The sequence below is a fragment of the Lentzea alba genome, assembly GCF_047445655.1.
GTDB classification, from domain to species: Bacteria; Actinomycetota; Actinomycetes; order Mycobacteriales; family Pseudonocardiaceae; genus Lentzea; species Lentzea alba_A.
This window is the reverse complement of sequence record NZ_JAJAEG010000002.1, coordinates 1-54,998: the sequence shown is the minus strand read 5'-3', so window position 1 is coordinate 54,998 and position 54,998 is coordinate 1. Positions and strand designations below refer to the sequence as shown.

Below are 54,998 nucleotides of genomic sequence, written 5' to 3'. Positions count from 1 at the left end.
GGCCGATGGTCCTGTCCGCCGAGGGTGCGGGGGAGATCGAACTCCAGCGGCTGAGCGTGCCTGAGGGCGTTGAGCGGGTCGAGGTGCGGGAGAACGGTCTGGTCGGCACCCTGTTCGCCCCTGAGGACGACGGAGGCGACCTGCCGGGGGTCATCGTGCTCGGTGGGTCCGAAGGTGGCCTGCACGAGTCGGACGCGGCGTTGCTGGCCGCGCACGGGTTCGTGGCGTTCGCGCTCGGCTACTTCGGGATGAAGGGCCTGCCTGAGCGGCTCGTGGACATCCCACTTGAGTACTTCGGCACCGCGATCGACTACCTCAGCGAACGTGCGGGCGAGATCGGCGTGATCGGTGGGTCGCGCGGCGGTGAGCTGGCGTTGCTCGTCGGTGCGACGTATCCGCAGGTCAGGGCGGTCGTGAGCCTGGTGGGCAGCGGCGTGGTGACGCAGGGGATCGGGCCTGGCGCGAACCTGCTGCAGATCCTCCAGCACGACGCGGCGTCGTGGACGTTGAAAGGCGAGCCGCTGCCGTACCTGCCGTACTACGTGGGCGAAGAGCTGCGGTCGAAGATCGTGAACGGCGAACCGGTGCCGTTGCGGCTCGCGTTCGACACCTCTGACGGCATCCCCGAGGACACCGAAATCAGGGTCGAGAACATCGTCGGGGGTGTGTTGCTCATCTCGTCCGGGCACGACGACGGGTGGCCGTCTGTCGAGCTGAGCGAGGTCGCGATGCGCCGGCTGAAGGACCACGAGCACCCGTTCCCGTACGAGCACGTCGTGTATCCCGAGGCAGGACACCTGATCGCGGCCCCGCCGTACCGGCCGCAGACCGACGTGACCTATCCGGGGCCCGGTGTCACCTTCTCGGGTGGTGGTGTTCCGCAGGCCACCGCGCACGCCCAGGCGAACGCTTGGAAACGGACGGTTGAGTTCTTGCAGGAGCAGCTCGGGACCTAGGGTGTGCTCTTATGAGCGCACACTTTGATGTCGTCGTCGTGGGTGCGGGTCCCGGTGGCTACGTCGCCGCGATCCGGGCGGCTCAGCTCGGGCTGAAGACCGCCGTCGTCGAGGAGAAGTACTGGGGCGGCGTTTGTCTCAACGTCGGCTGCATCCCGTCGAAGGCACTGTTGCGCAACGCTGAGTTGGCGCACATCTTCACGCACGAGCAGAAGACGTTCGGCATCAAGGTCGACGGCACCGTCAGCTTCGACTACGGCGCCGCTTGGCAGCGCAGCCGCAAGGTCGCCGACGGGCGCGTCAAGGGCGTGCACTTCCTCATGAAGAAGAACGGCATCACCGAGTACAACGGGTGGGCCAACTTCACCGACGACCACACGCTGACCGTCGGGGACGAGACGATCACCTTCGGCCACGCGATCATCGCCGTGGGCGCCACGACCCGGATGCTGCCGAACACGCAGAAGTCCGACCGCGTCGTGACCTACGAAGAGCAGATCATGACCGAGGACCTGCCCGAGTCGATCATCATCGCCGGTGCGGGCGCGATCGGTGTCGAGTTCGCGTACGTCATGCACAACTACGGCGTGAAGGTCACCATCGTCGAGTTCCTCGACCGCATGGTGCCGCTCGAGGACGCCGAGGTGTCCGCCGAGCTGCTCAAGCGCTACAAGAAGATGGGCGTCGACGTCCGCGTCGGCACGCGTGTCGAGTCGATCGACGAGTCGGGCGAGAAGGTCCGCGTCACCGTGTCGAAGAACGGTGCGGAGGAAGTCCTGGAGGCCGACAAGGTCCTGCAGGCCATCGGTTTCGTGCCGCGCGTCGAGGGCTACGGCCTGGAGAACACCGGCGTGAAGCTCACCGACCGCGGTGCCATCGACATCGACGGCCGCGGCCGCACGTCCGTGCCGCACATCTTCGCGATCGGTGACGTCACGGCGAAGCTGATGCTCGCGCACACCGCCGAGTCGATGGGCATCATCGCCGCGGAGACCATCGCGGGTGCCGAGACGATGGAGCTCGACTACGTGATGATCCCGCGGGCGACGTTCTGCCAGCCGCAGATCGCGTCGTTCGGCTACACCGAGGCGCAGGCCCGGGAGAAGGGCTTCGACGTCCAGGTCGCGAAGTTCCCGTTCACCGCGAACGGCAAGGCACACGGTCTCGGCGACTTCGGCGGGTTCGTGAAGCTGATCAGCGACGGCAAGCACGGCGAGCTGCTCGGCGGCCACATCATCGGCCCCGAGGCGACCGAGCTGCTGCCGGAGCTGACTTTGGCGCAGCAGTGGGACCTCACCGTCCACGAGGTCGCGCGCAACGTCCACGCGCACCCGACGCTGTCGGAGGCCGTCAAGGAAGCGGTGCACGGCCTGGCCGGGCACATGATCAACTTCTGAGATAGCTTTCCGCTGATGATGAACCGGCAGCCGCTCCGCCTCGCCATCTCCGAGGCGGCCAAGATCCTCGCCGACGCCGGCGTGGACAGTCCGCGCGTCGACGCGGAGTTCCTGGCCGCGCACGTGCTCGGCGTGGAGCGGGGGCGGCTGCCGCTCATCCCGTTGGTCGATCCTTCGGTGATCGACCAGCTGCACAAGCTCGTTCTCGTGCGGGCGTCGCGGATTCCGTTGCAGCACATCCTCGGCTGGGCGCCCATGGGTGCCATCGACGTCGAGGTCGGGCCGGGGGTGTTCGTGCCGCGGCCGGAGACGGAGCTGCTGATGGAGTGGGGCCTGAAATCCCTGGTGGGGGTCTCTTCGCCGGTCGTCGTGGATCTGTGCACGGGGACGGGCGCGTTGGCGTTGTCGATCGCCCACGCCCGGCCGGACGCGGTGGTGCACGCGGTGGAGATCGATCCGCAAGCGCTTGCGTGGACGCGGCGCAACTCCGACGTGCGGGTCGCGGCCGGGGACACGCCGATCCGGCTGCACTCCGGTGACGCGACGGATCCCTCGCTGCTGTCCGACCTGGACGGTTCGGTGGATCTTGTGGTGTGCAATCCGCCTTATGTGCCTGAGGGTGTGGAGGTGCAGCCCGAGGTCGGCGTGCACGATCCGCACCACGCGGTGTTCTCCGGTGCGGACGGGCTGGACGTGATCCGGCACGTGGTCTCGGCGGCCGCGCGGTGGCTGAAGCCGGGTGGGTGCGTCGGGATCGAGCACGACGACACGCAGGGGGAGTCCGTGCCGGCGCTGCTGACGGCGCGGCGGGTGCTGACGGACGTCGCGGATCATCTTGACCTGGCTGGGCGGCCGCGGTTCGCGACCGCCCGCAAGGTCGGCTAGGTCTCTCAGGGTTTCTCAGGGTTTCTCAGAACAGGGCGTCGAAGGCTTTCGCCAGTTCCTTCATCTGCTCGCCCAGGCCGCGGTCGGCCAGCTTGTCCATCAGGTGCGCGGTGACTTCCTTGCTGGGCTTGGGTTTCCTGGCCTCGACGCGCAGATCGTCGACCGCCTCGATGGTCGACGTCGGCGCCTTGGCGTCGTTCAGGTCCTCGCGCAGTTCGTCGAGCAGGCGCAGCACGGCGGAGACGTCCCTTATGTGTCCTATGTGGATGTCGCCGACGTGGGCGTGCCCGCTGGTGCCGATGTTGCTGCCGACCACTGGGCCTTCGATGTCGAACTTCTTGTCGTTCATGAGCTTTCCTTGCTGGTGCCGACCTTCGCGTTGCCCGTGCGCGCCTTGCCGGCCGTGGCGATGTTGCTGGAGATGACCGGGCCGGTGATGTGCACGTTGTTGTTCGTCACCTGCATGGCCTGTTCCATGAACTCGGTGACCGAGACGCCCTTGCTCTGCAGGAACTCGCCCATCGTGCGCAGCAGGCGTGACTCCAGGACCTTGATGTAGCGCTCGACGTCGGTGAGCTGGAAGTAGTTGTCGACCTGGTTCTCGCTGACGAGCTCGCGCAGGCTGACCGTGGCACCGTACCGAGCCGCGACGAACGTGCCCTCGGCCTGGTGGATCGGGTTCATCCAGTTCACCGCCGTGGCGAACCGCTTCGGCAGCGAGGCGGGGAACCGCAGCAGGTCGACGAGCGCCTCGATGAACGGCTGCATCGACTGCTCCGGCAGCACGTCGATGTCGCGGTGCCGGGACTGGATCGGGTGCAGGATGCAGGGCGTCCACTCGGCGTAGAGCATCTCCTCGTCGAGCCCGAACGTGAGGTACGCCGAGATGACGACATCGCGGTCCCAGGTCTCGACCTCGAACGACCGGAAGTACCGCATCCACTCCATCGGCCTGGTGATCAGACCGTCCACAACGGACCTGTCGACCTGGGTCTCCGGTGAATGGTCCTTGTCCGGCAGGATGATCCGCGTTTCGTCGTCTTCGATGTGGTCGATCAGCTCGACCGAGGAGACGACGACCCGGTCGCCCGTCTTGAGCCCGCGAAGCCGGTGGCCCGGGGACAGCGACGGTGAGCGTCCGGTCTTGAGCAGCTCCGCCGTGATGTGCTCGTACAGCTCGGGCAGCGTGAAACCCTCGTACTTCTTGTCCTCAGCGGGTTTCAGCGGCAGCGCCATCGACCACGGTTCGAACATCGTGCCGGAGCCGACGAACGGCCGATAGCCGTGGTAAACGATCACCTGAGCCTCTTGTTGTGGCTCAGACTCGTTGTCCTCCACGGGGTACAGCGCGAGTGCCTCGGCGTAGTTCGAGTGCCCGAGACGCCGGAACTTCCACTCGTTGCGCCACAGCTCCTCCTCTGGAGCGCTGGTGCGGAAGTGCGCGCGCCGGAAGCTCTTCGTGACCAACAGCCACGTCACGACCCGATCCGCCAGCAACACCGCGAAGATCAGCGCGATGCCGATGATCGCGATGGCGAGCCCGGCGCTGCTCTCGGACTCGTACTCCTCGTAGTACCTCCTGTAGGCGCTGCTTCCGGATAGCTCGTCGGAAACCTTGTACAGCACGAAGAACAGCGCGATCGCGCTGGCGATGGCTCCGAGCACGAGCGGCCCGCGCGCGTGCGGCGCTGGTTGCCGCGCGCGCTTCAAGCCGAACCGCCCCCCAGCTGCGAGCGCGACGGTCATGGCGACCAGCAGCCACCCCCCGAGCAACATCCCGCTCGCCGCGAACAACACCACGATCGCCAACACCAACAGCAAGCTGTCGCGCACCTTGCGCCGCGTACGCCCGGCCACCGCCTCCCGCAACACCGCGCCGGCGTTGACCCCGGGCGACCGCGGAATGGACCGGGTGGACTCCACCAGGTACTCGCGAATGGCCGAGTCCGCGAACTCCTCGTCGCGGTGCGCGGCTCCGCAGAGGAAGCGAGTGGTGTCGTCGCGCAACTGCGGAGAATCGCTTCCCGTCGTCGCTGCGGGAGTTGACATTGTCCTGTCCACTTTCTGTCATTGAATCGCACGCTTCACATTTGCGCAGGTCAGAGACTTGGTGAGACAACGAACAACACAATTCTTGACGCTTCGGGATCTGTTGACTGGCACAATAGTCGTTACTGGTCGGAATCTGTCAAAGGGTGATGAATTGCAAATTGTCAATGCGCCGAACGAGGGCAAATGACGGACCCGCCGCCGATCCGCTGCTTCCTGAGCTACGCCCGTCAGGACGAAGAGGTCATGAAGTTCGTGGGCCCCTTCACCTCCGCGCTGCGCCAACTCGCCTACGCCGACCGCGGCCGCGCGCTGGAAATCTTCCTGGACCGCGAGGCGATCGGCTGGGGCGATCTGGCCCAGCCGACGATCCGCGCCGCCGTCCGCAGCGCCACGGTCTTCCTCCCGGTCCTGACCCGGCGCTACTTCGACCGCCCGTACTGCCGCGAGGAACTGTTCGTCTTCTACAACCAGGCCGCCGTCTCCGGCGTTTCCGGCCTGCTGCTCCCCGTGGTCCTGCTGGGCGCCGACTACCTGACCGAGGACAACCCGGACCTGGCCGTGCAGCTGGTGGTCGAGCGCCAGCACCGCAGCGTCCGCGAGGCCTGGCTGGACGGCGAGTCTTCCCCAACTTGGCGCCGCACAATGCTTTCGCTGGCCTCCGAACTGGTAGACCGCGTCACGGCCGCCGAACGCCGCCTGCTGTCCGAGCCTCCTCCCGCGGACGTCGACGTGGAGGCAGAACTGGCCCAGTTCTCGTTGGACGTCACGACGATGACCACGGCCGTCTCGTCGGTGATCTCAACGTTCCACGCCGGCCTCGACGGCGACCCGGCCCTGCTGTCCTCCGCCGCGCGCTCGTTGCAGAACGCCGGCCGCCGCTTCGAACTGCGCGCCTTCCAGGTGGACCGCGCTCTTCGCTCTGCGGGTTCGCTCTCGCCGGGTTCCTTCGGTCCGCTGGACGACCTGATCGGCGGGGTGGAAGCCCTGCTCGTGAGCACCCGCCGCGGCGAGGCGTCCCACGTCCCCCTGCGCCAGGTGATGGCGGTGTTCCGCGAGGGCCTCACGGCCTTGCGCAGCGGCCTCTGCGTGGTGGAGTCGTGGTCGGAGTTGCCAAATCCTGGCCAAAAACACGACGTTTAGTCACGTTGGGGCCAAACGGTCGTATGTTCGTTGGTGGGGAGGGCACGCGGTCACGCGCTCGAGGAACCGCCGCCTCGCGCGTGACCGCGTGTGCGCCACTGTCATTCGGTGGCTGGCGCTGCTTCCCGGACGGGCCGCCTCACGACGAGCGCGATGAACGCCGCATTAATCAGTACAGCGGTGCTCAAACCCGTGAGGAGGAGCTTCTTCGGCTGATAGGGAGGCCATCTCCTGGTCAGAGGGAGTCACCACCCATGCGTGCCTGACGCTTCCCAGGGCGTTCAGGCAAAGCCCAGCGAGAGCGACCCACAGCTGCTTTCCGATGCAGTCGTCATGTCAGGTCCGACGAGATGCCTACACGAAGTCACGGTCAACCCGGCGGTGCGGTCGTCGCTTCGGCTTGCGCTCCGGCAGCCACAGCACGAGGGCGACGTACGCGGCGCCTGCCAGAGCGGCGACTCCCACCAGCGAACTGATCAGCGGCTTGATCGTGCCGGGCTCCGCGTAGCCGGCGAAGCCTGTGGGGTCGACGACGAGGTCGATCTGTTCGCCGACCGGCTTGGCCGAGTAGGCGGGACTCGGGAAGTACGTGATCTTCCGGGAGCCGCAGTCCAGCTCGTTCCACCAGTACGTCGGCGACGTGCGGGGCGTGTGGGAGTGGTACTCGGTTGCCACACATCCGTTCGCGGGTTCCCCGAACAGCGTGAGCCACAAGGACTTGCTGCCAAACGACGAGATGAACGCGATCGCCGCGACGACGAGGACGACCCATCCCGTGGCAGCGCTCCACGGACGTAGTCGCTTCGTCGCGATCCAGGCGCCCGCAGCGCTCGCCAACACCACGAGGATCGCCCACAGCAATGTCAGGCCTTCTCGCATCCCCAGGAAGGGTGCCGCTATCGCAGAGACGACGGCCACGATCAACAGTGCCGTCCAGCGTCCTCGCTCCGAGCTGCGAGGCCGGTCGTCAGTCGAGGTCACAGGTCGAGATATCCCTGCTGCCGTTCGAACGCCTTCTTCTGTTCTTTCGGGATGCCTTCCGACTGAAGTTCGTCCTGCTTGGACGCTTCCCGGAGGACGTCCGCGCCCAATTTGATCTGATAGCCGCCGTCCATGACGTTCGGCACCGAGTGCGGGGTGACGGAACCGTCAGCCTTTGTGATCGGTTTGAACGGCGTGTAGGCGTCGGAGGCGGTCTCCTGCCACGGCTTGGCGGGGACCCTTTCCCGATAGGGATCTTCGTACTTGTTCTTCCACGTGTTACCCGCGTCGGCGTAGCCGTCCTTGAGCTCTCGCCCGCCTTGCTTGAGCTTGTCGAACGCCTCACCTGCGGTGGGACGCGACTGTCCCCAGTCCTCTAGCCGCTTTCCTGCGTCGCTCACAGCGTCTGCTCGCGGGGTCGAAGGCGCCCGTGGTGCGCTCGGCGCGTCCACGGCTCTGCCGCCGCCCTTGCCGAACCGCGCCAGCCGGGCCAGCACGTCGCCGAGCTTCGAGAAGAGGCCCTTGAGCCTGCTCGCGATCCTGGTGATGACCTTCATCAGCTTGGCGATCTGCTGGGTGATCTTGCCCAGCACGACGGCGCCACGTCCGATCGCCCACGCCGAGAATGCGGCTATCGAGCTGCCCAGTGACACGTAGGAGGATGCGAGCGCGATGATCGCGTTGCGGATGACCTCGTAGATGAACATGGCGACGAGGTCGCGTAGCATTCCGCGCACTGCGGCCGTGATCGTGCCCGCGGAGGCGATCTGCTCGCCGACCGATGCGCACGCCTTGCTGACGGCGTTGATCTCCGCCGCGAGCTCGCTCTGGCTTGATCGGAAGCGTTCGGCAGCCGCCTCCTGCCATGAGCCGACCTGGCTCTGCACAGCCTTGTTCTGCTCGTCCGCGACCTGCGCGATCGCAACCGAGACCTTGTTCCACGTGCCGACCGCGTCCTTGATCTTGTCGCCGTTGCCCGCGAGCCAGTCCAGCGGTTCACGAAGGAAGCTGAGGTGCTCGATGAGCCAGCCGATGCCCGCGGTCGAGAGAGCTCCGACCGGATCCATGAACACGCCGAGCAGGTCGAGGCTCAGTGCTGCCGCGTTGAGGCCGACCTCGGTGACGTCGCCCTCGCCGAGGCGTTTCATGGAGTCAGCCGTCTGGAAGAACGATTCGACGACCCCGGCGCCGGCGAAGTTGTCAGGTCCGATTGCGTTGCCGTTGGAGTCCCAGCCGGTCCAGGTGTTCATCGCTGACCTCCGAAGCGGCCGCGGTTGGCGTCCTCGTGCTGCTCGTAGAACCTCGCGGTGGTCTGGGTGTTCTCCGCGGCTTCCCCGACACCCCTGGCGAGCCTGCGAATCGACTCGACGGTCTTGGTCGCGGCGTCCTCCGCGTCGAAGGCGAAGAACTGCAACAGCACACCGAACGTGTCGCCGCCGAGGTTCACCGCTGACGCCTTGTCCGCCGCCGCCTCCAACGACTGCTGCCGGGAGAACTGATCTTTGGCGAACTTGTGCAGCTCCGCTGGGTCGACCTCAAAGCCGCTCATCGGAGAACGCTCCCGAAGCCGTCCTCGTCGTCGTTCGACGGCCGCGGAGGCCGTGGCGGTGGCGCGGGCTGTTGCGCTGGGCCGTTCCAGGAGACCTCGCGCATGACCTGGTCTTCGTCCTGAGGCGGTGGCGGCTCTTCTTCTTCCTGCTGCGGGATGAAGCTGCGCAGGAAATCCATCGCCTCGGTGCCGCCGAACTCGGGCTCCACAATGGACGCGACCTGTTCGGCTGACTGGATCTGGGCCTTCTGCACGGTTTGCATCACGAGCTGGCTCAGTTGGACGTGGGTGAGGCGCATCGCGGTTGGTGAGAACTCGATGTGCTGCAGGGCGCCGTTGGGCGCCACGCGCACGGTCACAGCCTCGTTGGGGGCGGTGACCGTGCTGGTGGCGTGCTGGATCTGCTCCCGCATCTGCTGGGAGCGTTGCTGGAGCTGCTGTGCTTTGGACTCCAGGTCCGCGATCATCTGTTCCGGGTTCATCGCTCGCTCGTCATCGCCAGCACCTGTCCGAGGTTTCTTGCCAGGCCCATGTTGTCCGCGGGGCTGATGGTGAACCAGCCTTTGCGGGTTTCGACGTTGGCGTAGCGGCCCTGGCTGTTGTCGATCCAGGTGACGGGTGGGAAGTCCCGCTTGGTGCGACCCTGTTCCATCTTCACGAGGAAGTGGCCGTTGCCGATGGCGGGACCGGAGAACATCTGCTTGGCGAGGCGAACTTCTTCGTTCTCGCTCGAGCGCACGGCCTGCCGGAAGCCCTCCTGTTGCTGCGGCTGGCTTTCGAAGGCCTCCGCGGGCACGGTCACCGGCTTGCCGGGTCCCGGCCTGCCCGGCGGCATGGCGTTGGCCAGGCTGGTCGCGATCTCGTTGGGCTGCACCAGGTTCAGGGTGACGGTGGTGTCGTCCTGCGTCACCAGCACCGCGTAGCCGCCGCGTGCCACGACGCTGGCGCGGACCAGCTTGTCCTGTTTCATGTCGGGGATGCACAGGGCGACGACGCGGAGCTCGGGGCGTGCCAACAGGTTCAGCGCGTCCTCGAGGTCCGGTTCCGGCCTGCCGCGCCGCGCGAGGTTGCGGCGTTCGAGGTCCGCGTGGACGGCGGCCTTGATGCGGGCGCGCTCGTCGAGCGTTTCGCCGTGCTGGTTGATGTCGAACGGGTACGGCATGCTCCCCGCCCGCAGGTCCTCCCAGAGGACCTCGAACGCGGGCAGGGAGAGCTGCGCGAGCTGCCTCATCCGCCGATCACCGGCGGCGCGACCATGCGATCGTCGTCGAAGAACTCGTCAGTCGGGACGAGGTAGTTCGACTTGTGTTCCTTGTCTTCCTCGCCGCCCTTGCCGGCACCAGCGCCGGCTCCGGCACCCATGCCACCAGCGCCCGCGGCACCAGCACGGCCTGCTCCCGCACCGGCACCTGCCGCGCCCGCGCCGCCTGGGCCCATGACGCCTGCGTTGCCGCCGGGGTTGGACGGGCCGAAGCTGCCCATGCCGCGACCCGCGCCCATGCCACCCACACCGCCGGCGCCCATGCCACGACCGCCGCCTGCGCCACCGCCACCTGGGCCTCCGGGGCGCATGCCGGGGCCGCCACCGGGTGGCCTGCCCTGACCGCCACCGCCAGGCGGAATGCGGCCGGGCGGGAACCCGCCTGGGCCTCCTGGCGGGAAGCCCGGACGGTTCTGGTTGCCGCCGGGCTTGTTCGGGTCGTAGCCGCCGGGGAGGTTCGGGTCCTTCACCTGGGGTGCGACCCAGGACGGGGTCGTGTTGTTGCCGGTGTTGGGCGGCGGGATGCTCGGCATGCCGGTGTTGGCCGGGGGCCGGTACTGGCCGACGTTGTTCAGGCTGCTCGTGCTGGTGGTGCTGCTGGTCTGGGTGACGCCCTGGTCCTTGGTGACCTCGGGCGTGGCGTCCATGACCGGCATCGACTGCGCCGCGGCCATCATCGTGGTGTCACGCTGCTGCATGACCTGCACGGCGTACTGCTTGGCCTCGTTCTTCTCGTTGTACGTGCTGTACGCGTCGTAGGCGCTGGTGACCGAGGCGACCGGGTTGATCGGCCCGCCTTTGAGAGCCCATTCGCCGGCCATCTTCAACGGGCTGAACTCGACCGGCTCAGGCATGCTCCGGTTCGCCTGCACCGCGGCGTCGCGCTGGGTGGCGATCGCCTGGGCCGTTGCGTGGAACGCGTGTCCGGTGTCGTCCGAGAACTTGCCGACCTTGCTGAGCGCCTGCCGAACCCCCTCGGCAGCCGCCCCGCTCCACCCTGCTTGCGAGTCGTTCATGATCTTGTTGAAGTCGGCGGCCAGCTCACGGAACTTGGTACCGAACTTCGCCCACGCTTCGACCACTTCGGTCGCCACGTTGGGGTCGTAGTTCTGGACGGTTAGGTCCTTCATACGCTCGTGCTCTTGAGCCGGGTAGTTCTCGGTCGATGGCTGGACGTTGGGCCTGACGGGCGCCATGAGATTTCCCCCCTCGGGCGTTGTTACGGCAGCTTCGCGGCGACCAGCGTGGCCGTCTTGGTGGCACGTTCACACGATGCGGCCATGTCCTCACGACCACCACCCAGGGTCGAGACGATCGACACCGACGAGCCCTCTGTCACTGAGAGGACGATGCTGCACGTGTCAGAGCTACCGTCCTGTCCCTCGACCTTGGTGGCGGTGAACTTGCCTACCTTGATCTCGGACTTCTTGTTGCCGTCGAGAGTCAGGTCCTTGACGCCCCTGTCCGCACGGACACCGACGGCGACCGAGCCGTCGCCGCTGATAGTCCAGGTGCAGGCGTCGGCGGAACCAAGCTTGTTGGGGTCACCAGCAGAGGTGATGCCTAGTTCCTTAGTCTCGGCTTCGGTCATCAGCTCACAAGGCTTGATCGAACCGAGGCTGGATGCGGTTCCTGAGCTCGGCGTCGTGGCAGTCGGATCCGGTTTGGCTTCACCCGTGGTACCCGTGCAGCCCGCAGAGAGGGCTGCGAGTCCGACCACTGCGGCGATCAAGGTGCGTTTCATGACTTCCCGTGGAGGTTCTTGAGTGAGTCGGAGTGAGCTTGGTCCACATTGCGGTACGAGTCGCGGCTCTTCTCGAGCTGCGTCCGGAGAGACGCGATCTCGCGTTGGACGTCTTGGAGCTGTTTGGTCGCTTCGCGGCCGAAGTCCTTGTTGATCTGGCTCATCGCGACGGCGTAGCCGCCACCTAGTTTGGTGTCCTGGGTCAGGAGACCGGAATTCGTGCGAAGGTTGCCGACGGCGTCGTGGATTTCGAGCAGCTTCTTAAGCATGCTGTCCACCACCGCCGGGTCGACAGCGAACGTTCCGGACCCTGCGGCCGCAGCTATGGCCTTGTTGGCTGCCGCGATGTCCGCGGCGCCGGTGCTGAGCACGGCCTGCACGCGGTTGTTCGGCAGCATGCTTCGTCCGACCTTGCCGAACGATGTTCCTTCCTCAGACACAGAAGCTCGACCCTCCCCGATTGCGCTCTGTGGTCGGCCCATGACCTTACAGTGGTGCGCCCGTTCGGGGGATGCGTTGAACTACTTAACCCTGTTTGGGGTAAAACATTGACCTGGTCAGGAAGGCTTTGAACGCGCTAAGTGAGAACGTAAGCGCAGGTCCTGAGGGGTGCTTGGAGTCGCGGACACCCACGTGGGTGGTGGTCAACGCCACCTCTACGCAGTTCTCCGTGGTGCCGCTTAAGCTGCTCTTACGCCAGTCCACCCTGTTCCCATCGACGCGCCAGCTCGGTGATCACCTCTAGTGATTCTCCTGCAGGCAACGCGCGGCGGACCAGCAGCCGAATGGCTCTCTCGTAGGCCTCGATCTCCTCAGGCTCTTCGAGGAACAGGCTGGACGTGAGGTTTCCCAGAAAGACGACCTTGTGTCCGGTCCTCCGTCTGAGTAGCAAGAACGCTCCGTCCACACCGGCGTGCGCGCCAGAGTTGGGGAGCACTCGCAAGGAGACGTTCGCGAGCGCCGCCATCTTCGCGAGGTGGTTGAGCTGGCGGTGCATCACCGTCGGACTGCCGATCAACCGGGTCAGCACCTGTTCGTCGACAAGGGCGAGCAAGCGTGACGCCTTCGGTTCCAGCAGGATTGAGTGGCGCTGCGCGCGGGCTCTCACCCGATACTCGATTTCGTCGGCAGGCACCAACTCGCTGTCGCGCATCAGGGCTTCGGTGTAGTCCGGGAGTTGGAGGAGGCCTGGCACGTTCGTGCACTCGAAGTTCACGATGAGGTCGGCCTTCTTCTCCAGATTGACGAGAGTGCCGACACGTTCATTGAACGTCGGCTTGCGTTGCCACCAGCCTCGGCGGTCGACCTCGTGGGCGAGCGTCAGCAGTTCGGTGCGGAGCGGGCCAACGCAACCGTAGATGGCGAGCAGGGCGGCTACGTCGTCCGTGGAGCCTTCGCGGAGGCCGTTTTCGAGGCGGCTCATCTTGGTGGCGGAGGCATCGATCAGTTCGCCGGCGCGTTCCAGCGACAGACCCGCGGCCTCACGGAGGCGGCGTAGTTCGTCTCCTAGTTCCTCGGCGCGGACGGTGAGGTTCATGTGGTGCATGGTGCCGGGTCGTTCTGGGGCAAAAGGGGAGTTGCGCCCGAGGCAAACCCGATCGGGTCAGCGGAACACGCCTGCCGACACGATTGCTTGAGCGGCGGGCATGAGTTCGGCCTGGCGTTGGAGGGCTGGAGGCGCGGTCGTGAGGGCGCCGCCGTCCAGGGACACGTTCACGTTGTCCACCAAGAAGTTCAGCACCCAGTCGATTCGGGTGTCGGTCAGGCACGTCTGTCCTGTGCCGACGGAAGGTGACACGGTGACCGGAGGTCCGAACGGGTGGCGGTCGGCGGGATCGCAGAGGTAGGAGTTCAGGTCCACAGCGGCCTGCGTCTTGTCCCACCACGTGATCTTGAGGTCGAGTTCGCGGTATTCGGCCTTGTTCGTGGTGCCTCCCGGGACGATGTTGTGGCGCGAGCACAAACTGGCGCCCTGCAAGGCGGATTCCGGGTGGCGCTCCATCGGGGTCAACGACGCCTTGGGGTGGAACTGCGTCTGCACCGCGGCGGCTGAACGGGAAGGGAAGGACGCTAGGAACACCTCGGTGCTCACGACCTCGCACGGGTGCTTCACCTTGTCGAGCAACGAGGTGTAGACGTGGCGCATTGGAGCGGTCGGCCCGTGTGACAACGCGGTCTTGGCGATCGTTTCGAGGCGAGTCGCGAACGTTTGTGCGTCGAGAGAGCCGTACGGTCCCGGTTTGTCGGTCTGCAGGGTCACCACAACGAGCAGGCCGGGCTTCCACAGTCGGATCTCGACCGAGTCGTCGAGCTCGACGTGCGCGATCGAAAGACCGTCCTCTGTGCGTGTCGGCGCCCCGGCCCGCTCTGGTCGCCCCATCTGGAAGTCGAGATCTTTCGGCGAGATGTACGGGGTTTGGTAGACCGACACGAGAAGCGCGTTGCCGTTGGACAGGCCGTAGGAGCATCCACTCACGAAGTCGCCCGGCTGCTCGAAGGCGGCTTCCGGTGGCACGTCGCCGTCCAAGTAGTCGTGCATCACGACTCGGTCGTGGTTCAGCGTCACGCCCAGCCGGGTCAGGCTGTCGATGGTGACCAACGCGCAGGCGTCGTAGATCGGGGTGCCGCCGAACGAAGGTGCGCTGCCCTCACCGGGAACCTGGCGCAGCAGCACCTCCGAGTCCGAGGCGGGGAAGAACGGTGACGGGTCTGGGCGCGAGCCGTGCGTGTCCGGGCGCATCAGCAGAAGCACGCCGGACACGCACACGACCAGTCCCAACGACGTGAACACGTGGAACCAACGCATCAGTCGTCCTCGGCGGCGAGGGCTTGGCCTAGTGAGCGGGCGAACTCGCCCACCTTCTCCAGACCGGTACCGGGCCAGGCGACGGAGAGTTCGATGATCTCCTCGCCCAGCTTGACGAGATCGGGTTCTGGCATGGGAGGCCTCCAAGAAGGGTCAGCCCACACGGCGGAAGTGACCGGCACTGATGTGCACGACCAGCCGTTCCAGGAGGTCCATCGGCATGGTGTCGGTCGACCACGCGTTGAGGCACAACCGGCAGATGGCGTCGAGCCGGTCAGGTGGCTCGAACGTGCCGAACACGGCGGTCACGGGATGTGGGCAAAGCACGACCTCAAGGAAGCCAGCACCGACGGCGAACGGGAAGATGTTGCCCTACCGGCAAAACCGATCGGGCTACTGACAGTGAACGGCCAGGGTCTGGCCTGGCAGAACTTCTAGTTGATCTTTATGAAGGGCTCTTTCGTCGACCTGAGGTGGACGAATGATCCCTTTCATGTACCGGCGATACCTCGTGGAAGCGATTCCATGAAGATCAACACCAGGCGGACGCTCACCAGCTGGTCGCGGCGCGCTGAGACGTCCGGCTTCCCATCGGTGTCGCCGTCGCCGACGGTGACGTTCACGTTGGACACCTGGAACTTGAGCAGCCAGTCGGTGTCGTAGTCCGCGAGGCACGACTTGCGGGTGCCGACGGGCGGGGTGATTGGCACGGGATCGGCATGCCGCGACTTGTAGCTCGGGGCGCAGTTGACGTAGTTGCTGCGGTCTGCTGCCTTTTCGGCGGTCCACACCGAGAGGTCCACCTGCAGGGAGCGGTGGTCGGGGTTGAGGGTGCCGCGCGGGACGATGTTGTTGCGCGTGCAGGAGAGCTGGGCTTCGCGGGACTTGCCGAAGCCTCGCTGTGAGTCCGGGATCGGGGCGTCCAGCCTGTAGCTGCCGTCCACCATGGACGGTGCGCCGGGAGCGGACGGGAAGGCTGCGCGGTAGGCCTCGACGCTCGCCGCCGCACAGGGGTCCTTCACCTTGTCGAACGGGGCGAGGTAGGTGTGCCGGATCGGTGCGGTCGGTGGGGAGGAGAGGCCGGACCGCACGAGGGATTCCAGGCGCGGCATGAAGGAGGCCGGGTCCAGGGTGCCGTCGGAGTCCTCGGAGCGCAGGGAGATGTCGACGACCAGTTCGGGGCGCCAGATCACGAGATGCTGCGACTCGTACTCGTCGTCGTGCCAAGCAACCGAGGACATGCCTGCCTCGGCGACGACGGCAGCGTTCTGGCGGGTTGCGCGTTCCTGCATGCGGGTTAGTTCGTCAGACGAGTTGAACGGGGTTTGGTGCACGCGGACGTGGAGCGAGTCCTCGCTGGAGAGCATGTAGAAGCAGTTGCTGATGGGGTCGGGGGTATCTGCGGTGATGGCTGCGGAGACCGGTACGTCGGCGTCCAGGTGTTCGTGGGCGACGAAGTAGTCGCGGGACAACGAGACGTCCAGGCGCGACAGGCCGTCGATGGTGACCAGCGAGCACGCGTCGTAGACGGGCGTCGTGCCGTAGCGCAGAGCAGGGCCGGAGCCCGGTTCCTGGCGCAGCACGATTTCGTCCGGATCGCCCTGCGGTGCGGAGTTCTGCTGCGATTTCAGGAGGCTGTAGGCGAAGATGCCGCCGGCCGCGACGATCAGGAGCAGGAGCATTGCGCCGCCCACGGCCAAGCCGACGATGAGGCCGGTCGAACTGGATCTTGGTGGCGCGGCCGGCGTCCACGGGTTTTGCTGTTCCACGATTTCAACCCCCCAGGTTGCGCACAAAAATACCTGGCGGCGAACCACGACGCTGCGTGATTAAGCAGGCCTTGCGTCACCCGGTCGGGATGGCTGACTAGGCTCACCGAGGTGAGCACGGTCTACGACTGCAGCGAACCGAGCAACCGCGCCGCCGGACTTGCGGCCGCCGCTGGTGCGGTGCGGAGCGGGCGCCTTGTCGTCCTGCCCACCGACACCGTTTACGGGATCGGCTGCGACGCGTTCGACGCCGAAGCGGTGCGGAGTCTTCTCGACGCCAAGGGGCGCGGGCCCGACATGCCCGTGCCGGTGCTGGTCGGGTCCTGGACGACGATCGACGGGCTGGTCCTCAGCGTGCCCAGGCAGGCGCGGGCGCTCATCGAGGCGTTCTGGCCCGGCGGGCTGAGCATCGTGCTGCCCCACGCGCCGAGTCTGGCGTGGGATCTCGGGCAGACGCGCGGCACGGTGATGCTGCGGATGCCGTTGCACCCCGTTGCGCTGGAACTCCTCAGGGACGTCGGGCCGATGGCCGTGTCCAGCGCGAACAAGACGGGGCACGCGCCGGCTGCCAGTGCGCAGGAGGCGCGCGACCAGCTCGGCGACTCGGTGCCCGTCTACCTCGACGGTGGGCTGAGCGGCGAGAACATCGCCTCGACGATCGTCGACCTCACCGGGCCGGACGCGTTGATCCTCCGCGAGGGCGCGGTCACCAAGGAAGAGGTCAACGAGGTGCTCGGCGTCGAGGTCGAAGTCGCGCGCTAGAGCCCGGCTGACAGAATTGATCATGTCGCCGCGGGGGTACCGTGGCGAGCACCCCCGAAATCCCCCGATTGATTGGTAGGCCCGTGGGGCCCGCATACTCGTTCGTTCTTCCCGTGCGCGAGTACCTGCTCGTCGCGTTGATTGCTGCCGTTGTGACGTTCCTGCTCGTTGGTCTGGTGCGCTTGATGGCGTTCCGGATCGGGGCGGTCGCGTACCCGCGGCAGCGGGACGTGCACGTGCAGCCGATGCCGCGCATGGGTGGAGTCGCCATTTACGGCGGCGTGCTGTGCGGCATGTTCGTGGCGCACCAGTTGCCGGTGCTGCGGGCGGCGTTCGACTTCTCCAACGACCCGTGGGGCGTCATCGTCGCGGGCGGCGTCATCGTGCTCGTGGGTGCGATCGACGACCGGTTCGAGCTCGACTCGCTCACCAAGCTCGCCGGTCAGGTCACCGCGGCGGGCATCCTCGTGCTGTTCGGTTTGCAGTGGATGATCGCGTGGGTGCCGTGGGACGGCGGCGCGACGATCTCGCTCGACCAGAACCAGGGCGCGCTGCTGACCGTGCTGCTCGCGGTCACCATGATCAACGCGATGAACTTCGTGGACGGCCTCGACGGGCTCGCCGCCGGCATCGGCCTCATCGCCGCCGCGGCCACGTGTGCGTTCTCGATCGGGCTGCTCGTCGAACGGCAGGGCGCGGTCGAGGCCTACCCGCCCGCGCTGATCGCCGCCGCGCTCGCCGGCGCGTGCCTGGGCTTCCTGCCGCACAACTTCAACCCCGCGCGCATCTTCATGGGCGACTCGGGCTCGATGCTCATCGGCCTGATGCTCGCCGCCGCCACGACCAGCGCGTCGGGCAAGATCAACCAGGCCACCGGCAGCGCGGCCGACCTGCTCGGTCTGCTGTCGCCGCTGATCGTCGTCGCCGCGGTGCTGTTCGTGCCGCTGCTCGACCTGCTGATGGCGATCATCCGCCGCACGCGCCGCGGGGAGAGCCCGTTCTCGCCCGACAAGATGCACCTGCACCACCGATTGCTGGAGATCGGTCACTCCCAGCGGCGGGCAGTGCTGCTCATCTATTTGTGGGCGGGCGTGCTTGCGTTTGGAGCCGTAGCTCTCACGTTGTTCGATCCGGTCATCGTGGCGACGTGCTTCGTCATCGGGTTGATCGTGGCGTTCGTCGTCTCCGCCATTCCGCGGCTGCGTGAGGCTCGCAAGTCCTGACCGATTCACCGAGGGGCTGCGTGCGGGCCCTCAAATGCGGGTTCCTACACTTCGGGACATGAGCGACGCGGACGAGGTTGTCACGCACGAGCTGGTGATCCAGCGGCTCGCCGGGGAAATGTTCCGCGCGGCCGTGTGGGCCGCGCTCGGGACGTTTGCCGTTGGCGTGGTTGTGTCAACTGTGATCTGGGGGACGGAAGGTCTCTACGGATCACTCATCGGCGGTGTCATCGCCATTGCTTCGAGCCTCGCCACGCTGTTGTTGATGCGCAAGACCGCAGCGCTCGACCCCATGTTCGTGATGGTCGCCGCACTCGGCGGATTCATGGGCAAGCTGATCGTGCTGCTGCTTGCGGTGATCTTGCTGCGCGGGCAGGACTGGCTCGAGCCCAAGGCGCTCGGAATCACCCTGGTGGCGACTGTCCTCGTGACGTCGTTCCTGGAGGCCAGAGCGTCCAAGCGCAGCCGTAGCCAGATGGTGGTCCCCGCCTCCGAAGGCACCTGAGACCTGCTGATATGGTCCGCGCTGACCAGGGACACCCGATCGCAGGGGTGCCTCTCGTAGTCGCTTGCGAACCGTAAGGTACGTTAAGTCCAGATCGTGACGATTCCCCCGGCGGAGTGAACGCCGGCCGGGAGAACCGGAAGGAACACAGTGACCAAGTTGCTGGCTTCGGGGGACGAGTTCGTCGCTCCCGGTGTGAAGGACTTCTTCCTCCCCGAGATCGCGTTCGGGGTCACGAAGCCGATGGTCCTGCTGGTGCTGTCGGTCGTGATCATTGCCGTCTTCTTCCTCACCGCGAGCAGCCGTCTGAAGCTGATCCCCGGGAAGTTCCAGTTCGCTGCCGAGTCGGTTTACGACTTCGGGCGCAACAGCATCGCCAGGGAGCAGATCGGCGCGAAGGACTTCAAGCCGTTCATCCCGCTGATTCTCACGATCTTCACCTTCGTCCTGGTGAACAACCTGTTCGGGCTCATCCCGCTCATCCAGTTCCCGACGATGTCGCACATCGGCTTCCCGCTCGCCGTTTCGTTGCTGGTTGTTTACCCGGTGTACCACTTCGTCGGGTTCAAGCGGCACGGCTTCGTGGGTTACTTGAAGCACCAGACGATTCCGCCGGGCGCGCCGTGGTTCGTGCTCCCGCTGCTGATCCCGATCGAGTTCTTCCAGAAGTTCATCCTGAACCCGATCACGCTGGCGATCCGAGTTTTCGCCGCCATGTTCGCTGGGCACCTGCTCCTGCTGGTGTTCACCCTGGCTGGTGAGTTCCTGCTGCTGAACGGCGGCATCACCGTCATCGTGGCGCCGGTGTCCTTCGCCTTCGCCATCGCGCTGACCTTCCTGGAGGCGCTGATCATGTGCCTGCAGGCCTACATCTTCGCGCTGCTGTCTGCCAGCTACATCGGCATGGCGCTGGCAGAAGAGCACTGAGAAACACAAAGCCTCCGATCCGCGAACACTCGCGGACCGAGTTGGAAAGGGAACAGCAACAGTGAGCGCTATCCAGCTTGCCCAGGACGCCGTCAACCTCAACCAGGGCCTCGCGGCCATCGGTTACGGCCTCGCGGCCATCGGCCCGGGCATCGGCGTGGGTCTGATCTTCTCCTCGGTCATCAGCGGCACCGCCCGTCAGCCCGAGGCTCGCGGCGTGCTGCTGAGCCTCGCGTGGACCACCTTCGCCATCGTCGAGGTCCTCGCGCTGATCGGCTTCGTCGTGTACTTCATCGCGACTGCCTGACCGAATTCCGATCGCGTTAGGAGAACCCGTGATGAACGCCCTCATCCTGGCTGCAGAAGGGCCGGTCAACCCGGTCATCCCGCACCCGGCGGAGATCATCCTCGGCCTCGTCGCGTTCCTGCTCCTCTTCTTCGTCATCAAGAAGTTCGTGTCGCCGAGGTTCGAGGCGCTGTACGCGGAGCGGACCGCCAAGATCGAGGGTGGCATCGAGAAGGCGGAGCAGGCTCAGGCCGAAGCTCAGCGCACTCTTGAGCAGTACAAGGAGCAGCTGGCCGAGGCTCGTGCCGAGGCCGCGCGCATCCGCGACGACGCGCGGGCCGAAGGCCTGCAGATCATCGAGGAGCTGCGTGAGCAGGCGCAGGCCGAGTCCGCGCGCATCGTCGCGCAGGGCCAGCACCAGCTGGACGCTCAGCGCGCCCAGATCGTCGCCGAGCTGCGTGCCGACCTCGGCCGCACCGCCGTCGAGCTGGCGAGCAAGGTCGTGGGCGAGTCCCTCGAGGACGAGGCCCGCCGCCGTGGCACCGTCGACCGCTTCCTCAACGAGCTGGACGCCGTCGCGGCGCCGGCGAGCAAGTAGAGGCAGCCGATGACGTTGCATGCCGCAAGTCGTGAAGCTCTGGCAGCCGCGGAACTGCGGCTGCTGGAGCTGGCCGACGCCACCACGTCGACGAACGACCTCGCCAAGCTGGGCGAGGAGCTCTTCGCCGTGCTGAGCCTGCTGATCGAGCAGCCGGCGCTGCGCCGTGCGGTTGCCGACGCCTCGTCGGACCCCGCGGGTCGTGAGCAGTTCGTCCGCGGCCTGTTCGCGGGCAAGGTCGGCGACGCGACGCTGCAGGTGCTGGTCGCTGTCGTGACCTCGCGCTGGTCCAGCCCGCGTGAGCTCGTCGACGGCGTCGAGTCGCTCGCCCGCACCACGCTGCTGGTGCGTGCCGAGCGCGACGGTCAGCTCGACTCGGTGGAGGACGAGCTGTTCCGGCTCGGCCGCATCGTGGCGGGTTCGAACGAGCTCGAGCTCCTGCTGGCGGATCCCGCCGGTGCCGTCGACGGCAAGGTCGCGCTGGTCGACACCCTCATCGAGGGGAAGGTCAGCCCGGTCACCAAGACGCTGGTGGACCAGCTGGTCCGCCACCCCCGGGGTGTTCGCGTCGCGAACGGTCTCGGCGAGCTCGCCGACCTGGCGGCCAAGCGCCGTCAGCGTTCCGTCGCGCACGTCCGGTCCGCGGTGGCGCTGACCGCGGAACAGGTCGACCGCCTGACCGCGACGCTGACCACGATCTACTCGCGCCCGATCGCGCTGCACGTCGAGGTCGACCCGGCCCTGGCCGGCGGTCTCACGATCAAGATCGGCGACGAGATCATCGACGGAAGCATCGCCGGCCGGTTGGCGGCACTGCGCCGCAATCTCGCCAGCTAGCCCCCGAGCCCTTTCCCAAGAACGAAGAAGTGAGAGCAGGAACGACATGGCGGAGCTGACGATCTCGTCGGACGAGATCCGCAGTGCGATCGAGAAGTACGTCTCGAGCTACTCCCCGGAGGTCTCCCGGGAAGAGGTCGGTACCGTCTCCGAGACCTACGACGGCATCGCCATCGTCGAGGGCCTTCCGGGCACGATGACCAACGAGCTGCTCGAGTTCCCCGGTGGCGTCCTCGGCGTCGCCCTGAACCTCGAGGTCCGCGAGATCGGTGCGGTCATCCTCGGTGACTTCGACAAGATCGAAGAGGGCCAGGAGGTCCGCCGGACGGGCAAGGTCCTGTCCGTGCCGGTCGGCGACGGCTTCCTCGGTCGCGTCGTCAACCCGCTGGGTGACCCGATCGACGGTCTCGGTGACATCGTCGCGGACGACAACCGCGCCCTGGAGCTGCAGGCGGCTTCCGTGCTGCAGCGTCAGCCGGTGTCCGAGCCGATGCAGACCGGCATCAAGGCCATCGACGCGATGACCCCGATCGGTCGCGGTCAGCGTCAGCTGATCATCGGTGACCGCAAGACCGGCAAGACCGCGGTCTGCATCGACACGATCATCAACCAGAAGAAGGCCTGGGAGTCGGGCGACCCCAAGCAGCAGGTCCGCTGCGTCTACGTCGCCATCGGCCAGAAGGGCTCCACCATCGCGGGCGTCAAGACCGCGCTGGAGGAGGCGGGCGCGCTCGAGTACACGACGATCGTCGCTGCCCCCGCTTCTGACTCGGCCGGCTTCAAGTGGCTGGCGCCGTACACCGGCTCCGCCATCGGCCAGCACTGGATGTACCAGGGCAAGCACGTCCTGATCATCTTCGACGACCTGACCAAGCAGGCCGAGGCGTACCGCGCGATCTCGCTGCTGCTGCGCCGCCCGCCGGGCCGCGAGGCCTACCCCGGCGACGTCTTCTACTTGCACTCGCGTCTCCTCGAGCGTTGCGCGAAGCTGTCGGACGAGCTCGGTGGCGGTTCGATGACGGGTCTCCCGATCATCGAGACCAAGGCGAACGACGTGTCGGCGTACATCCCGACCAACGTCATCTCGATCACCGACGGTCAGTGCTTCCTCGAGTCCGACCTGTTCAACGCCGGTGTCCGCCCGGCTGTCAACGTGGGTATCTCCGTCTCCCGCGTCGGTGGTGCCGCGCAGATCAAGGCGATGAAGTCGGTCGCGGGCTCGCTGCGTCTCGACCTGTCGCAGTTCCGCGAGCTGGAGGCCTTCTCCGCGTTCGCGTCCGACCTCGACGCCGCGTCGCGCGCCCAGCTGGACCGCGGTGCCCGTCTGGTCGAGCTGCTCAAGCAGGGCCAGTACTCCCCGGTCCCGGTCGAGGAGCAGGTCGTCGAGATCTACACCGCGACCAAGGGCCACCTGGACGACGTCCCCGTCGGCGACATCCGCCGGTTCGTGGCGGACTTCAAGGACTCGCTGCGCCGCAACCACGCCGACCTGCTCGCCGGCATCGTCGAGACGAAGCAGTTCGGTGACGACGCCCAGCGACGCGTGGTCGACGCGGTGAACGAGTTCAAGAAGCAGTTCACCGCTTCGGACGGTTCCACGATCGTCAACGAGGCCCCCGCGAAGGCACTCGACGCGGACAAGGTCGCGCAGGAGTCGGTGAAGGTCCACAAGCCCGAGCCCACCAAGAAGTGATCTGAGCCATGGGCGCACAGATTCGGGAGCTCCGCCAGCGGATCCGAACGGTCAACTCGACCAAGAAGATCACGAAGGCCTACGAGCTCATCGCCACGTCTCGCCTTGCCAAGGCGCAGACCAGGGTCGCGGCCTCGCGCCCTTACGCGGACGAGATCACTAACGTGCTCTCCGCGTTGGCCGAGGCCTCGGCGAACCTCGACCACCCGCTGCTGACGGAACGCGAGAACCCGAAGCGCGCCGCCATCCTCGTCGTGACCAGCGACAAGGGCATGTGCGGTGGTTACAACGCCAACGTGCTCAAGGCCGCCGAGCAGCTGATCACGCTGCTCAAGTCCGAGGGCAAGGAGCCGGTGCTGTACGTGACCGGCCGCAAGGCGATCGGGTACTACGCGTTCCGCCGCCGCGAGGTCACCGCCTCGTGGAGCGGGTTCTCCCAGACCCCGCACTACGTCAACGCCGTTGAGGCGGGCGACGCGCTGGTGCAGGCGTTCCTGGAGGGCACGGAGGACGGTGCGCAGGGCGTGGACGAGATCCACGTCGTGTACACCGAGTTCAAGTCCATGCTGACCCAGACGCCGACCGCCAGGCGGATCGCGCCGATGGAGGTCGAGTACACCGGCGAGACCCCCAAGGGGCCGCGCGCGGTGTACGACTTCGAGCCCAGCGCGGAAGCGTTGCTCGGCGCGATGCTGCCCAAGTACGTGAAGACCCGGCTGTTCTCCGCCATGCTGGAGGCAGCGGCGTCGGAGTCGGCGGCGCGCCGGACGGCCATGAAGGCCGCGACGGACAACGCGACGGAGCTCGTCCGCAACCTCAGCCGTGCGGCGAACTCGGCCCGCCAGGCCCAGATCACCCAGGAGATCAGCGAGATCGTCGGTGGCGCTGCCGCGCTTACCGGTGGCGCAGGAAGTGATGAGTGACATGAGTGCTACTGCCACCACCACCCGCACCGGCCGTGTGGTCCGGGTGATCGGTGCGGTCGTCGACGTGGAGTTCCCGCGCGACGCCGTGCCGGAGCTGTTCAACGCCCTGAACGTGGAGATCACGTTCGAGGCCGTCGCCAAGACGCTGACCCTCGAGGTCGCGCAGCACCTCGGCGACAACCTCGTCCGCACCATCTCGATGCAGCCGACCGACGGTCTCGTCCGCGGTGCGACCGTGTCCGACACCGGCAAGGCCATCTCGGTGCCCGTCGGTGACATCGTCAAGGGCCACGTGTTCAACGCCCTCGGCGACTGCCTCGACCAGCCCGGCCTCGGCCGCGACGGCGAGCAGTGGGGCATCCACCGCAAGGCTCCGTCGTTCGACCAGCTCGAGGGCAAGACCGAGATCCTCGAGACCGGCGTCAAGGTCATCGACCTGCTCACCCCGTACGTCAAGGGCGGCAAGATCGGTCTGTTCGGCGGCGCGGGTGTCGGCAAGACCGTGCTCATCCAGGAGATGATCACGCGTATTGCCCGTGAGTTCTCCGGTACGTCGGTGTTCGCCGGCGTCGGCGAGCGCACCCGTGAGGGCACCGACCTCCTCCTGGAGATGGAGGAGATGGAGGTCCTTCAGGACACCGCCCTCGTCTTCGGACAGATGGACGAGCCGCCCGGCACGCGTATGCGCGTCGCGCTGTCCGCTCTCACGATGGCGGAGTACTTCCGCGACGTGCAGGGCCAGGACGTGCTGCTCTTCATCGACAACATCTTCCGCTTCACCCAGGCCGGTTCCGAGGTGTCGACCCTGCTGGGCCGCATGCCTTCCGCCGTGGGTTACCAGCCGACGCTGGCCGACGAGATGGGTGAGCTCCAGGAGCGCATCACCTCGACGCGCGGTAAGTCGATCACCTCGCTGCAGGCGATTTACGTCCCTGCTGACGACTACACCGACCCCGCCCCGGCGACCACCTTCGCCCACCTGGACGCGACGACGGAGCTTTCCCGTCCGATCTCCCAGAAGGGCATCTACCCGGCCGTCGACCCGCTGTCGTCGTCGTCTCGAATCCTCGAGCCGTCGATCGTCGGCGAGGAGCACTACCGGGTTGCGCAGGAGGTGAAGCGGATCCTGCAGAAGTACAAGGAGCTGCAGGACATCATCGCCATCCTCGGTATGGACGAGCTCTCCGAGGAGGACAAGGTCCTCGTCGGTCGCGCCCGTCGTCTCGAGCGGTTCCTGGGCCAGAACTTCTTCGTCGCGGAGAAGTTCACCGGTCAGAAGGGGTCGTTCGTGCCGATCAAGGAGACGGTCGAGGCGTTCGACCGGGTCTGCAAGGGCGAGTTCGACCACTACCCGGAGCAGGCGTTCTTCTCCTGTGGCGGGTTGGACGACGTCGAGGCCAACGCCAAGAAGCTGGCCGGTAACTGAGCTAGGTTCTGCTGGCTTTCTGAAGGGCCGTTCCTCCTTTGTGGAGGGGCGGCCCTTCGGGCATTTCCGGGTCCGCCAGGACTGTGCTGGGGTGCGGTGCGCCTCGAACCCAAAGTCGAGCCCCAATCGCCGTCGTGCGTGGTTGCGTTGGCACGACACGTCACCATCACCGCTGCCCATGCGGGCAGCAGGCCTTTCGAGCTCGGCTTCGCTTCGCCACTGGCGGAAGCGGCTCGCCTGCGGCTTTGCACCTGTCGGATGTGTAGCCAGGTTTCCGTTCAGTGGAAACCGCACTCCCCGTCGGCCTGGCCTTCGCCGCACGATGCACGGCATCCACCAGGGCCTCGACGAGGAGGATGCGCGTGAACAAATGGGTGCTGCCGCTGTGTTGGACTGCCGTGTTGTTGGACGGCTTCGACCTCGTCGTGCTCGGCACGGTGATTCCTGTGCTGTTGCAGGAGAAGTTGCTCACCACGGCGAGTGCCAGCGCGGTGTCCACGGCTGGGCTGGTCGGGATGATGCTCGGCGCGCTGATCATCGGGACCATCACCGACGTCATCGGTCGGCGCAAGGTGATGATCTACGCGGTGGCCGGGTTCTCGTTGTTCACGTTGGCCTGTGCGTTCGCGCAGGACGCCACGCAGTTCGGGATTCTGCGTTTCCTGGCCGGGTTGGGGCTCGGTGGGTGTTTGCCCACGGCTATCGCGTTGGTCAACGAGGCGCGGCCTCAGCAGGGTGGGCGGGCCACCACGCTCATCATGACCGGGTATCACGTGGGGGCGGTCATCACGGCGTTGCTCGGGATCGTGTTGATCCCGCAGCTCGGGTGGCGGGCGTTGTTCGTGGTGGGGGCGTTGCCGGTGTTGGTGTTGATTCCGTTGATGGTCAAGCACCTGCCGGAGACGGTGGCGCGCAAGGCGCCTGCGTTGGAGGCGGTTGGGTCGCTGTTCAAGCCCGGGTTGCGCAAGGCGACGGTGGCGTTCTGGGCGGCTTCGTTCATGGGGCTGTTGCTCGTGTACGGGTTGAACACGTGGCTGCCGCAGATCATGCGCAGTGCCGGGTATGAGCTCGGGACCGCGCTCGCGCTCCTCCTGACGCTCAACATCGGTGCGGTGGTCGGGCTTTTGGTCGCGGGCACGGTTGCTGACCGGATCGGGGTCAGGCCGGCGGCGGTCGGGTGGTTTGCCGGGGCCGTGGTGTTCTTGGCGTTGCTGTCCATCAAGTTGCCTGGTGTGGGCGTTTACGTGGCGGTGTTGTTGGCCGGGTTCTTCGTGTTCAGTGCGCAGGTGCTCGTTTACGCCTACGCGGGGCGGGTTTACGAGGAGAACAGGGCCACGGGCATCGGGTGGGCTGCTGGTGTTGGGCGGTTGGGTGCTATCAGCGGGCCGTTGCTCGGTGGGGCGTTGTTGACGGCTGGGCTGGCTCATCCGTGGGGTTTCTACGCGTTTGCCCTGGTGGCGGCGTTGGGGGCGGTGGCGATCTCCGCTGTTGGGCTGAGGGCGAAATCGGTCGTGACGCACGTGGGGTGATGGCACAGTCGGGGGCATGTCCCGACATGCGCCTTACGACGATCCGGGCACGCCTGACGTTCGGGCGCCCTGGCGGTACCTGTGGTGGCTGGTGCGCATGCAGCCGTGGCGGGTGCTTGCCGGGGCGTTCTGGGGATCGTTGTGGATGTGCGGGCTCGTTGTGCCGCCGTATCTCATTGCTCAGGCCATTGAGGACGGTTTGCGGGGCGGGGATCGCCGGGCGCTGGTGTGGTGGTGCGTGGCGTTGGTTGTCGTGACCGTGTTGTTGGCGCTCATCGGGACGGCGCGGCACCGCACGATGACGTTTGTGCGCGTGGATGCCGCGCTGCGTACGGCGCAGGTTGTCGTGCGGCATGTGACCGGGCTTGGTGGCGTGGTCAGGCGGAAGTTGTCCACCGGAGAGCTGACGTACCTGCAGAACGGGGACACGACGCGCCTTGCGCATGCGTTGACCAGTACTGGGCCTGGGGTGGGGGCTGTGGTCGCGTATGCGGTGACCGCGGTGTTGCTCGTGCGGATCTCGTCGCTGGTTGCGGTGGTCGTGTTGTTGGGTGTGCCGGTGTTGGCTGTGGTCACCGGGCCGGTGTTGCGTCGGCTGCACGCGGTGGAGGCGGATTACCGGGACAGCCAGGGGGAGTTGACGTCGCGGGCCGGGGACATCGTTGGCGGGCTGCGGGTGTTGTCGGGGATCGGCGGTAAGCCCGCGTTCGAAGAGCGCTTCAAGGGGATGTCCGGTGAGGTCCTCGAGGACGGGTACCGGGTGTCGGCGTGGTTGAGCTGGGTGCAGGCGCTGACGTGGGGGTTGCCGGCGCTGTTTCTCGCGGTGGTCACGTGGATCGTGGCGCGGATGGCGGTGAGCGGGGAGATCACGATCGCCGAGATGCTCGCGGTCTACCTGTACGTCACGACGTTGATCGTGCCGGTCAGCTTCTTCATGGAGGGCGCGGATTCCATCCCGCGGGCGCTGGTGTCGGCGCGGCGGATGATCGACGTGCTCGCGTTGCGGAGGGAAGAGCCGTCGAACGTCGAGACGCTCGACGTGAAGCCCGGCAAGTTGACGGTGGTGGTTCCGGCGAACGCGTCGGTGGCGCGTGAGGCTGTCGAAGGGCTGCCTGGAGTGGTGGCGGACAACGACGACTACCTGTTCCGCGGCACCGTGAGGGAGGCGGTGTCGGTGGGTGAGCACGACGAGGCCGAGCTGGAGCAGGCAATTCACGCGGCTGCGGCGGTGGATGTCGTGGAGGCGTTGCCGGACGGGCTCGACTCGGAGCTGGAAGCGCAGGGGCGCAACGTTTCCGGCGGGCAGCGGCAGCGACTCAGGCTCGTCAGGGCGTTGGTGGGGGAGCCGGAAGTGCTGGTGCTGGTGGAGCCGACGTCGGCGCTCGACGCGGTGACCGAGGCGGCGGTGGTGCGGCGGGTCAAGGAGGCGCGGTGCGGGCGAACGACGGTGGTCGTGTCGTCGTCGCCGTTGTGGGTGGGGCGGGCTGATCAGGTGATCCACCTGTGAACCGGTTGCCGATCGCGGACCGCGGCGAGGTGCGTCGAGCTGCCGTGCGGTTGATGCGCGGCGAACGGCGTGCGCTCGCGCTGGTGCTCGCACTTACTGCGCTGACGGCGTTGTCTGCGCTTGTGGGGCCCTATTTGCTCGGCAAGATCGTGGGCGGGGTAGATCGCGGCACACTCACCTTGTCCACTGTGGACCAGCTGGCGTTCGGTGTGCTCGTTGCGGCCGTCGCGCACTTGTTGTTGGTGCGGTACAGCACGTTGCAGACGACTCGGCTGGGCGAGCGGTTTCTGGCCTCGTTGCGGGAAGAGGCCGTGACGCGCTCGCTGTCGTTGCCCGCACGGGTGGTGGACCGGCTGAGCACCGGCGACCTGCTCACGCGGGTGTCGAGCGACATCGGCACGGTCGGTCAGACGTTGCGGGACGGTGTGCCGGAGGTGCTCGCGGGGTTGGTGCACCTCGTGATCGTGTTCGTGGCGATGTTCCTGCTGGATCCGGTGCTCGGCCTGGTGTCCTTGACCGGCGTGCCGTTCGTCGTGTGGGTGACGCGGTGGTACCTGGCCCGTGCCCGCGACGCCTATCTTGCGGAGACAGCTGCCAGCGGTGACGTCGCGGAGATCACCGCGGCGGTCGGCGAGGGCAGCCGGACGATCGAGACGTACGGGTTGCGGGATCGGATGGTGGCGGCTGCCGAGGCCACCATCGCGCACTCCTACCGGACGCGGTTGCGGACGTTGTGGCTGCGGAACATCTTCTTCCCGGTCGCCAGCGTTGCGAACACCGTGCCGACCGCGCTGGTGCTCTTGGTCGGTGGACTCGTCTACGCGGGCAACGGCGTGGAGATCGAGGTCGTCGTCACCGGCGCGCTCTACGTGTGGCTGCTCGCCGAACCGATGGAGCGGATCCAGATGTGGATCGAGTTCCTGCAGCGCGGCGCGGCCTCCTTCGCGCGGGTGGAGGGGATCGGGGCGCACATCGAACCCGCACCGGTCGTGGCTGAACCCGCCGATGACCGCATCGAGGTGCGCGGGGTCCGTTACTCCTATGTGGACGGACATGAGGTCCTGCACGGAGTTGATCTCGTGGTGCAGCCCGGCGAACGGCTCGCGATCGTGGGCGTGTCCGGTGCCGGCAAGTCGACGCTGGGCAGGTTGATCGCGGGGGTGGACCGGCCGTCGGCGGGTTCGGTGCTGGTCGGCGGGGTACCGGTCGCGGATCTCGCGGCGGCCGGCGAGCAACGGATTGTGCTTGTCACGCAGGAACATCACGTGTTCATCGGCACGGTCAGGGAGAACCTGGCGTTGGCGGCACCGGACGCCGACGACGGGCGGCTCGTCGAAGCGCTGCGGACCGTGGACGCCCGCTGGTTCGACGAGCTGGAGGACGGGCTGGACACCCTGCTGGGCGCCGGTGGACTGCAGCTGGATCCCGCGCAGGCACAACAACTGGCGCTCGCACGGGTCGAGGTCGCCGATCCGCACACGTTGGTGCTGGACGAGGCGACGTCGTCACTGGACCCGGCCACCGCCAGGCACGCCGAGCGCGCGATCGCGGCCGTGCGGGAGAGACGCACGGTGATCGCGATCGCGCACCGGCTGCAGACCGCGCGTGACGCCGACCGGATCGCCGTCGTCGACGCGGGTCGCGTCGTGGAGTTGGGGTCCCACGACGATCTGGTGGCCAGAGACGGCACGTACGCGACGCTCTGGCGCTCCTGGCACGGCAGCTAGAGCGGCACGACCGAGGTGACGTTCCCGGACCGCACCAAGCTCACCTCGGTCGTCCCAGGCGGTGCCAGCCAGGCGTCCCGCTGCTCCTCCGGCCCGACCAGCGCGCCCCGTTCGGCCAGGATCGTGCCCTGCCCGTCCGGCAGCGCGACCCGCACCGGCAACGGCGCGCCCTTGACCGCGGTGCCGCCGAGCAGGACCCGGTCGAACGTGCCGTCCGCCTGGTAGAGACCGCCGATCAGCTCACCGCTCATCTCGAGGACCACCGCGAACCGGCCGTCGGGGAGCCAGGCCCGGACCTCCCACAGCGGGTAGCTGGCGTACGCGCTGTCGTAGTCCAGGTAGCCGCGCCGCACCAGGTCGTCGGACATCAACTTGTCCTGGCTGGACGCCGGCCTGCTGGGCTCCTGCCGCTTCGAGGCCCACATCACGTCCTTCCAGCCGAGCCCTGGACGTGGCTCCACCGGCGTCGCTTCGCGGATCTCCTGCAACGGCACGAGCCGCTGCCGCGTGAAGTCCTGCGCGGCGGGGGCTTCGTTCGTGCGCACGAACACGGCCTTCTGCTCCGGCTTGACGTTCACCACGGCCACGCCCCCGTTGAACTCGGCCTCCCGCCACTCGCGCGAGTACCGCTGGTCCGGTCCGCGCACCGGGTTCACCGACCAGAAGACCCGTTGCCCGAGGCCCATCACCACATAAGTCAGGTTGGCGGTGCCAAGGCGGTAGATGCTTCGTTCGTTGTCGAGGCCCTGGTACGCCACCGACTGATCGACGACGACACCGTCGTGCACCATGCCCACCAGCGTCTGCGGGTCCGGCGTGCCGCGCACGCGCACCGACTGCGCGATCAACGAGGCCGGCCCGTTCGGTGTGTTGGCCGCCCAGAACACGTGGGCGTCGGTTGAGACTTCCGTCACGATGCCGCTGACCAGGCTCCGCGAGCTCCCCCACGTGGCCAGCGATCGCCGGACGTACTCGGCGTCGCCCGCGAGATCGCCGCTCGTGGCCGCGGTGAGCCGCGGGTCGGCGGCGGTCAGCGGTTCGCGTTCGGGTTCGGGGGAGCGGGTCAGCACCACCCCGGTCGTCACGCCCGCGACCAGTGCGATCGCCGCCGTCACCGCCAGCAGCTTGCGCGTGTGCCGTCGTCGTGCCCCGGCCATGACGTCCCCCACGAATCCCGGCCGCACGTCCAGATCTGCCGTCGCGGCCTCCATTGCTTCTTTCAGTTCCACGTCAACACCTGCTCACCGATCAGCTCCCTCATGCGGGCGAGGCCGCGCGAGGTCTGGCTCTTCACCGTGCCGATGCCGCACCCGAGCGTGCGGGCCGTCTCGGCCTCACTCAGGTCGTCGAAGAACCTCAGCACCAGAACGGCGCGCATCTTCTTCGGCAGTTCCGCCAGTGCACGCACCACGCTGTCCGCGTCGACCACCTGCTGTTCGTGTCCGCGAGACGTAGGCACCGCCCCCAGGTCCAACGGTGCCTCCGGCCTGCGAGCACGTCGTCGCCAGCGGTTCGCGGCCGCGTTGGCCAGCGCGGTGCGTGCGTAGGCCTCCGGAGAGGTCTTGATACGGCGCCACTTGCCGTACATGCCCATCAGGACGTCCTGCAGAATGTCCTCAGCGGCACCTTTGTCCCCGCCGCACAGCAGGTAGGCGGTGCGCAGCAGAGCCTGCGAGCGCAACGCCACGAAGTCCTCGAAGTCCTGCATGTCCCCCCTCCGGCGGTTGTCGAACGTACTGACACCGGGCGGGGCGGCAAGGTTGTCAGGCGACCGTTTAGACTTCAGTTCGACTCCAGACGACGAGGGAGATACGCGTGGCCGAGATGACCGTTGAACTGGTCGCCGTTGAACGCCGCCTGTGGTCCGGTAAGGCCACCTCTGTTTCGGCGCAGACGACCGAGGGCGAGATCGGCATCCTGCCCGGTCACGAGCCCGTGCTCGGTCAGCTGGTCGAGGGTGGCGTGGTCCGAATCCGCACGACGGACGGTGCACTGGTCACCGCCGCTGTGCACGGTGGCTTCCTCTCCGTGACCGGAACCGGCGTGTCGATTCTCGCCGAGGACGCGGAACTCGCCGGCGAGATCGACGTGGACGCGGCGCGCACGGCGCTGCAGGACGCGGATGACGCCGAGCGCGCACGTGCGGCAGCGCGCGTGCGGGCCGTGGAACAGTCGGCCTGAGAAAAGGCGCGAGGCCGCAGCCGTGGGGATCACCGAGATTGCCGGACTGATCCTTCTTGTGGTGGCAGTCGTCATCGCCTATTTCGCCTGGCGTCGTATCCGGCTGCTGCGTGAGGGCGGCGTGCACGTCGCGTTGCGCAGCCAGTTCGACGACAGAGGGCGTGGCTGGCACCTGGGTGTGGGGCACTACCGGGGGGACTCGTTCGCCTGGTTCCGCGTGCTCTCGCTCGGGTCCGGCCCTGATCAGCTGATCTCCAGAGACGGGCTCGAGATCGACGCGCGCCGCGAGCCGACAGGGCCGGAGGCGTACGCCATGCCGGCCGGGGCGACAGTGCTGCGTTGCAAGATCCCCTCGGGCGAGGTCGAGATCGCGATGGGCCCGGATGCGCTGACTGGATTCCTGTCTTGGCTGGAATCAGCGCCTCCGGGCCGCTCCATTCCCTGGGCTTCTTGAGCCATGAGGGTGACCTTCATGGACGTCACGTCCATGAAGGTCACCCTCATGGCATTTCAGGCGTTCTCGCCCGGCTGCCACAGGACGTCGCCGTCCGGGTTCGCCACGCGGGCCAGGATGAACAGCAGGTCACTCAGCCGGTTCAGGTACTTCGCCGTGAGCACGTTCGTGTGCTCGGGATCGGCCTCGATCAACGACCACGCCCGCCGCTCTGCCCTGCGCGCGATCGTGCGCGCCTGGTGCAGCAGGGCCGCGCCGGGAGTGCCGCCGTTCAGGATGAACGAGTCGAGCTTGCCCAGCCGCTCGTTGAACGTGTCGCAGTAGCCCTCCAGGCGGTCCACGTAGGCCTGGGTGATGCGCAGCGGCGGGTACTTGGGGTCCGGCACGATCGGCGTGCACAGGTCCGCTCCGACGTCGAACAGGTCGTTCTGCACCTTGCGCACGACCTCGTGCACGTCCTCGGCCAGCTGCCCGAGCGCCAGGGCCACGCCGAGCGACGCGTTGGTCTCGTCGACGTCCGCGTACGCCTCGATGCGAGGCGAGGTCTTGGGGACGCGCGAGAAGTCGCCGAGACCGGTCGTGCCGTCGTCGCCCACGCGCGTGTAGATCTTGGTGAGATGTACCGCCATAACCGGCACTCTAGGAGATCCACCCGGCGGTCAGCCGCTGCACGGCCGAGCCGTCCAGGTCTGCGAGCTTCACGCCGTTGAACTGCCGAGCCCAGTCCGACGTCTGCACGCGGAACGGCGGGTGCTCGGCGTGCAGGGCTTCCAGGATCGTCGCGGCGGCCTCGTGCGAGGTCTGAGCGCCGCTGAACGACGTGCCCGTGCGTGCGAGGTAGCTCTTGAGCTGCGGCGCGTACGGCCCGGCGGAGTCGAGCACCGTGTCGCGGTCGACCCCGACGTTGGCGACGAACTCGCTCGCGACCGCGCCCGGTTCGACGACGGTGACGGTGACGCCGTGCTGCGCGGCGACCGGGGCGAGGCTCTCCATCATCCCTTCGACCGCGAACTTGGCCGCGCAGTAAGCCTCGTTGAACGGCTGGCCGACCACGCCGCCGACGCTGGTGACGGTGATCAGCCGGCCGCGGCTCGCGCGCAGGTGCGGCATCGCGGCCTTGGTGACCGCGACGACGCCGAAGAAGTTGGTCTCCATGACCTTGCGGAAGTTGTCGACGGAGTCGGTCTCGACCGTGCCGATGTGCCCGGCGCCCGCGTTGTTGACCACCGCGTCGAGCCGGCCGTAGTCGGCGATCACGCCCTCGATCGCGGCGGTGACGGAGTCGCTGTCGGTCACGTCGAGCTGCCGGACGTCGGCGGCTGGGCAGGCTGCGCGCAGGGCGTCGGCGCGGGAGGTGTCGCGCATCGTGGCCACCACCTGGTGGCCCGCCTCGGCCGCCTGGACCGCGGTGGCGAGGCCGATGCCGGACGACGTGCCGGTGATGAGAACGATCATGACGCGCTGCTCCTCAGTTCATGTCCATAATAGTTATTGACATGAACTACTATGCCGCCTGATAGTTCATGTCGTCAACTATGATGCTCGTCATGGACAAGGTCAGCTCTGAGGTCGTGACGCTGTTCGCCCGGATCGTCGAGCGCTACACGAAGGAGCACGAGCAGGCCGCGGCCGCGCAGGACCTGACGTCCATCCAGGCGAAGGTGCTGGCGGCACTGGACGAGCCGCAGCCGATGCACCGCATCGCGGAGAAGCTCGGCTCCGAGCGGTCCAACGTCACCGGGATCATCGACCGGCTGCAGGCGCGCGGGCTGGTGGAGCGCCGGCCCGGTGAGCAGGACCGGCGCGTGAAGTACATCGTCGCGACGGACGAGGGCCAGCGGCTGGCGGAGGAGTTCCGCGGCTCACTGCGGTTCGCGGCCGAACCGCTGGCCTCCCTGAGCCCGGCCGACCGCCGCCAGTTGCGGGATCTGTTGCAGCGCATGCTGGGCGAATAGCCCGCCGACGGGGCGTCCGCCGGTGCAGCCGTAGGATTGCCGCGTGAGCGAGCATTTCCGGGTACACGGTGGCGCACGTCTGGTCGGCGAGGTTGATGTCGTCGGCGCCAAGAACAGCGTCCTCAAGCTGATGGCCGCGGCTCTGCTCGCTGAGGGCACAACGACCCTCACGAACTGCCCCGACATCCTCGACGTGCCGCTGATGGCGGACGCGTTGCGCAGCCTGGGGTGCGAGGTCGAACTCGAAGGTGACGTGGCGAGGATCACGACGCCGGCCGAGCTGAGCTACCACGCCGACTCCGAGGCGATGGGCAAGCTCCGCGCGTCGATCTGCGTGCTGGGGCCGCTGGTCGGCCGGTGCAAGCGCGCGGTCGTGGCGTTGCCGGGTGGCGACGCGATCGGCTCGCGGCCGTTGGACATGCACCAGAGCGGGCTGGAGAAGCTCGGCGCCAAGACGTGGATCGAGCACGGCTGCATCGTCGCCGAGGCCGAGGGCCTGCACGGCGCGCAGATCTGGCTCGACTTCCCGAGCATGGGCGCCACCGAGAACATCCTGATGGCTGCCGTGCTGGCGAACGGCACGACGGTCATCGACAACGCCGCGCGCGAGCCCGAGATCGTCGACCTGTGCCTGATGCTCAACCAGATGGGCGCGAACATCGAGGGCGCGGGCACCTCGACGTTGACCGTGCACGGCGTGACGGAGCTCAAGCCGACCGAGCACCGCGTCATCGGCGACCGGATCGTCGGCGCCACGTGGGGGTTCGCCGCTGTCATGACGCGCGGCGACGTGCGGGTGCGCGGCGTGAACCCGCACCACCTCGACCTGGTGCTGGAGAAGCTCCGCATGGCGGGTGCCGAGGTGACCGTCTACGAGGGCGGCGACGACGAGGGCTTCCGCGTGGTCATGGACGGCCGTCCGAAGGCCGTCGACTTCGTGACGCTGCCCTACCCCGGTTTCGCCACGGACAACCAGCCGTTCGCGATCGCGTTGTCCGCGGTCTCGGAGGGCACGTCGATGATCACCGAGAACCTGTTCGAGGCGCGGTTCCGGTTCATCGACGAGATGATCAGGCTCGGGGCGGACGCGCGCACGGACGGTCACCACGCGGTGATCCGCGGCGTCGAGACGCTGTCGAGTGCGCCGGTGTGGGCTTCGGACATTCGTGCTGGTGCGGGGCTTGTTCTCGCCGGTCTGTGCGCCGACGGGGCCACCGAGGTCTACGAGATCTTCCACATCGAGCGCGGTTACCCTGGGTTCGTGGAAAACCTCCGCAAGCTCGGGGCCGACGTGGAGCGCGTCTCCTAGGACTTGAGCACCAGCCGCGCGTTCGGCACGTCCTGCGGGAACACCATCACCTGGTAGGGCGCGTTGCGTGAGCGCGTGGCGCGCACCCCGTTCTTCTTCAGCTTCTGCACGAGGACGTTCGCCGCCTCTTCCGTGGGCACGATCGCCACCTCGCTCAACAACCCGAAGTCCGTGCCGTCCAGATCCGGCACGGGCCGCTTGTCGTTGCCCACGAAGTACCTCAACGCCAGAGCCAGCAGTCCGAGCACCCCGAACACGATCGCTGTCTGGTAGATCGCCGTCACCCCTTCATCATGCTCTTGCGGTCACGATTCAGTGAGCAAGCGCACGCGCAGCAATGGTTACCGGCCAGTACCCTTCGAGGAATTCAACACAGCGATGAACGGCGATGCTGTTATTTGGGAGGTTGCTGTGCCGTATCCAGCTGACCGCGAACGCGACCGCCCCTGGGTGATGCGCACGTACGCGGGTCACTCTTCGGCCGCGGCTTCCAACGCGCTCTACCGGCGGAACCTCGCGAAGGGCCAGACCGGCCTGTCGGTGGCGTTCGACCTGCCGACGCAGACCGGCTACGACCCGGACGACGAGCTCGCGAAGGGCGAGGTCGGCAAGGTCGGTGTGCCGATCAGCCACATCGGCGACATGCGGCAGCTGTTCGACCAGATCCCGCTCGCCGGCGCCAACACGTCGATGACGATCAACGCGACGGCCATGTGGCTGCTCGCCATGTACGTCACCGTGGCCGAGGAGCAGGGCGCGGACCCGTCGACCCTGGCCGGCACGACGCAGAACGACATCATCAAGGAGTACCTGTCCCGCGGCACCTACGTGTTCCCGCCGGGGCCGTCACTGCGGCTGATCACGGACATGGTCGCGTGGACCGTGTCGAACGTGCCGAAGTGGAACCCGATCAACATCTGCAGCTACCACCTCCAGGAGGTCGGCGCGACGCCGGCGCAGGAGGTCGCGTACGCGATGTGCACCGCGATCGCCGTGCTGGACTCGGTGCGCGACTCCGGTCAGGTGCCGGTCGAGAAGTTCGGCGAGGTCGTCGCCCGCATCTCCTTCTTCGTGAACGCCGGTGTGCGGTTCATCGAGGAGATGTGCAAGATGCGCGCGTTCGCGCAGCTGTGGGACGAGATCACGCTGGAGCGCTACGGCGTGCAGAACCCGAAGCACCGCCGGTTCCGCTACGGCGTGCAGGTCAACTCGCTTGGTTTGACCGAGGCGCAGCCCGAGAACAACGTCCAGCGCATCGTGCTGGAGATGCTCGCGGTGTCGTTGTCCCGCAACGCCCGTGCGCGCGCGATCCAGCTGCCGGCGTGGAACGAGGCTCTCGGCCTGCCGCGTCCGTGGGACCAGCAGTGGGCGCTGCGCATGCAGCAGGTCCTGGCGTACGAGACCGATCTTCTTGAGTACGACGACATCTTCGACGGTTCGCCGGTGATCGAGGCGAAGGTCGGGGAGATCCTCGCCGGTGCGCGCGAGGAGATCGACCGCGTGCAGGCGATGGGCGGTGCGGTCGCGGCCGTCGAGTCCGGCTACATGAAGTCGCAGCTGGTGTCGTCGTTGGCGGATCGTCGTCGTCGCGTCGAGTCCGGCGAGGAGATCGTCGTCGGTGTCAACAAGTTCGACACCACCGAGCCGTCGCCGTTGCAGGCCGAGGGCGCGAACGCGATCGAGACCATCGACCCGATCGTCGAGATGCACGCCGTCGAGGCGATCCAGCAGTGGCGTGCTTCCCGTGACAACGCTGCGGTTGCTGCTTCTCTGGATGCTCTGCGTGAGGCCGCGAAGACCGACCAGAACCTCGTCGAGGTGACGCTGGCCTGTGCGCGCGCCGGCGTGACGACGGGTGAGTGGTCGCAGGCGTTGCGTGAGACGTTCGGTGAATACCGTGCGCCGACCGGGGTTTCCGGTGCTTCGGCCTCGGGCGAGGCCGGTTCGGAGATCGCGCGCGTGCGCGAGCGGGTGCGCGGGACCGGCGAGGAGATCGGCGAGCGGCTGCGCATGCTGGTCGGCAAGCCGGGTCTCGACGGCCACTCGAACGGTGCCGAGCAGGTCGCCGTGCGCGCCCGCGACGTCGGTTTCGAGGTCGTCTACCAAGGCATTCGCCTCACGCCGTCGCAGATCGTGTCCGCCGCCGTGCAGGAGGACGTGCACGTCGTCGGTCTCTCGATCCTGTCCGGTTCGCACCTCGAGGTGGTGCCCGCGGTGGTCGACGGGCTGCGCGAGGCCGGTGCCGGGGACATCCCGGTGATCGTCGGCGGCATCATCCCGCCGGACGACGCTCAGAAGCTGCGCGAACGGGGTGTGGCGCGGGTGTTCACGCCGAAGGACTACGAGCTGACCGAGATCATGGACGAGATCGTCACCGTGATTCGTGAGGTGCACTCACTCTCGTAGGGCTTTAGTGTCTGCGAGATGGTCGACGTTGCGCGTGAGGGTTCGGTAGTCCGGATCACGATGAACCGTGCGGCGAAGCGCAACGCGCTGTCCGCCGAGCACCTGACGGAGCTGCTGGAGGCGTTCCGGGAGGCCGGTTCGTCGGACGCGGCGGGCATCGTGCTCGCCGCTGAAGGCCCGGTGTTCTCGGCTGGGCACGACTTCGCGGACGTGCACGCGCGTGACGAGGAAGGCGTGCGGCTGCTGCTGGAGCTGTGCACGGTGCTGATGAGGACCATTCAGTCCGTGCCGCAGGTGGTGATCGCGCGCGTGCAGGGCCTGGCGACTGCGGCCGGGTGCCAGCTGGTGGCGTCGTGCGATCTCGCGGTGGCTTCGCTGGACGCCGGATTCGCCTTGCCCGGTGGGAAAGCCGGGTGGTTCTGCCACACGCCCGCGGTGCCGGTGGCGCGCTCGGTGGGGCGCAAGCGGTTGATGGAGATGGTGCTCACCGGGGACGTCGTGGACGCTCAGACCGCCGTTGAGTGGGGCCTGATCAACCGCGCCGTGCCTGCTGCTTCGTTGGACGCTGAGGTCGACTCGTTGCTCGCACGGGCGACGCGGGGTTCGCGCGCTTCGAAAGCCGTTGGCAAGCGGACGATCTACGCGCAGCTCGACCGCCCCGAGATCGACGGCTACGAGATCGCGCTGGCCGTCATGGCTGAGACTTCGCAGTCCCCGTCAGCCAAAGAGGGACGGGCGTCGTTCCTGGAGAAGCGTTCGCCCGTGTGGCCCGACTAGTCGCGAGGAGCTTCAACGCGTCCGCGTTCGGACCGGGCTCCGCCTGGTAGACCACCAGGAACTGGCCGGGGGCCTCGCGCACGTCGAACGAGTGGTAGTTCAGCTTGATCGGGCCGACCGCGGGATGCAGGAACTCCTTGGCGTCCTGGGTCTTTCCTCTTACCTCATGCTGCGCCCAGAGCTCTTTGAAGATCGGGCTGGCGCTGAGCTCGCCGACCATGTGCTCGAGGCGCTGGGACTTCGGGTCGGCGGTCTTCCGCAGGTGCGCAACGGTGCTCTGGGCGACCCACCGCCAGCGCGGGTAGAAGCTCGCGGCGGCGGGGTCGAGGAACGTCATCCTGGCGGCGTTGTCCGCCGGGGTGAACGGCTCGTACAGGGCGTCTGCCAGCGCGTTCGTGGCGAGGATGTCCAACAGTCCGTTCATCACGAACGCCGGCATGTCGTGCATCCCACTGATGAGCTGTCGCAGCTCCGCGCTGACCACGTCTGTCGCGTGCCCTTCCTCGGCTACCACTCCGGCGAGGCGGTGCAGGTGGGCTTTCGCGTCGGTGTCGAGGTTGAGCGCGCGGCTGAGGGCGTCGAGGACCTGGGCCGACGGGTGGGTCTCGCGGCCCTGTTCGAGGCGGGCGTAGTAGTCGGCGCTGACGCCGGCCAGCACCGCGACCTCTTCTCGGCGCAGGCCTTTGACCTTGCGCTGGGTGTGGCTCGGCAGGCCGGCGTCCTCCGGGTTGACGCGGGCGCGGTGGGCTTTCAGGAACTCGCCGAGCATGTCGTTGAGGTTATTTGAGTTCGGGGTGGTTTGCCTGGGTGCGTCACACCTAGGGAGAAGGTGTCCTGGTTGGCCACGTTCTCGCTGGTCATCGTTGTGGCCATGAGCAAAGTTGTGTTGATCAGTGGAGCTTCCAGCGGTATCGGTGAGGCGACGGCCCGCGTGCTGGCCGCTGCGGGGCATCAGGTGTTCCTCGGGGCGCGGCGGGAGGACCGGCTGGCTTCTCTGGCCGCTGAGATCGGTGGTGCATACGCGCCACTGGACGTGACGTCTCGAGACTCCTTTGGATCCTTTGTGGACGCTGCTGTCTCGCGTTATGGCCGGGTCGACGTGCTGGTGAACAACGCGGGCGTGATGCCGTTGTCGCTCATGGACTCGCTGAAGGTCGACGAGTGGGATCGCATGGTGGACGTGAACATCCGCGGCGTGCTGAACGGCATCGCGGCCGTGCTGCCGTTGTTCAGGAATGGTGGGCACGTCGTGAACGTCGCCTCGGTCGGCGCGCACATGGTCATGCCGACCGCCGCCGTGTACTGCGCGACGAAGTACGCGGTGTGGGCGCTGTCCGAGGGCCTGCGGCAGGAGCGCGAGGACCTGCGGGTCACCGTGATCTCGCCCGGCGTCACCGAGTCTGAGCTCGCGGACACCATCACCGAGGACTTCGCGGCGTCGTTGATGGAGGACTTCCGCAAGCTCGCGCTGCCCGCGTCGGCGATCGGTGACGCCATCGCGTACGCGATCTCGCAGCCTGATTTCGTCGATGTCAACGAGATCGTGGTGCGGCCGGTGTCGCAGCGTTAGGCACCGGTCGTCGAGCCCGGCCTGAGGATCATCAACACGGTCACCGTTGCCCACAGCAGGTTGAAGATGCCGGTGTACATGGCGAGGTGCTTGATGTCCTTGGTTTTGATGGCCTTCTCCTGGCCGGGCAGGATCTTGAGAGCGAGCACGAACGCGGCGGCGGTGGTGAGCGCGATGGACACGATCACCCAGGGGTGGCCGGTCACGCCCATCACGCCGGCCGTCGCGAAGCCGAAGACCGGTACCGAGATGCCGATCAGGGCGTAGACGCGGCAGATCCGGTGCAGGAGTTCTGGGTTGCCGTTGGTCGTGACCGCTTTGGGGAACATGCTGGCGGCCACGGTGACCGGGCCGATGGCGAGGATGGCGGCGAGGACGTGGAGGGAGAGGAAGAGCTTGCTCACGCGGCCCTCCAGACGGTGCCGCGCCGCTCGTGCGCGAAGAGTTCCTCGACCTCCAGCGCTTTCTGGGCGCTGATCTCGCGTTCGACCAGGTACAGGCCGAGGTCGACGCCGGAGGTGACGCCGGCGGCGCTGACCAGGTCACCGTCGTCGACGAGGCGGGCACGGACGGCGTTCACACCCATGGATCCCAGGGCCTGCAGCCCGAGGTGGTTGGTCGTCGCGGTGCGCCCGCCGATCAGACCGGCCATGGCCAGCACCAGCGAGCCGCCGCACACCGTCGCCACCGTCAGGCCCTGCTTGGCGAGGGCCTGCTGGATCGGCGCCGCGAGCGTTGGCGCTGCCTTGGCGAGCAGCGCGATGATCTCGTCCTCCGTCTGGGCCGCGGCGCCGGGGACCAGCACGACGTCGGCGCGGTCCGGGTCGATGCCCGTGGTCGCGCGCAGGGACAGCCCCACGCCGCTCGTCACCTCGCGCGGCCCCTCCGCGGTCACCAGTTCGGCCTGGATTCCGCCTGCTATCAGCGTTTCGTACGGTCCGATCGCGTCCAGCGGGTCGAACCCGTCGAACAACACCACCTGAGCTCTCACTGCTCACCCCTTCGTCGGTGATCAGGACGGTAGGAGCGGACAGCGCGCAGGAGAACTGGCTGGAATGCCATGTTCCAACGGATTCTCGCCAGCTACGGTGTGGACATGCACGAGGTGGCAGTGGTAGCGATGGACACCGTCGTTCCGTTCGACTTCGCGACGCCGGTCGACGCGTTCAACTGGACCGGGCGGTACCGGGTCCGGGTCTGCGGTCCGAAGAGGACTGTCGACGCGGGCTGCTTCGAGCTGAAAGTGCCGCACGGCCTGGAGTTGCTGTCCGAAGTGGACACGATCGTGCTGCCCGGCCACGACCCGGGCCTGAAAGTGCCGAAGCAGTTGATCGAGGCGTTGCGGCAGGCCGCGGCGAGGGGCACGCGGATCGCGTCGATCTGCACGGGCGCGTTCGTGTTCGCTGCGACAGGGTTGCTGGACGGACGAAGGGCCACCACGCACTGGCTGGGTGCCGAGGAGCTGGCGGCGCGGTTTCCGGCCGTCGAGGTGGACCCGGACGTGCTTTACGTCGACAACGGGCAGTTCCTCACGTCCGCGGGCGCTGCGGCGGGGCTGGACCTGTGCCTGCACATGATCCGTCGTGATCACGGGTCCGCGGTGGCGGCGGATGCGGCGCGGTTCGCGGTGATGCCTCTTGAGCGAGAAGGCGGTCAGGCGCAGTTCATCGTCACCCCGCCCGTGGCGCCGCAGGGTGCCGAACTCGAACCGTTGTTGTTGTGGATGCAGGACAACGCGGCGAAAGACCTGACGCTGGAAGACCTCGCGCGGCAGGCGGGGATGAGCACGCGGACGTTGAACCGGCGGTTTCGCGAGCAGACCGGGTCGACGCCGTTGCAGTGGCTGCACCGGGCGCGGGTGCGCCAGGCGCAGCACCTGTTGGAGACGACGCGCGACCCGGTCGAGCTGATCGCGAGCAAGGTCGGGTTCGGCTCGGCCACGGCGTTCCGCGACAGGTTCAAGCGGATCGCCGGGACCTCACCGCAGAGCTATCGAGCCGCTTTTCAGGGCTGTCACAACTAGGGCTGGGAGTGCTCGTGCAGCAGGAGAAGCGTGTAGGCGGCGATCGACTGGGCGTCGGTGATCTCGCCCTTCGCGATCATCGTCTCGAAGTCGGCGCGCGGGAACCACGCCGACCGCATGTCCTGCTCTTCCAGCTCCCGCTCGTGGAAGCCCTCGGTGAGCTCGGTGGCGAGGAACACGCGCCCGCGCTGCGAGGTCATGCCCGGCGCGACGTCGAGCAGGCCCAGCTCGATCATCTTGCCGGCGCGCAACCCGGTCTCCTCGCGGAGCTCGCGGCCGGCCAGTTCCAACGGGTCGGAGTCGGCGCGGTCGGGCGCGGTGCCCTGGGGGAACTCCCAGCGGCGCAGCCCGAGCGGGTACCGGAACTGCTCGACGAGGCGGATGCGCTCGCCGTCGAGCGGGATGACCAGTGCGTAGTCGGGCTTGTCCACAACGCCGTAGATGCCTTGGGTGCCGTCCGCGCGGCGGATCGGGTCTTCCCTGACGGTCATCCACTGGTTTGCGTACACCTGACGGGTGCCGAGGCTTTCCACGCCACGGACCGTACCTAACGCCAGGTTTCTGGACACACCCCGTAGCCTGTCGCGGTGCGTCTCGTCATCGCTCGCTGCCAGGTCGACTACGTCGGACGACTCACCGCCCATCTGCCCATGGCTCAGCGGCTCCTGCTGATCAAGGCCGACGGCTCGGTGTCGATCCACTCCGACGACCGCGCGTACAAGCCGTTGAACTGGATGAGCCCGCCCTGCTGGCTGATCGAGGACCCGGACATCTGGACTGTGCAGAACAAAGCGGGGGAGAAGCTGATCATCACCCTCGAAGAGGTGTTGCACGACTCCAAGCACGAGCTCGGTCCGGAGCCCGGCCTGCAGAAGGACGGCGTGGAGGCGGACCTGCAGAAGCTGCTGGCCGAACACGTCACAACCTTGGGCGACGGCTGGACGTTGGTGCGGCGTGAGTTCCCGACCGCGATCGGACCCGTCGACCTGATGTGCCGCGATGCCACGGGTGCCTCGGTCGCCGTGGAGATCAAGCGGCGCGGGGAGATCGACGGGGTCGAGCAGCTCACCCGGTACCTGGAGCTCCTGAACCGGGATCCGCTGCTCGCGCCGGTCACCGGGATCTTCGCGGCGCAGCAGATCAAGCCGCAGGCCCGGACGTTGGCCGAGGACCGCGGGATCCGGTGTGTGGTGCTGGATTACGACGCGTTGCGCGGCATCGAGCCGGACGAGTTCAGGCTGTTCTGATAGACCACCATGAGCGTGTAGGCGAAGGTGTCGAGCCGGTTGTGGTCGAGGTCCCGCAGCCGGTAGACCGCGGACGTCACGTCGCCCGCGTCGGCCATCGCGCCGACCTCGTCCCGCACGGCTTGCGGCAGCGCTTCCCAAGCCGGTCGTGAGCCGCAGGGAGCGCAGATCTCGCCGCGGGTCTCGTCGCAGCCCAGAAGTGGCCGGTCGCAGGACGGGCATGTCCAGCTCACAAATCCGTGGTCGGTCTCCGCACAGGAGCAGGTCCTCTTTCGGGCCCTGCTGCCGTAGGAGGCCAGCAGCATGTACTGCATGGTGGGGCGCTGGTGGCCGTCCAGCTCCGCCAGCAGGTAGCCGGCCCGGATCGAGCTGGTCGCGTCGATCATCGCGCCGACCTCGTCCCGCACAGCCTGTGGGAGCGCTTCCCAGTCCGGTCGCAAGCGGCACGTGTCGCAGATGTCGACCTCGTTGTCGCCGCAGCCTGTCACCACCGCGCGGCACAACGGGCACACCCAGGTCGACTGGTTGTGATCGGTCATCGGGATCAGTCCAGTTCGCGGTAGTGGGGCAGGTGGGCCATTTCGACGGCCTCCCTGAGGCCGCATCCGGTCAGCTGCCGGATCCGCTTGATCACCATGATCGTGCGCCCGTCCGCCATCTCCTGCCTGAGCTCGTCCCGGACGGCCTGCGGGTAGGCGTCCCACGTCCGCTTCAGCGCGCACCAGGTGCAGGGACCACCTGCGAGCGGGCGATCTCCGGACGTGGGCTCGCCGCAGTCGCAGCACGTCCACGCCGTGGTCGAGGCGGAACACCGGTCGCACAACGCGCCGTACGGGTAGTCGCCGCGGTTATTAGCCGGTTGCTCGAAGCACCTCGTGCAGCGCATCTCCGCGCCAAGACGCCCGGCCAGGACCTCCATCGCCTCGCTGACCAGGCGCATGTCCGTGTCCGGGTCGGCGAGCCGCAGCTTGTCCACCGCCACGTCCGACTTTCCCTCGCGGACGCGGGTGGAGGCTTCGGCGCGCAAGGAGTCGGGCAGCGCGTCGAGGTAGGCGGCTGCGGCGGGGTGGTGCTCTTCGTTCACGCCGCCAGTGTTCGCGAGCCGATCACGTGCCGCACCCGGTTTTCCCAGCGCCCCACCCGACTTCAGTGAGCACCCCATCTCAGGTCGTGGTTTCGTGATCACGCACACGGGGTAAGAAGTCGCGCACCTGGAGTAGTGTCCTCTCCTGGTCGGTGCTGTTCGACTTTGTGGAAGTCTGGGAGGTGGGCCGTGCGAGTGTTGGCCGAGGCGGATCTGCGGCTTGACGCGGGACCGATCGACTACGCGTTGCTCGTCATCTACTTCGTGGTTGTGCTCGGCATCGGCGTGATGGCACGACGATCGGTCAACTCCAGCCTCGACTTCCTGCTGTCCGGGCGATCGCTGCCGGCCTGGGTCACGGGCCTCGCGTTCATCAGTGCGAACCTCGGTGCGCTTGAGCTGATGGGCATGACGGCCAACGGCGCGCAGTACGGCATGGCGACCGTGCACTACTACTGGATCGGCGCCATCCCGGCGATGGTGTTCCTCGGGCTCGTGATGATGCCGTTCTACTACGGCTCGAAAGTGCGCAGTGTTCCCGAGTTCATGCGGCGCAGGTTCGGCAAGCCGGCTCACCTGGTCAACGCCATCAGCTTCGCGGTCGCGCAGATCCTGATCGCGGGCATCAACCTGTTCGCGCTCGCGGTGATCATCGACGCGCTGCTCGGGTGGCCGCTGCCGGTGTCGATCTGCGTCGCGGCGCTGGTGGTGCTCGCGTACACGACGCTCGGCGGTCTGAGTGCGGCCATCTACAACGAGGTGCTGCAGTTCTTCGTCATCGTGGCCGCGCTGGCGCCGCTCACGATCGTCGGTCTGATCAAGGTCGGCGGCTGGCAGGGACTGGTCGAGAAGGTCACGGACCAGGAACAGCTGAGTGCTTGGCCGGCGACGGAGCTGACGGGCATCAACAACCCGGTGTGGAGTGTCATCGGGTTGGTGTTCGGTCTCGGCTTCGTGCTGTCGTTCGGTTACTGGACCACGAACTTCGCCGAGGTCCAGCGCGCGATGAGTGCGAAGTCGATGTCGGCGGCCAAGCGCACGCCGATCATCGGTGCGTACCCGAAGGCGCTCATCCCGGCGATCATCATCATCCCGGGCATCATCGCCGCGGTGATCGTGCCGGAGATGGCACAGCTCAAGGCCGGCGACACGAGCAGCGGCGTGGTCTACAACAACGTGCTGCCACTGCTGATGCGCGACCTTCTGCCCAACGGCATCCTCGGCATCGCGATCACGGGTCTGCTGGCGAGCTTCATGGCCGGTGTGGCGGCGAACGTCAGCTCGTTCAACACGGTCTTCACGTACGACCTGTGGCAGGACTACATCAAGAAAGACCAGCCGGACGAGTACTACCTGCGCATCGGGCGGTTGGCCACGGTCGGGGCGTGTGTGCTCGCGATCGGCACGGCGTTCATCGCGGCGGCGCTCGGCGGGTCCAACATCATGGACTACATCCAGGCGCTGTTCTCGTTCTTCAACGCGCCGTTGTTCGCGACGTTCATCGTCGGCATGTTCTGGAAGCGGATGACGCCCACCGCGGGCTGGGTGGGTCTGCTCGCGGGCACGTTCACCGCGATGTTCATCTACGCGATCTCGGAGCCGTCGTTCGGCATCAAGTGGCTGGAGCTGCCGGGCCAGGGCGCGAGCTTCCTCGGTGCGGGCCTGGCGTTCGTCGTGGACGTCGTGGTGTCCGTGGCGGTCAGCCTCGTCACGCGGCCCAAGCCGGACAGCGAGCTGGTGGGGCTGGTCTACAGCCTGACGCCGAAGAAGGACCGCTCGCACTCCACCACCGGTGAGGACGCGGGCTGGTACCGCTCGCCCGCCCTGCTCGGCGGCGGAGTGCTGGCGCTGACGACCGTTCTCTACATCGTCTTCGGCTGAGGGAGGCCGTCATGAGGTTGTTCGACCTGCGACTGATCATCGCTTTCCTCTTCGGCGTGTACGGCGTTGTACTGGTCGTCATCGGGTTCGGGTTCACGTCCGACGACGACCTGAAGAAGGCCGAAGGGGTCAACATCAACCTGTGGGCCGGCGTCGCCATGGTCGTGCTGGCGGCGTTGTTCGCCGCGTGGGCGACGCTGCGGCCTCAGTTCGCGAAAACTGCTACGACTGGGGACGACCTGGGTAAACAGGGTTGAAGGCCTCGATCGTCCACGCGTCGAGCCAGTTGAATGCGCGGCGAATTCGGTTAACCACGTCTCTCCTTCTCTCGGGGTCTTCACCAGATACATCGCGTTGATCTTCTGAATCGTTCCCGTAGCTCTGGGTGACATGTGCCACGGTGTAAGTCGGGGTACCGCCCACGAACGCCCGCAAAGGTCGCTACCGTGCACGTCGTGCCCCGTTTTCGTGCCACGGCGCTGCTCGCCGCCGCAGCCTTGCTGATGGCCGGCTGCGCAACCGGTCCCGGTCTGGCCAAGACCACCTACCCGCGACGCACCGTGCAGGCGGGTGCGGACGCCGGGTCGACCGACCCGTCGGCCAAGCCGTCCGCGACGCCGAACAAGCCGGTCGACCCGGCGTTCGCGGCGGAACGGTTGCGACTGATCAACCCGTGCGCGTTGATCGAGAAGGAAGTGCTGCAGACGGTCGGCACGCCGTCGAGGTACTCGAGCAGCTCGTACACCCGCTGCCAGAACTACATGAAGGACAAGGCGGGCAAGACGCTCAACCTCACGCTGGACATCGGCTACTCGCTGCAGTCCACCGAGGTGAAGAACTCGACCAAGACGCTCGCGGACCTCAAGAGCGGCGAGACGAAGCTGAGCGCCGCGCTGTGCAACGTCTGGGTGGTGACGCAGGAGAGCCCGGCGCAGGCCGTGCGGATCCAGTCGTCGACGGGCAGCGGCAACGACGCGGTCGAGCCGTGCGAGCCGGGGCGCAAGGTGCTCGAGGGCGCGGTGCGCAAGCTCAAGGGCAACCCGCAGAAGTACAACCCGCCCAAGGGTTCGCCGGTCGAGGTCGACCCCTGCACGATCGTGGAGAAGTCGACGCTCGCGCCGGTGCTCGGTGCGTCGCCGCGGTCGCTGCCTTACGGCCTGCACCAGTGCTCGTGGTCGGGTCAGAGCGCGCAGATGCAGCTGGAGTTCAAGACCGCGCGCATCCCGAAGGACGGCAAGTTCGACAGCAAGTCGGTCGAGGTCGACCTTGGCGGGCAGAAGGCCTACCAGGCGTTCAAGGACGGCCCGTTCCCGACGTGCGAGCTCGTCGTCGTGCGCACCAAGGACCAGAGCGACGCCGGCGAGATCGCGGAGTTCATCGTCGCGGGCTCGAAGGAGAAGGACTTCGACCGGTGCCAGGCGGCGCAGACGTTCGCCAAGACCGTGCTTCCCACCCTGCCCAAGCCGTGAGTGTGACCTGACGGGGCCAGGCGGGGGCTGAAAGTTCTTCAAGTACGGGTTAGTGTCGAGGTTACTGGCGAGTACCCGGGAGGGGCCCATGACGCAGACCGCTTCGGACAGCGCGCTGTCGGCCGATGGCGAGCAGCGGCGGTTCGCATCACTGGACCCGCGCACGGGTGAGGTCGTCGCGCATCACCCGATCCACACGGCCGCTGAGGTCGACGACGCGGTGTCCTCCGCCCGCGAGGCCTCCGCGTGGTGGGCAGGGCTCGGGTTCGAGGGACGCAGGACCAAGCTCGACGCGTGGCGCAGGGTGCTGTCGAAACGCGCCGACGAGTTCGTCGCGTTGATCAGCGCCGAGACCGGCAAGCCCGCCGACGACTCCCGCGTCGAGATCGCGCTGGTGATGGACCACCTGCACTGGGCGTCGAAGCAGGCCAGCCGCGTGCTGGGCAAGCGCCGCGTGTCCTCGGGCATGCTGATGTTCAACCACAGCGCGACGCTGGAGTACCGGCCGTTGGGCGTCATCGGCGTCATCGGGCCGTGGAACTACCCCGCGCACACGCCGATGGGTTCGATCTCGTACGCGCTGGCTGCCGGCAACGCCGTGGTGTTCAAGCCTTCCGAGTTCACACCGGGGGTGGGCACGTTCCTCGCGTCGACGTTCGCCGAGGCGGTGCCGGAGTACCCGGTGTTCCAGGTCGTCACCGGCTTCGGTGAGACCGGCGCGGCGCTGTGCGCGTCCGGGGTCGACAAGGTCGCCTTCACGGGTTCCACGCGGACCGGCAAGAAGGTCATGGCGGCGTGCGCGCAGACGTTGACGCCGGTGCTGGTCGAGTGCGGTGGCAAGGACGCGCTGATCGTCGACTCCGACGCCGATCTCGTCGCGGCCGCCGAGGCTGCGATGTGGGGCGCGGTGTCCAACGCCGGCCAGACCTGCGCGGGCGTGGAGCGCGTGTACGTGGCCGAGGACGTGGCCGACGAGTTCATCGAGATCGCGGTGAAGCGGGCACGAAAGTTGAAGCCCGGCGGTGAGCCGAGCGCGAACCTCGGGCCGATCACCATGCCGTCGCAGGTGGAGATCATCCGCGAGCACGTGCAGGACGCGCTGGACCGCGGCGGCAAGGCGTTGGTCGGCGGGCCCGAGTCGATCCGGCCGCCGTACGTCGAGCCGGTGGTGCTGACGGACGTGCCGGAGGACTCGCTGGCGATCACCGAGGAGACGTTCGGGCCGACCGTGGTGATCAACCGCGTGCCGAACGCGCTGGAGGGCGTGCGGCTGGCGAACCAGTCGAAGTACGGGCTGGGCGCGGCGGTGTTCTCGAAGTCGCGCGGCGAGGAGCTGGCGCGGGAGCTGCGGGTCGGGATGGTGTCGGTCAACGCCGTGCTGACCTACGCGGCGATTCCCGGGCTGCCGTTCGGTGGTGTCGGCGACTCCGGGTTCGGGCGCATTCACGGTGAGGACGGGCTGCGCGAGTTCGCGTACCCGAAGGCCGTGACGAAGCAGCGCTTCAAGGCTTTGCTGAACATGACGACGTTCGACCGCTCGTCACTGGCGGGCAAGCAGATGCTGCGGCTTGCCCGCCTTCTGTTCGGACGCTGAACCATGAGGGTGACCTTCATGGACCTCAGGTCCATGAAGGTCACCCTCATGGTCGTGAGGTCAGGCTCCGAGCTGCTTGCGGAGGTCGTCCAGGACCACGTTCGCGGCCATCACGCCGAGGCCGAGGAAGTAGGTCTCGTCGAGGACCGGCTTGGCCTTGCCCGCCTTCACGGCGTTGAGGCCGCTCCACAACGGGCCGCCGAGCACCGCCGCCGTGGCGGTCTTGGCCGGGTCGCCGTAGGTGGAGTAGATGACGAAGTCGCCGTCGGCCTTGCTGATCTGCTCCGCGCTGACCTCGGCGGCCAGGTCGTCGACCTGCGACGGGGTCGGCTGCGGGATCTTGGCGTCGATCAGGATCGTGCCGATGAAGGACTTCTTGGCGTAGAGGCGGATGCGGCCGGGCATGAAGCGCAGAGCCGTCACGGTCGGGCGCACGCCGAGCTTCTTCTCGATCGCGGTGCCGGTCTCGGTCGCCTTGTTCGTGTAGTCCTCGAGCATCTTCGCGGCGTCGGCCTGACGGTCGAGCGCGGCGGCGTTGAGGAGGAAGTTCTCCTTCCACACGTAGCCGGGGCGCACGGAGAAGACCGTGGGGGCGATGGCACTCAGCTTCGGGTAGAGGGCCTCGGCGCGCAGCTGTGAGCCCAGGATCAGGTCCGGGTTGAGCTTGGTGATCGCTTCGAGGTTCAGGTTGTTCGTCGTGCCGACGTTCTCGGGCGTGCCGCCCTTCTCGCCGATGTAGGACGGCATGGTCGGCGAGCCGTCGGTGTACGCGATGCCGACCGGCTTGATGCCGAGCGCCACGACGTTGTCGAGCTCGCCGGTGTCGAGCACGATGACCCGTTCGGGCTTCTTCTCCAGCTTGGTCTCGCCCATCGCGTGCTTGACGGTGCGGGGGAACTCGCCGGGCTTGGCCTGCGTGCCGAAGCCGTTGCTCAGTTGCGTGGCCTTGCCGAAGTCCTCGCCGCCCTGGGCGACGGTGGGCTTGTCGGGCGTGCTGGAGCCGCACGCGGTCAGGGTCAGGGCGACTGCCACGAGCAGCGCTGCTCTCTTCGACACGACGTGGTTCCTCCGCTACTTGCAGTGATGTTGACCTGCGTTTCTTAGGGCAGGCTAACGGTACCGGGGTCGTTTGCCCGTTCCGAGTGTCAGACCCCCGGAGTAAGAAGGAACACGGTCACCGCCGATCGGGAGGGCTCTTCGATGAAGAAGATCATCAATGATCCGGAAACCGTGGTGCAGGACGCGCTTCGGGGAATGCAGGCTGCCCATCCCGATCTGCTGCGCGTGCAGTACGACCCGGCTGTCGTCGTGCGTGCGGACGCCCCGGTGCAGGGGAAGGTCGCGCTCATCTCGGGCGGTGGGTCGGGCCACGAACCGCTGCACGGCGGCTTCGTCGGGCGCGGCATGCTCGCCGCGGCCTGTCCTGGCGCGGTGTTCACCTCGCCGACACCGGACCAGGTGGCGTCCGCCGTGTCGCTGACGGACGGCGGCGCGGGCGCGTTGCTGATCGTGAAGAACTACACGGGCGACGTCATGAACTTCGAGATGGCCGGTGAGCTGGCCGAGTCCGAGGTGCGCTCGGTGGTGATCGACGACGACGTGGCCGTGCAGGACTCGCTCTACACCGCCGGTCGCCGCGGGGTCGGCGGCACGGTGCTGCTGGAGAAGATCGTCGGCGCGGCAGCGGAGCGCGGCGATGATCTGGCTGCTTGTGAGGCGCTGGCTCAGCGGGTGATCTCGTCGGTGCGGTCGATGGGGCTGGCGCTGACCGCTTGCACGGTGCCGCACGCGGGCACGCCCTCGTTCGAGCTGGCCGATGGCGAGATGGAGATCGGCATCGGCATCCACGGCGAGCCAGGTCGCCAGCGGGTGCCGGTCGGGCCGGCTTCTGAGATGGTGTCGGCGTTGCTCGACCCGATCCTGGAGGACCTGCCGTTCGAGTCGGGCGACCGGGTGCTGCTGTTCACCAACGGCATGGGCGGGACGCCGTTGATCGAGCTGTACCTGGCGCACGGCATCGCGGAACAGCTGCTGGCGGATCGGGGGATCGTGGTGGAACGTCGGTTGGTCGGCCCGTACATCACCAGCCTGGAGATGCAGGGGATGAGTTTGACGGTGCTGCGGCTGGACGACGAGATGATCTCGCTGTGGGACGCACCGGTGCACACGCCCGCACTGCGGTGGGGAGTCTGAGGTGGGGTGCACGGCAGCGGACGTCGTGGCGGCGCTGCGGTTGGCGGCTGCCGTTGTGCAGGAGCACCGTGATGAGCTGGTGCGGCTGGACCAGGCCATCGGGGACGGTGACCACGGGGAGAACCTGCGGCGTGGGTTCACCGCGCTGTTGTCCCGATTGGACACTGAGGAGGTTTCGTCGCCCGGCAAGGTGCTGAAGCTGGTTGCCACGACGTTGATCTCCACTGTGGGTGGGGCGGCCGGGCCGTTGTACGGGACTGCGTTCTTGCGTGCGTCTGCCGCGGTTGGGGATTTGGAGGAGTTGGACTGCGAAGCCGTGGCGCGTGCCCTGCAGGCTGCCCTTGACGGGGTGGTGGCTCGGGGGAAGGCCGTTGTGGGGGACAAGACGATGGTTGATGCGCTGACTCCCGCCGTTAGCGCTGCGGCGTCTGTGGACGGGGCGGTGGCTGCTGTGTTGTCGGCGGCTGCTGATGCGGCGTTTGAGGGTGCTGAGTCGACTGTGCCGATGGTGGCGCGTAAGGGGCGGGCGTCGTATCTGGGTGAGCGGAGTGCCGGTCACATGGATCCTGGGGCTCGGTCTACCGCGTTGTTGTTGCGGGCCCTTGCTGATGCGGCGGCCAAGGCATGAGTCGGGTTGGGCTGGTCGTTGTTTCGCACAGCGACATGCTGGCCAACGGGGTTGCCGAGTTGGCGGGGCAGATGGCGCCGGATGTGGCTGTGTTGCCGGTGGGCGGTACTGAGGAGGGTGGTCTCGGTACTGACTACGGCGCTGTTGTCGAGGCGTTGGCGGATGCGGACACCGGTCTTGGTGCGGTCGTGCTTTACGACCTCGGTAGCGCCAAGATGACTGCCGAAATGGCTGTGGAGTCTGCGGACGATCCATCGCGGTACGCGCTGGTGGATGCGCCGTTGGTTGAGGGGGCCGTGGCTGCTGCTGTTGCCGCGCAGGGTGGGGCTTCTTTGGGGGAGGTTGCGGCTGCTGCTGAAAGGGCGTCTGGGGAGGCTCCTGTGGTGGCTTCTCGGCCGGCGTTGCATCTTGTGTCGGATGCGGTGGCTGCGGAGGTGTTGCTGACCAACGAGGTTGGGCTGCATGCGCGGCCTGCTGCGTTGTTGGCTCGGACTGTGGCTGAGTTGGATGCTGAGGTTGTTGTTCGGTATGGGGAGGAGGAGGCCAACGCTGCGAGTGTGTTGGCCTTGATGGGGCTTAGTGCTCCTGGGGGGAAAGCGATCACTGTGGTTGCCACTGGGAAGGATGCTCGGGAGGCGGTTCGGCGGATTGAGGAGTTGGCGGACAGGGGGTTTGACGACTGAGCGCGATGGTTGCGGGTGGTTGGCTTGCGGGCTGCGGCCTTGCGAGATGCGACCTTGCGAGATGCGACCTTGCTAGGCGCGACCTTGCGGGTGGTCGCTTTGCGGGCGGCCGCCTTGCGTTGCATTGATGGACGCGACCGGGCGGGTGGTCGCCTTGCGATCCGTGACCGGGTGGGTGGTCGCCTTGCGGGCGGCGACCTCGCCTTGCGAGACGCGACCGGGCGGGTGGTCGCTTTGCGGGCGGCGACCGTGCGTTGCGTGCTTTCCCTGGGGGACTCTGTCCCGCAGACCCCCTGCCAATCTGATCAGGGGGCCAGCGCCGCGGGCGGGTTGATGGCACGCCTGACGCTCCTATAGATGTCAAGCGCAGTGGGTGAGGTCTTTGAGGATCGCTGTGTGGGCTTCGCGGGGTACGTAGTGTTTGAGGCAGCGGATGATGTCGCGTTTGGTGAGGCCTTGTTCGGTGCGTCGTTGCAGGTAGGTCTGGGTGCGTGGGCAGTACCGCAGGCGGTCGACGACGGCGACGTGCAGGACGCGGTTGGCTTGTCGTTCGCCGCCTTTGTTGAGGCGGTGCCGGTCGGTGCGTCCGGATGAGGCGGGCAGTGGGGCGACGCCGCAGAGTTTGGCGAAGGCTGCCTCGCTGTGCAGGCGGTGGGGGTTGTCGCCGGCGGTGACGAGGAGTTGGCCGGCGACGTCTGTGCCGATACCGCGCAGGCTGACCAGGGTGGGGGCGGTGGCCGCGACCAGGGCGTCGAGGTGTTTGTCGAGCTGGGTGATCTGCTGGTTGAGGCTGGTGATCCGCGCGGCCATGGCCTGTAGGGCGAGCATGGTGCCGTGGGTGGGGTCGGCGAGCTGGGTGAGGTCTGGGGCCAGGGCGGTGCAGGCGGTGAGTAGTGCCCTGCCTTTCTTGCCGCGTAAGGCTTCGCGGAGTGTGGTGGGCGCGGTGGTGATCAGGTTGGTGAGTTCGTTGCGGGCGGCGGTGCGGGCTTTGATCGCGCCGCCGCGGGCGATGCGCAGGACGCGGATGGACTCGACGGGTCCCGCGGCGGTTTTGGGTG

At 67.2% G+C, this 54,998-nt stretch carries 62 protein-coding genes (1 of these 62 running past the window's edge); 33 read left to right on the top strand and 29 right to left on the bottom strand.

Annotated elements, in window-relative coordinates; translation table 11 throughout:
- The 3 genes in view from LFM09_RS03325 to prmC are tightly spaced (at most 18 nt apart) and all read left to right on the top strand, a layout consistent with a single transcriptional unit that may run on beyond the window.
- Window positions 1-956, top strand: partial view of an acyl-CoA thioester hydrolase/BAAT C-terminal domain-containing protein gene (locus tag LFM09_RS03325; RefSeq protein ID WP_414094737.1) — the 3' portion only. The gene continues 253 nt to the left of window position 1, outside the view; 956 of the gene's 1,209 nt are visible here — the last part of the coding sequence; its start codon lies beyond the left edge, outside the window; it ends in the stop codon at window positions 954-956.
- 11 nt (window positions 957-967) lie between these two features.
- Entirely contained in the window at window positions 968-2,353 is a 1,386-nt protein-coding gene (lpdA, locus tag LFM09_RS03320; RefSeq protein ID WP_414094736.1) for a dihydrolipoyl dehydrogenase, read from the top strand.
- Window positions 2,354-2,371: 18 nt separating this feature from the next.
- Complete coding sequence (prmC, locus tag LFM09_RS03315; protein WP_414095149.1) at window positions 2,372-3,238, top strand: peptide chain release factor N(5)-glutamine methyltransferase; 867 nt, start codon at window positions 2,372-2,374, stop codon at window positions 3,236-3,238.
- A gap of 25 nt (window positions 3,239-3,263) precedes the next feature.
- Here the strand turns inward: prmC and LFM09_RS03310 are convergent, their stop codons facing one another.
- Together LFM09_RS03310 and LFM09_RS03305 are read right to left on the bottom strand one after the other, a co-directional pair.
- Complete coding sequence (locus tag LFM09_RS03310) at window positions 3,264-3,587, bottom strand: hypothetical protein (RefSeq protein WP_414094735.1); 324 nt, start codon at window positions 3,585-3,587, stop codon at window positions 3,264-3,266.
- The gene (locus LFM09_RS03305) at window positions 3,584-5,287 is read right to left on the bottom strand and encodes a hypothetical protein (RefSeq protein ID WP_414094734.1); all 1,704 of its coding nucleotides are present in this window, start codon (window positions 5,285-5,287) and stop codon (window positions 3,584-3,586) included. Before LFM09_RS03305 ends, LFM09_RS03310 begins: the two co-directional genes overlap by 4 nt.
- Before the next feature lie 186 nt (window positions 5,288-5,473).
- Here LFM09_RS03305 and LFM09_RS03300 point away from each other — a divergent pair, with 186 nt between their 5' ends.
- Entirely contained in the window at window positions 5,474-6,430 is a 957-nt protein-coding gene (locus LFM09_RS03300) for a toll/interleukin-1 receptor domain-containing protein (RefSeq protein ID WP_414094733.1), read from the top strand.
- 354 nt (window positions 6,431-6,784) lie between these two features.
- On the opposite strand, the gene LFM09_RS03295 is transcribed toward LFM09_RS03300, so the two are convergent.
- From LFM09_RS03295 to LFM09_RS03230, 14 genes are all read right to left on the bottom strand, one after another.
- Window positions 6,785-7,309 carry a hypothetical protein gene (locus LFM09_RS03295; protein ID WP_414094732.1) on the bottom strand — a complete coding sequence of 175 codons (525 nt, stop codon included), beginning with the start codon at window positions 7,307-7,309 and terminating at the stop codon, window positions 6,785-6,787.
- A 98-nt stretch (window positions 7,310-7,407) separates the two neighbouring features.
- A complete protein-coding gene (locus tag LFM09_RS03290; protein ID WP_414094731.1) occupies window positions 7,408-8,661 on the bottom strand; it encodes a hypothetical protein in 1,254 nt (417 codons plus the stop codon).
- On the bottom strand, window positions 8,658-8,960 hold the full coding sequence (locus tag LFM09_RS03285; protein ID WP_414094730.1) for a type VII secretion target: 303 nt from the start codon (window positions 8,958-8,960) through the stop codon (window positions 8,658-8,660). The genes LFM09_RS03290 and LFM09_RS03285 overlap by 4 nt, the downstream gene beginning before the upstream one ends.
- Window positions 8,957-9,442: a YbaB/EbfC family nucleoid-associated protein gene (locus LFM09_RS03280; protein ID WP_414094729.1), complete on the bottom strand. Its 486-nt coding sequence runs from the start codon at window positions 9,440-9,442 to the stop codon at window positions 8,957-8,959. The genes LFM09_RS03285 and LFM09_RS03280 overlap by 4 nt, the downstream gene beginning before the upstream one ends.
- A complete protein-coding gene (locus LFM09_RS03275) occupies window positions 9,439-10,191 on the bottom strand; it encodes an ESX secretion-associated protein EspG (RefSeq protein ID WP_414094728.1) in 753 nt (250 codons plus the stop codon). The genes LFM09_RS03280 and LFM09_RS03275 overlap by 4 nt, the downstream gene beginning before the upstream one ends.
- The gene (locus tag LFM09_RS03270; protein WP_414094727.1) at window positions 10,188-11,351 is read right to left on the bottom strand and encodes a hypothetical protein; all 1,164 of its coding nucleotides are present in this window, start codon (window positions 11,349-11,351) and stop codon (window positions 10,188-10,190) included. The genes LFM09_RS03275 and LFM09_RS03270 overlap by 4 nt, the downstream gene beginning before the upstream one ends.
- A gap of 89 nt (window positions 11,352-11,440) precedes the next feature.
- Window positions 11,441-11,965, bottom strand: coding sequence for a DUF3558 domain-containing protein (locus LFM09_RS03265; RefSeq protein ID WP_414094726.1), 525 nt, complete (start codon window positions 11,963-11,965; stop codon window positions 11,441-11,443).
- On the bottom strand, window positions 11,962-12,405 hold the full coding sequence (locus LFM09_RS03260) for a hypothetical protein (RefSeq protein WP_414094725.1): 444 nt from the start codon (window positions 12,403-12,405) through the stop codon (window positions 11,962-11,964). Before LFM09_RS03260 ends, LFM09_RS03265 begins: the two co-directional genes overlap by 4 nt.
- 85 nt (window positions 12,406-12,490) lie before the next feature.
- Window positions 12,491-12,619, bottom strand: a complete 129-nt coding sequence (locus tag LFM09_RS03255; protein ID WP_414095148.1) for a DUF397 domain-containing protein — start codon at window positions 12,617-12,619, stop codon at window positions 12,491-12,493.
- A gap of 37 nt (window positions 12,620-12,656) precedes the next feature.
- Window positions 12,657-13,502, bottom strand: a complete 846-nt coding sequence (locus LFM09_RS03250; RefSeq protein ID WP_414094724.1) for a helix-turn-helix domain-containing protein — start codon at window positions 13,500-13,502, stop codon at window positions 12,657-12,659.
- Between the two features lie 66 nt (window positions 13,503-13,568).
- Window positions 13,569-14,771, bottom strand: coding sequence for a hypothetical protein (locus LFM09_RS03245; protein WP_414094723.1), 1,203 nt, complete (start codon window positions 14,769-14,771; stop codon window positions 13,569-13,571).
- Entirely contained in the window at window positions 14,771-14,905 is a 135-nt protein-coding gene (locus LFM09_RS03240) for a hypothetical protein (protein WP_414094722.1), read from the bottom strand. The genes LFM09_RS03245 and LFM09_RS03240 overlap by 1 nt, the downstream gene beginning before the upstream one ends.
- A 19-nt stretch (window positions 14,906-14,924) precedes the next feature.
- The gene (locus LFM09_RS03235) at window positions 14,925-15,080 is read right to left on the bottom strand and encodes a hypothetical protein (RefSeq protein ID WP_414094721.1); all 156 of its coding nucleotides are present in this window, start codon (window positions 15,078-15,080) and stop codon (window positions 14,925-14,927) included.
- A 182-nt stretch (window positions 15,081-15,262) separates the two neighbouring features.
- Window positions 15,263-16,540, bottom strand: a complete 1,278-nt coding sequence (locus tag LFM09_RS03230) for a hypothetical protein (RefSeq protein WP_414094720.1) — start codon at window positions 16,538-16,540, stop codon at window positions 15,263-15,265.
- 111 nt (window positions 16,541-16,651) lie between these two features.
- Here LFM09_RS03230 and LFM09_RS03225 point away from each other — a divergent pair, with 111 nt between their 5' ends.
- The 13 genes from LFM09_RS03225 to LFM09_RS03165 all read left to right on the top strand — a co-directional run bounded on the left by LFM09_RS03225 (window position 16,652) and on the right by LFM09_RS03165 (window position 30,486).
- Window positions 16,652-17,302 carry an L-threonylcarbamoyladenylate synthase gene (locus tag LFM09_RS03225; RefSeq protein ID WP_414094719.1) on the top strand — a complete coding sequence of 217 codons (651 nt, stop codon included), beginning with the start codon at window positions 16,652-16,654 and terminating at the stop codon, window positions 17,300-17,302.
- 83 nt (window positions 17,303-17,385) lie between these two features.
- Window positions 17,386-18,525 (top strand): glycosyltransferase family 4 protein, encoded by a 1,140-nt coding sequence (locus LFM09_RS03220; protein ID WP_414094718.1) that lies wholly within the window; start codon window positions 17,386-17,388, stop codon window positions 18,523-18,525.
- Between the two features lie 58 nt (window positions 18,526-18,583).
- Window positions 18,584-19,030 (top strand): hypothetical protein, encoded by a 447-nt coding sequence (locus tag LFM09_RS03215; protein WP_414094717.1) that lies wholly within the window; start codon window positions 18,584-18,586, stop codon window positions 19,028-19,030.
- 150 nt (window positions 19,031-19,180) lie between these two features.
- Complete coding sequence (gene atpB, locus LFM09_RS03210) at window positions 19,181-19,957, top strand: F0F1 ATP synthase subunit A (protein WP_414094716.1); 777 nt, start codon at window positions 19,181-19,183, stop codon at window positions 19,955-19,957.
- A 61-nt stretch (window positions 19,958-20,018) separates the two neighbouring features.
- Window positions 20,019-20,264, top strand: a complete 246-nt coding sequence (locus LFM09_RS03205; protein WP_086664600.1) for an ATP F0F1 synthase subunit C — start codon at window positions 20,019-20,021, stop codon at window positions 20,262-20,264.
- 31 nt (window positions 20,265-20,295) lie between these two features.
- Window positions 20,296-20,841 carry a F0F1 ATP synthase subunit B gene (locus LFM09_RS03200; protein WP_414094715.1) on the top strand — a complete coding sequence of 182 codons (546 nt, stop codon included), beginning with the start codon at window positions 20,296-20,298 and terminating at the stop codon, window positions 20,839-20,841.
- Between the two features lie 9 nt (window positions 20,842-20,850).
- Window positions 20,851-21,678: a F0F1 ATP synthase subunit delta gene (locus tag LFM09_RS03195; RefSeq protein ID WP_414094714.1), complete on the top strand. Its 828-nt coding sequence runs from the start codon at window positions 20,851-20,853 to the stop codon at window positions 21,676-21,678.
- Window positions 21,679-21,724: 46 nt separating this feature from the next.
- Window positions 21,725-23,371: a F0F1 ATP synthase subunit alpha gene (gene atpA / locus LFM09_RS03190; protein WP_414094713.1), complete on the top strand. Its 1,647-nt coding sequence runs from the start codon at window positions 21,725-21,727 to the stop codon at window positions 23,369-23,371.
- 8 nt (window positions 23,372-23,379) lie between these two features.
- Window positions 23,380-24,294: a F0F1 ATP synthase subunit gamma gene (locus LFM09_RS03185; RefSeq protein ID WP_414094712.1), complete on the top strand. Its 915-nt coding sequence runs from the start codon at window positions 23,380-23,382 to the stop codon at window positions 24,292-24,294.
- Window positions 24,287-25,723: a F0F1 ATP synthase subunit beta gene (gene atpD / locus LFM09_RS03180; protein ID WP_414094711.1), complete on the top strand. Its 1,437-nt coding sequence runs from the start codon at window positions 24,287-24,289 to the stop codon at window positions 25,721-25,723. Before LFM09_RS03185 ends, atpD begins: the two co-directional genes overlap by 8 nt.
- A 362-nt stretch (window positions 25,724-26,085) precedes the next feature.
- Window positions 26,086-27,252, top strand: coding sequence for an MFS transporter (locus LFM09_RS03175; protein ID WP_414094710.1), 1,167 nt, complete (start codon window positions 26,086-26,088; stop codon window positions 27,250-27,252).
- A gap of 16 nt (window positions 27,253-27,268) precedes the next feature.
- Entirely contained in the window at window positions 27,269-28,759 is a 1,491-nt protein-coding gene (locus LFM09_RS03170) for an ABC transporter transmembrane domain-containing protein (RefSeq protein WP_414094709.1), read from the top strand.
- A complete protein-coding gene (locus tag LFM09_RS03165) occupies window positions 28,756-30,486 on the top strand; it encodes an ABC transporter ATP-binding protein (RefSeq protein WP_414094708.1) in 1,731 nt (576 codons plus the stop codon). Before LFM09_RS03170 ends, LFM09_RS03165 begins: the two co-directional genes overlap by 4 nt.
- On the opposite strand, the gene LFM09_RS03160 is transcribed toward LFM09_RS03165, so the two are convergent.
- Together LFM09_RS03160 and LFM09_RS03155 are read right to left on the bottom strand one after the other, a co-directional pair.
- Window positions 30,483-31,715, bottom strand: coding sequence for a hypothetical protein (locus LFM09_RS03160; protein ID WP_414094707.1), 1,233 nt, complete (start codon window positions 31,713-31,715; stop codon window positions 30,483-30,485). The genes LFM09_RS03165 and LFM09_RS03160 overlap by 4 nt on opposite strands.
- Window positions 31,706-32,194 (bottom strand): SigE family RNA polymerase sigma factor, encoded by a 489-nt coding sequence (locus LFM09_RS03155; RefSeq protein WP_414094706.1) that lies wholly within the window; start codon window positions 32,192-32,194, stop codon window positions 31,706-31,708. The genes LFM09_RS03160 and LFM09_RS03155 overlap by 10 nt, the downstream gene beginning before the upstream one ends.
- Before the next feature lie 107 nt (window positions 32,195-32,301).
- On the opposite strand from LFM09_RS03155, the gene LFM09_RS03150 reads away from it, so the two are divergent.
- On the top strand, window positions 32,302-32,667 hold the full coding sequence (locus LFM09_RS03150) for a F0F1 ATP synthase subunit epsilon (RefSeq protein ID WP_414094705.1): 366 nt from the start codon (window positions 32,302-32,304) through the stop codon (window positions 32,665-32,667).
- 22 nt (window positions 32,668-32,689) lie between these two features.
- The gene (locus LFM09_RS03145) at window positions 32,690-33,121 is read left to right on the top strand and encodes a DUF2550 domain-containing protein (protein WP_414094704.1); all 432 of its coding nucleotides are present in this window, start codon (window positions 32,690-32,692) and stop codon (window positions 33,119-33,121) included.
- Window positions 33,122-33,177: 56 nt separating this feature from the next.
- Here LFM09_RS03145 and LFM09_RS03140 read toward each other — a convergent pair whose 3' ends face one another.
- Entirely contained in the window at window positions 33,178-33,750 is a 573-nt protein-coding gene (locus LFM09_RS03140; RefSeq protein ID WP_414094703.1) for a cob(I)yrinic acid a,c-diamide adenosyltransferase, read from the bottom strand.
- A gap of 10 nt (window positions 33,751-33,760) precedes the next feature.
- The gene (locus LFM09_RS03135; protein ID WP_414094702.1) at window positions 33,761-34,576 is read right to left on the bottom strand and encodes an SDR family oxidoreductase; all 816 of its coding nucleotides are present in this window, start codon (window positions 34,574-34,576) and stop codon (window positions 33,761-33,763) included.
- Window positions 34,577-34,668: 92 nt separating this feature from the next.
- On the opposite strand from LFM09_RS03135, the gene LFM09_RS03130 reads away from it, so the two are divergent.
- Window positions 34,669-35,076 carry a MarR family winged helix-turn-helix transcriptional regulator gene (locus tag LFM09_RS03130; protein ID WP_414094701.1) on the top strand — a complete coding sequence of 136 codons (408 nt, stop codon included), beginning with the start codon at window positions 34,669-34,671 and terminating at the stop codon, window positions 35,074-35,076.
- A gap of 43 nt (window positions 35,077-35,119) precedes the next feature.
- Window positions 35,120-36,385: a UDP-N-acetylglucosamine 1-carboxyvinyltransferase gene (gene murA, locus LFM09_RS03125; RefSeq protein ID WP_414094700.1), complete on the top strand. Its 1,266-nt coding sequence runs from the start codon at window positions 35,120-35,122 to the stop codon at window positions 36,383-36,385.
- Here the strand turns inward: murA and LFM09_RS03120 are convergent.
- Entirely contained in the window at window positions 36,382-36,669 is a 288-nt protein-coding gene (locus LFM09_RS03120) for a hypothetical protein (protein ID WP_414094699.1), read from the bottom strand. The two genes, murA and LFM09_RS03120, sit on opposite strands and share 4 nt — an antisense overlap.
- A gap of 127 nt (window positions 36,670-36,796) precedes the next feature.
- Between LFM09_RS03120 and LFM09_RS03115 the strand changes: the two genes are divergently transcribed.
- Both LFM09_RS03115 and LFM09_RS03110 read left to right on the top strand, forming a co-directional pair.
- Window positions 36,797-38,791 carry a protein meaA gene (locus LFM09_RS03115; RefSeq protein ID WP_414094698.1) on the top strand — a complete coding sequence of 665 codons (1,995 nt, stop codon included), beginning with the start codon at window positions 36,797-36,799 and terminating at the stop codon, window positions 38,789-38,791.
- Window positions 38,792-38,809: 18 nt separating this feature from the next.
- Window positions 38,810-39,568, top strand: a complete 759-nt coding sequence (locus LFM09_RS03110) for an enoyl-CoA hydratase-related protein (protein WP_414094697.1) — start codon at window positions 38,810-38,812, stop codon at window positions 39,566-39,568.
- On the opposite strand, the gene LFM09_RS03105 is transcribed toward LFM09_RS03110, so the two are convergent.
- Window positions 39,483-40,337, bottom strand: coding sequence for a helix-turn-helix transcriptional regulator (locus tag LFM09_RS03105; RefSeq protein ID WP_414094696.1), 855 nt, complete (start codon window positions 40,335-40,337; stop codon window positions 39,483-39,485). The genes LFM09_RS03110 and LFM09_RS03105 overlap by 86 nt on opposite strands.
- 102 nt (window positions 40,338-40,439) lie before the next feature.
- On the opposite strand from LFM09_RS03105, the gene LFM09_RS03100 reads away from it, so the two are divergent.
- Window positions 40,440-41,138 (top strand): SDR family oxidoreductase, encoded by a 699-nt coding sequence (locus LFM09_RS03100; protein WP_414094695.1) that lies wholly within the window; start codon window positions 40,440-40,442, stop codon window positions 41,136-41,138.
- Here LFM09_RS03100 and LFM09_RS03095 read toward each other — a convergent pair.
- Window positions 41,135-41,542 carry a hypothetical protein gene (locus LFM09_RS03095; RefSeq protein WP_414094694.1) on the bottom strand — a complete coding sequence of 136 codons (408 nt, stop codon included), beginning with the start codon at window positions 41,540-41,542 and terminating at the stop codon, window positions 41,135-41,137. The two genes, LFM09_RS03100 and LFM09_RS03095, sit on opposite strands and share 4 nt — an antisense overlap.
- On the bottom strand, window positions 41,539-42,129 hold the full coding sequence (locus LFM09_RS03090; RefSeq protein ID WP_414094693.1) for a DJ-1/PfpI family protein: 591 nt from the start codon (window positions 42,127-42,129) through the stop codon (window positions 41,539-41,541). The genes LFM09_RS03095 and LFM09_RS03090 overlap by 4 nt, the downstream gene beginning before the upstream one ends.
- 105 nt (window positions 42,130-42,234) lie before the next feature.
- On the opposite strand from LFM09_RS03090, the gene LFM09_RS03085 reads away from it, so the two are divergent.
- Window positions 42,235-43,161, top strand: a complete 927-nt coding sequence (locus LFM09_RS03085) for a GlxA family transcriptional regulator (RefSeq protein WP_414094692.1) — start codon at window positions 42,235-42,237, stop codon at window positions 43,159-43,161.
- Here the strand turns inward: LFM09_RS03085 and LFM09_RS03080 are convergent.
- Window positions 43,158-43,694, bottom strand: a complete 537-nt coding sequence (locus LFM09_RS03080) for an NUDIX domain-containing protein (protein WP_414094691.1) — start codon at window positions 43,692-43,694, stop codon at window positions 43,158-43,160. The genes LFM09_RS03085 and LFM09_RS03080 overlap by 4 nt on opposite strands.
- 54 nt (window positions 43,695-43,748) lie before the next feature.
- On the opposite strand from LFM09_RS03080, the gene nucS reads away from it, so the two are divergent.
- Window positions 43,749-44,408: an endonuclease NucS gene (nucS, locus tag LFM09_RS03075; protein WP_414094690.1), complete on the top strand. Its 660-nt coding sequence runs from the start codon at window positions 43,749-43,751 to the stop codon at window positions 44,406-44,408.
- Here nucS and LFM09_RS03070 read toward each other — a convergent pair.
- Together LFM09_RS03070 and LFM09_RS03065 are read right to left on the bottom strand one after the other, a co-directional pair.
- Window positions 44,360-44,947, bottom strand: coding sequence for a hypothetical protein (locus LFM09_RS03070; protein WP_414094689.1), 588 nt, complete (start codon window positions 44,945-44,947; stop codon window positions 44,360-44,362). The two genes, nucS and LFM09_RS03070, sit on opposite strands and share 49 nt — an antisense overlap.
- A 5-nt stretch (window positions 44,948-44,952) precedes the next feature.
- Window positions 44,953-45,492, bottom strand: coding sequence for a hypothetical protein (locus LFM09_RS03065; RefSeq protein WP_414094688.1), 540 nt, complete (start codon window positions 45,490-45,492; stop codon window positions 44,953-44,955).
- A gap of 189 nt (window positions 45,493-45,681) precedes the next feature.
- On the opposite strand from LFM09_RS03065, the gene LFM09_RS03060 reads away from it, so the two are divergent.
- The 4 genes from LFM09_RS03060 to LFM09_RS03045 all read left to right on the top strand — a co-directional run bounded on the left by LFM09_RS03060 (window position 45,682) and on the right by LFM09_RS03045 (window position 50,436).
- Complete coding sequence (locus tag LFM09_RS03060) at window positions 45,682-47,373, top strand: sodium:solute symporter family protein (protein WP_414094687.1); 1,692 nt, start codon at window positions 45,682-45,684, stop codon at window positions 47,371-47,373.
- An 11-nt stretch (window positions 47,374-47,384) separates the two neighbouring features.
- Window positions 47,385-47,630 (top strand): hypothetical protein, encoded by a 246-nt coding sequence (locus tag LFM09_RS03055; protein WP_414094686.1) that lies wholly within the window; start codon window positions 47,385-47,387, stop codon window positions 47,628-47,630.
- A 198-nt stretch (window positions 47,631-47,828) separates the two neighbouring features.
- Window positions 47,829-48,842, top strand: coding sequence for a hypothetical protein (locus tag LFM09_RS03050; protein WP_414094685.1), 1,014 nt, complete (start codon window positions 47,829-47,831; stop codon window positions 48,840-48,842).
- Between the two features lie 88 nt (window positions 48,843-48,930).
- A complete protein-coding gene (locus LFM09_RS03045) occupies window positions 48,931-50,436 on the top strand; it encodes an aldehyde dehydrogenase family protein (RefSeq protein ID WP_414094684.1) in 1,506 nt (501 codons plus the stop codon).
- 60 nt (window positions 50,437-50,496) lie between these two features.
- On the opposite strand, the gene LFM09_RS03040 is transcribed toward LFM09_RS03045, so the two are convergent.
- Window positions 50,497-51,492, bottom strand: a complete 996-nt coding sequence (locus tag LFM09_RS03040; RefSeq protein WP_414094683.1) for an ABC transporter substrate-binding protein — start codon at window positions 51,490-51,492, stop codon at window positions 50,497-50,499.
- A 144-nt stretch (window positions 51,493-51,636) separates the two neighbouring features.
- On the opposite strand from LFM09_RS03040, the gene dhaK reads away from it, so the two are divergent.
- The 3 genes from dhaK to dhaM are packed head-to-tail and all read left to right on the top strand — an operon-like array spanning window position 51,637 to window position 53,940.
- Complete coding sequence (dhaK, locus tag LFM09_RS03035; RefSeq protein WP_414094682.1) at window positions 51,637-52,629, top strand: dihydroxyacetone kinase subunit DhaK; 993 nt, start codon at window positions 51,637-51,639, stop codon at window positions 52,627-52,629.
- A gap of 1 nt (window position 52,630) precedes the next feature.
- A complete protein-coding gene (gene dhaL / locus LFM09_RS03030; RefSeq protein WP_414094681.1) occupies window positions 52,631-53,257 on the top strand; it encodes a dihydroxyacetone kinase subunit DhaL in 627 nt (208 codons plus the stop codon).
- Complete coding sequence (dhaM, locus tag LFM09_RS03025) at window positions 53,254-53,940, top strand: dihydroxyacetone kinase phosphoryl donor subunit DhaM (protein ID WP_414094680.1); 687 nt, start codon at window positions 53,254-53,256, stop codon at window positions 53,938-53,940. The genes dhaL and dhaM overlap by 4 nt, the downstream gene beginning before the upstream one ends.
- Before the next feature lie 360 nt (window positions 53,941-54,300).
- Here dhaM and LFM09_RS03020 read toward each other — a convergent pair.
- Window positions 54,301-54,998, bottom strand: a 698-nt coding sequence (locus LFM09_RS03020; protein WP_414094679.1) for a transposase, incomplete at its 5' end; no start/stop codon positions are given.

Coding starts and splice junctions, on each gene's coding strand:
- lpdA (WP_414094736.1), top strand. CDS start 968: ATGAGCGCACACTTTGATGTCGTCGTCGTGGGTGCGGGTCCCGGTGGC.
- prmC (WP_414095149.1), top strand. CDS start 2,372: ATGAACCGGCAGCCGCTCCGCCTCGCCATCTCCGAGGCGGCCAAGATC.
- LFM09_RS03310 (WP_414094735.1), bottom strand. CDS start 3,587: ATGAACGACAAGAAGTTCGACATCGAAGGCCCAGTGGTCGGCAGCAAC.
- LFM09_RS03305 (WP_414094734.1), bottom strand. CDS start 5,287: ATGTCAACTCCCGCAGCGACGACGGGAAGCGATTCTCCGCAGTTGCGC.
- LFM09_RS03300 (WP_414094733.1), top strand. CDS start 5,474: ATGACGGACCCGCCGCCGATCCGCTGCTTCCTGAGCTACGCCCGTCAG.
- LFM09_RS03295 (WP_414094732.1), bottom strand. CDS start 7,309: ATGCGAGAAGGCCTGACATTGCTGTGGGCGATCCTCGTGGTGTTGGCG.
- LFM09_RS03290 (WP_414094731.1), bottom strand. CDS start 8,661: ATGAACACCTGGACCGGCTGGGACTCCAACGGCAACGCAATCGGACCT.
- LFM09_RS03285 (WP_414094730.1), bottom strand. CDS start 8,960: ATGAGCGGCTTTGAGGTCGACCCAGCGGAGCTGCACAAGTTCGCCAAA.
- LFM09_RS03280 (WP_414094729.1), bottom strand. CDS start 9,442: ATGAACCCGGAACAGATGATCGCGGACCTGGAGTCCAAAGCACAGCAG.
- LFM09_RS03275 (WP_414094728.1), bottom strand. CDS start 10,191: ATGAGGCAGCTCGCGCAGCTCTCCCTGCCCGCGTTCGAGGTCCTCTGG.
- LFM09_RS03270 (WP_414094727.1), bottom strand. CDS start 11,351: ATGAAGGACCTAACCGTCCAGAACTACGACCCCAACGTGGCGACCGAA.
- LFM09_RS03265 (WP_414094726.1), bottom strand. CDS start 11,965: ATGAAACGCACCTTGATCGCCGCAGTGGTCGGACTCGCAGCCCTCTCT.
- LFM09_RS03250 (WP_414094724.1), bottom strand. CDS start 13,502: ATGAACCTCACCGTCCGCGCCGAGGAACTAGGAGACGAACTACGCCGC.
- LFM09_RS03245 (WP_414094723.1), bottom strand. CDS start 14,771: ATGCGTTGGTTCCACGTGTTCACGTCGTTGGGACTGGTCGTGTGCGTG.
- LFM09_RS03240 (WP_414094722.1), bottom strand. CDS start 14,905: ATGCCAGAACCCGATCTCGTCAAGCTGGGCGAGGAGATCATCGAACTC.
- LFM09_RS03215 (WP_414094717.1), top strand. CDS start 18,584: ATGAGCGACGCGGACGAGGTTGTCACGCACGAGCTGGTGATCCAGCGG.
- LFM09_RS03200 (WP_414094715.1), top strand. CDS start 20,296: ATGAACGCCCTCATCCTGGCTGCAGAAGGGCCGGTCAACCCGGTCATC.
- LFM09_RS03195 (WP_414094714.1), top strand. CDS start 20,851: ATGACGTTGCATGCCGCAAGTCGTGAAGCTCTGGCAGCCGCGGAACTG.
- atpA (WP_414094713.1), top strand. CDS start 21,725: ATGGCGGAGCTGACGATCTCGTCGGACGAGATCCGCAGTGCGATCGAG.
- LFM09_RS03185 (WP_414094712.1), top strand. CDS start 23,380: ATGGGCGCACAGATTCGGGAGCTCCGCCAGCGGATCCGAACGGTCAAC.
- atpD (WP_414094711.1), top strand. CDS start 24,287: ATGAGTGACATGAGTGCTACTGCCACCACCACCCGCACCGGCCGTGTG.
- LFM09_RS03170 (WP_414094709.1), top strand. CDS start 27,269: ATGTCCCGACATGCGCCTTACGACGATCCGGGCACGCCTGACGTTCGG.
- LFM09_RS03155 (WP_414094706.1), bottom strand. CDS start 32,194: ATGCAGGACTTCGAGGACTTCGTGGCGTTGCGCTCGCAGGCTCTGCTG.
- LFM09_RS03140 (WP_414094703.1), bottom strand. CDS start 33,750: ATGGCGGTACATCTCACCAAGATCTACACGCGCGTGGGCGACGACGGC.
- LFM09_RS03135 (WP_414094702.1), bottom strand. CDS start 34,576: ATGATCGTTCTCATCACCGGCACGTCGTCCGGCATCGGCCTCGCCACC.
- LFM09_RS03130 (WP_414094701.1), top strand. CDS start 34,669: ATGGACAAGGTCAGCTCTGAGGTCGTGACGCTGTTCGCCCGGATCGTC.
- LFM09_RS03110 (WP_414094697.1), top strand. CDS start 38,810: ATGGTCGACGTTGCGCGTGAGGGTTCGGTAGTCCGGATCACGATGAAC.
- LFM09_RS03105 (WP_414094696.1), bottom strand. CDS start 40,337: ATGCTCGGCGAGTTCCTGAAAGCCCACCGCGCCCGCGTCAACCCGGAG.
- LFM09_RS03100 (WP_414094695.1), top strand. CDS start 40,440: ATGAGCAAAGTTGTGTTGATCAGTGGAGCTTCCAGCGGTATCGGTGAG.
- LFM09_RS03085 (WP_414094692.1), top strand. CDS start 42,235: ATGCACGAGGTGGCAGTGGTAGCGATGGACACCGTCGTTCCGTTCGAC.
- LFM09_RS03070 (WP_414094689.1), bottom strand. CDS start 44,947: ATGACCGATCACAACCAGTCGACCTGGGTGTGCCCGTTGTGCCGCGCG.
- LFM09_RS03055 (WP_414094686.1), top strand. CDS start 47,385: ATGAGGTTGTTCGACCTGCGACTGATCATCGCTTTCCTCTTCGGCGTG.
- LFM09_RS03045 (WP_414094684.1), top strand. CDS start 48,931: ATGACGCAGACCGCTTCGGACAGCGCGCTGTCGGCCGATGGCGAGCAG.
- dhaK (WP_414094682.1), top strand. CDS start 51,637: ATGAAGAAGATCATCAATGATCCGGAAACCGTGGTGCAGGACGCGCTT.
- dhaM (WP_414094680.1), top strand. CDS start 53,254: ATGAGTCGGGTTGGGCTGGTCGTTGTTTCGCACAGCGACATGCTGGCC.